Origin of the sequence: Streptomyces sp. col6, from assembly GCF_008042035.1 — a bacterium.
Lineage (GTDB): Bacteria > Actinomycetota > Actinomycetes > Streptomycetales > Streptomycetaceae > Streptomyces.
Map to the genome: position 1 here is coordinate 991,596 of NZ_RDBL01000006.1, position 56,818 is coordinate 1,048,413.

General features: G+C 71.4%; 50 protein-coding genes, 1 pseudogene and 1 riboswitch (1 of these 52 running past the window's edge). Of the genes and pseudogenes, 30 read left to right on the top strand and 21 right to left on the bottom strand.

Features of this window, described 5'->3' with window-relative positions; all coding sequences use genetic code 11:
• Positions 1-58 precede the first annotated feature (58 nt).
• The 5 genes from EAO73_RS08620 to EAO73_RS08640 all read left to right on the top strand — a co-directional run bounded on the left by EAO73_RS08620 (position 59) and on the right by EAO73_RS08640 (position 5,491).
• Positions 59-1,489 (top strand): HD-GYP domain-containing protein, encoded by a 1,431-nt coding sequence (locus EAO73_RS08620; RefSeq protein ID WP_147970806.1) that lies wholly within the window; start codon positions 59-61, stop codon positions 1,487-1,489.
• The gene (locus EAO73_RS08625) at positions 1,486-2,769 is read left to right on the top strand and encodes an HD-GYP domain-containing protein (protein ID WP_147970807.1); all 1,284 of its coding nucleotides are present in this window, start codon (positions 1,486-1,488) and stop codon (positions 2,767-2,769) included. Before EAO73_RS08620 ends, EAO73_RS08625 begins: the two co-directional genes overlap by 4 nt.
• Before the next feature lie 91 nt (positions 2,770-2,860).
• Positions 2,861-3,853 (top strand): tetratricopeptide repeat protein, encoded by a 993-nt coding sequence (locus EAO73_RS08630; RefSeq protein WP_147970808.1) that lies wholly within the window; start codon positions 2,861-2,863, stop codon positions 3,851-3,853.
• Positions 3,854-3,958: 105 nt separating this feature from the next.
• Positions 3,959-4,597 (top strand): peptide deformylase, encoded by a 639-nt coding sequence (gene def, locus EAO73_RS08635; protein ID WP_147970809.1) that lies wholly within the window; start codon positions 3,959-3,961, stop codon positions 4,595-4,597.
• Positions 4,598-4,759: 162 nt separating this feature from the next.
• Positions 4,760-5,491: a D-Ala-D-Ala carboxypeptidase family metallohydrolase gene (locus tag EAO73_RS08640; RefSeq protein WP_191133972.1), complete on the top strand. Its 732-nt coding sequence runs from the start codon at positions 4,760-4,762 to the stop codon at positions 5,489-5,491.
• Between the two features lie 65 nt (positions 5,492-5,556).
• Here the strand turns inward: EAO73_RS08640 and EAO73_RS08645 are convergent, their stop codons facing one another.
• Positions 5,557-7,455 carry a family 20 glycosylhydrolase gene (locus EAO73_RS08645; RefSeq protein WP_224756247.1) on the bottom strand — a complete coding sequence of 633 codons (1,899 nt, stop codon included), beginning with the start codon at positions 7,453-7,455 and terminating at the stop codon, positions 5,557-5,559.
• A 95-nt stretch (positions 7,456-7,550) separates the two neighbouring features.
• Positions 7,551-8,525: a GlxA family transcriptional regulator gene (locus tag EAO73_RS08650; RefSeq protein WP_147970810.1), complete on the bottom strand. Its 975-nt coding sequence runs from the start codon at positions 8,523-8,525 to the stop codon at positions 7,551-7,553.
• Between the two features lie 81 nt (positions 8,526-8,606).
• Here EAO73_RS08650 and EAO73_RS08655 point away from each other — a divergent pair, with 81 nt between their 5' ends.
• Positions 8,607-8,819: a hypothetical protein gene (locus tag EAO73_RS08655; protein WP_147970811.1), complete on the top strand. Its 213-nt coding sequence runs from the start codon at positions 8,607-8,609 to the stop codon at positions 8,817-8,819.
• On the opposite strand, the gene EAO73_RS08660 is transcribed toward EAO73_RS08655, so the two are convergent.
• The 5 genes from EAO73_RS08660 to EAO73_RS08680 all read right to left on the bottom strand — a co-directional run bounded on the left by EAO73_RS08660 (position 8,816) and on the right by EAO73_RS08680 (position 15,483).
• Positions 8,816-9,883 (bottom strand): ribonucleotide-diphosphate reductase subunit beta, encoded by a 1,068-nt coding sequence (locus EAO73_RS08660; RefSeq protein ID WP_018521028.1) that lies wholly within the window; start codon positions 9,881-9,883, stop codon positions 8,816-8,818. The two genes, EAO73_RS08655 and EAO73_RS08660, sit on opposite strands and share 4 nt — an antisense overlap.
• Complete coding sequence (locus EAO73_RS08665) at positions 9,883-12,273, bottom strand: ribonucleoside-diphosphate reductase subunit alpha (protein WP_147970812.1); 2,391 nt, start codon at positions 12,271-12,273, stop codon at positions 9,883-9,885. The genes EAO73_RS08660 and EAO73_RS08665 overlap by 1 nt, the downstream gene beginning before the upstream one ends.
• A 139-nt stretch (positions 12,274-12,412) precedes the next feature.
• Positions 12,413-12,551: riboswitch (cobalamin riboswitch) on the bottom strand.
• A 52-nt stretch (positions 12,552-12,603) separates the two neighbouring features.
• The gene (gene mctP, locus EAO73_RS08670) at positions 12,604-14,220 is read right to left on the bottom strand and encodes a monocarboxylate uptake permease MctP (protein WP_147970813.1); all 1,617 of its coding nucleotides are present in this window, start codon (positions 14,218-14,220) and stop codon (positions 12,604-12,606) included.
• A complete protein-coding gene (locus EAO73_RS08675) occupies positions 14,217-14,471 on the bottom strand; it encodes a DUF3311 domain-containing protein (RefSeq protein WP_147970814.1) in 255 nt (84 codons plus the stop codon). The genes mctP and EAO73_RS08675 overlap by 4 nt, the downstream gene beginning before the upstream one ends.
• Before the next feature lie 241 nt (positions 14,472-14,712).
• The gene (locus tag EAO73_RS08680) at positions 14,713-15,483 is read right to left on the bottom strand and encodes a GntR family transcriptional regulator (protein ID WP_018105573.1); all 771 of its coding nucleotides are present in this window, start codon (positions 15,481-15,483) and stop codon (positions 14,713-14,715) included.
• 281 nt (positions 15,484-15,764) lie between these two features.
• Between EAO73_RS08680 and EAO73_RS08685 the strand changes: the two genes are divergently transcribed.
• From EAO73_RS08685 to EAO73_RS08700, 4 genes are all read left to right on the top strand, one after another.
• Positions 15,765-17,063, top strand: a complete 1,299-nt coding sequence (locus EAO73_RS08685; protein ID WP_147970815.1) for a sugar ABC transporter substrate-binding protein — start codon at positions 15,765-15,767, stop codon at positions 17,061-17,063.
• Positions 17,064-17,177: 114 nt separating this feature from the next.
• Positions 17,178-18,188, top strand: coding sequence for a carbohydrate ABC transporter permease (locus tag EAO73_RS08690; RefSeq protein WP_147970816.1), 1,011 nt, complete (start codon positions 17,178-17,180; stop codon positions 18,186-18,188).
• A complete protein-coding gene (locus tag EAO73_RS08695) occupies positions 18,185-19,048 on the top strand; it encodes a carbohydrate ABC transporter permease (RefSeq protein WP_018521034.1) in 864 nt (287 codons plus the stop codon). Before EAO73_RS08690 ends, EAO73_RS08695 begins: the two co-directional genes overlap by 4 nt.
• 9 nt (positions 19,049-19,057) lie before the next feature.
• Complete coding sequence (locus EAO73_RS08700; protein WP_147970817.1) at positions 19,058-20,596, top strand: glycoside hydrolase family 3 protein; 1,539 nt, start codon at positions 19,058-19,060, stop codon at positions 20,594-20,596.
• Between the two features lie 74 nt (positions 20,597-20,670).
• On the opposite strand, the gene nagB is transcribed toward EAO73_RS08700, so the two are convergent.
• Entirely contained in the window at positions 20,671-21,456 is a 786-nt protein-coding gene (gene nagB, locus EAO73_RS08705; protein ID WP_147970818.1) for a glucosamine-6-phosphate deaminase, read from the bottom strand.
• Positions 21,457-21,662: 206 nt separating this feature from the next.
• On the opposite strand from nagB, the gene EAO73_RS08710 reads away from it, so the two are divergent.
• Both EAO73_RS08710 and EAO73_RS08715 read left to right on the top strand, forming a co-directional pair.
• Complete coding sequence (locus tag EAO73_RS08710) at positions 21,663-22,736, top strand: SIS domain-containing protein (protein ID WP_147970819.1); 1,074 nt, start codon at positions 21,663-21,665, stop codon at positions 22,734-22,736.
• A 358-nt stretch (positions 22,737-23,094) separates the two neighbouring features.
• Positions 23,095-24,561 carry a sensor histidine kinase gene (locus tag EAO73_RS08715; RefSeq protein ID WP_093706357.1) on the top strand — a complete coding sequence of 489 codons (1,467 nt, stop codon included), beginning with the start codon at positions 23,095-23,097 and terminating at the stop codon, positions 24,559-24,561.
• Positions 24,562-24,722: 161 nt separating this feature from the next.
• Here EAO73_RS08715 and EAO73_RS08720 read toward each other — a convergent pair whose 3' ends face one another.
• A complete protein-coding gene (locus tag EAO73_RS08720; RefSeq protein WP_003953983.1) occupies positions 24,723-24,980 on the bottom strand; it encodes a WhiB family transcriptional regulator in 258 nt (85 codons plus the stop codon).
• A gap of 319 nt (positions 24,981-25,299) precedes the next feature.
• Positions 25,300-26,268 carry a diacylglycerol/lipid kinase family protein gene (locus EAO73_RS08725; RefSeq protein WP_147970820.1) on the bottom strand — a complete coding sequence of 323 codons (969 nt, stop codon included), beginning with the start codon at positions 26,266-26,268 and terminating at the stop codon, positions 25,300-25,302.
• Positions 26,269-26,480: 212 nt separating this feature from the next.
• Between EAO73_RS08725 and EAO73_RS08730 the strand changes: the two genes are divergently transcribed.
• Positions 26,481-26,873, top strand: a complete 393-nt coding sequence (locus EAO73_RS08730; RefSeq protein ID WP_147971468.1) for a hypothetical protein — start codon at positions 26,481-26,483, stop codon at positions 26,871-26,873.
• Positions 26,874-26,937: 64 nt separating this feature from the next.
• Here EAO73_RS08730 and EAO73_RS08735 read toward each other — a convergent pair whose 3' ends face one another.
• The 3 genes from EAO73_RS08735 to EAO73_RS08745 form a co-directional block, all read right to left on the bottom strand.
• Positions 26,938-27,918, bottom strand: coding sequence for an RNA polymerase sigma factor SigF (locus EAO73_RS08735; protein ID WP_412074569.1), 981 nt, complete (start codon positions 27,916-27,918; stop codon positions 26,938-26,940).
• Positions 27,915-28,328 carry an anti-sigma regulatory factor gene (locus tag EAO73_RS08740; protein WP_018105584.1) on the bottom strand — a complete coding sequence of 138 codons (414 nt, stop codon included), beginning with the start codon at positions 28,326-28,328 and terminating at the stop codon, positions 27,915-27,917. Before EAO73_RS08740 ends, EAO73_RS08735 begins: the two co-directional genes overlap by 4 nt.
• A gap of 231 nt (positions 28,329-28,559) precedes the next feature.
• Positions 28,560-28,820 (bottom strand): UBP-type zinc finger domain-containing protein, encoded by a 261-nt coding sequence (locus EAO73_RS08745; RefSeq protein ID WP_147970821.1) that lies wholly within the window; start codon positions 28,818-28,820, stop codon positions 28,560-28,562.
• 35 nt (positions 28,821-28,855) lie between these two features.
• On the opposite strand from EAO73_RS08745, the gene EAO73_RS08750 reads away from it, so the two are divergent.
• Complete coding sequence (locus EAO73_RS08750) at positions 28,856-30,454, top strand: Na+/H+ antiporter (RefSeq protein ID WP_147970822.1); 1,599 nt, start codon at positions 28,856-28,858, stop codon at positions 30,452-30,454.
• On the opposite strand, the gene EAO73_RS08755 is transcribed toward EAO73_RS08750, so the two are convergent.
• The 4 genes from EAO73_RS08755 to EAO73_RS08770 form a co-directional block, all read right to left on the bottom strand.
• A complete protein-coding gene (locus EAO73_RS08755) occupies positions 30,451-31,362 on the bottom strand; it encodes a 1-aminocyclopropane-1-carboxylate deaminase/D-cysteine desulfhydrase (RefSeq protein WP_147970823.1) in 912 nt (303 codons plus the stop codon). The genes EAO73_RS08750 and EAO73_RS08755 overlap by 4 nt on opposite strands.
• Positions 31,363-31,396: 34 nt before the next feature.
• The gene (locus tag EAO73_RS08760) at positions 31,397-31,990 is read right to left on the bottom strand and encodes an N-acetylmuramoyl-L-alanine amidase (protein WP_147970824.1); all 594 of its coding nucleotides are present in this window, start codon (positions 31,988-31,990) and stop codon (positions 31,397-31,399) included.
• Positions 31,991-32,123: 133 nt separating this feature from the next.
• Positions 32,124-33,317 (bottom strand): globin domain-containing protein, encoded by a 1,194-nt coding sequence (locus tag EAO73_RS08765; protein WP_147970825.1) that lies wholly within the window; start codon positions 33,315-33,317, stop codon positions 32,124-32,126.
• An 89-nt stretch (positions 33,318-33,406) separates the two neighbouring features.
• Positions 33,407-33,856: an RrF2 family transcriptional regulator gene (locus tag EAO73_RS08770; RefSeq protein WP_147970826.1), complete on the bottom strand. Its 450-nt coding sequence runs from the start codon at positions 33,854-33,856 to the stop codon at positions 33,407-33,409.
• A gap of 180 nt (positions 33,857-34,036) precedes the next feature.
• On the opposite strand from EAO73_RS08770, the gene EAO73_RS08775 reads away from it, so the two are divergent.
• From EAO73_RS08775 to EAO73_RS08795, 5 genes are all read left to right on the top strand, one after another.
• Positions 34,037-35,443, top strand: coding sequence for a family 2B encapsulin nanocompartment shell protein (locus EAO73_RS08775; protein ID WP_147970827.1), 1,407 nt, complete (start codon positions 34,037-34,039; stop codon positions 35,441-35,443).
• A 140-nt stretch (positions 35,444-35,583) separates the two neighbouring features.
• The gene (locus EAO73_RS08780; protein WP_147970828.1) at positions 35,584-36,627 is read left to right on the top strand and encodes a family 2 encapsulin nanocompartment cargo protein polyprenyl transferase; all 1,044 of its coding nucleotides are present in this window, start codon (positions 35,584-35,586) and stop codon (positions 36,625-36,627) included.
• 95 nt (positions 36,628-36,722) lie between these two features.
• Positions 36,723-37,403 carry a DUF6304 family protein gene (locus EAO73_RS08785; protein ID WP_147970829.1) on the top strand — a complete coding sequence of 227 codons (681 nt, stop codon included), beginning with the start codon at positions 36,723-36,725 and terminating at the stop codon, positions 37,401-37,403.
• A gap of 136 nt (positions 37,404-37,539) precedes the next feature.
• Positions 37,540-38,523 carry a DUF1648 domain-containing protein gene (locus EAO73_RS08790; protein ID WP_147970830.1) on the top strand — a complete coding sequence of 328 codons (984 nt, stop codon included), beginning with the start codon at positions 37,540-37,542 and terminating at the stop codon, positions 38,521-38,523.
• Positions 38,524-38,525: 2 nt separating this feature from the next.
• Positions 38,526-38,885, top strand: a complete 360-nt coding sequence (locus EAO73_RS08795; RefSeq protein WP_147970831.1) for a GntR family transcriptional regulator — start codon at positions 38,526-38,528, stop codon at positions 38,883-38,885.
• 77 nt (positions 38,886-38,962) lie between these two features.
• Here EAO73_RS08795 and snpA read toward each other — a convergent pair whose 3' ends face one another.
• The gene (gene snpA, locus EAO73_RS08800) at positions 38,963-39,601 is read right to left on the bottom strand and encodes a snapalysin (protein WP_147971470.1); all 639 of its coding nucleotides are present in this window, start codon (positions 39,599-39,601) and stop codon (positions 38,963-38,965) included.
• Positions 39,602-39,879: 278 nt separating this feature from the next.
• On the opposite strand from snpA, the gene EAO73_RS08805 reads away from it, so the two are divergent.
• From EAO73_RS08805 to EAO73_RS08825, 5 genes and pseudogenes are all read left to right on the top strand, one after another.
• Positions 39,880-40,929, top strand: coding sequence for a LysR family transcriptional regulator (locus EAO73_RS08805; RefSeq protein WP_224756213.1), 1,050 nt, complete (start codon positions 39,880-39,882; stop codon positions 40,927-40,929).
• A gap of 8 nt (positions 40,930-40,937) precedes the next feature.
• Positions 40,938-41,939, top strand: coding sequence for an NAD-dependent epimerase/dehydratase family protein (locus EAO73_RS08810; RefSeq protein ID WP_147971472.1), 1,002 nt, complete (start codon positions 40,938-40,940; stop codon positions 41,937-41,939).
• A gap of 91 nt (positions 41,940-42,030) precedes the next feature.
• Positions 42,031-42,387, top strand: a complete 357-nt coding sequence (locus EAO73_RS08815) for a DUF952 domain-containing protein (RefSeq protein ID WP_147970832.1) — start codon at positions 42,031-42,033, stop codon at positions 42,385-42,387.
• Positions 42,384-43,359 (top strand): annotated as a pseudogene (locus EAO73_RS08820) (NmrA family NAD(P)-binding protein). Before EAO73_RS08815 ends, EAO73_RS08820 begins: the two are co-directional and overlap by 4 nt.
• A gap of 5 nt (positions 43,360-43,364) precedes the next feature.
• Positions 43,365-43,988, top strand: coding sequence for a nucleotidyltransferase domain-containing protein (locus EAO73_RS08825; protein WP_147970833.1), 624 nt, complete (start codon positions 43,365-43,367; stop codon positions 43,986-43,988).
• Positions 43,989-44,020: 32 nt separating this feature from the next.
• On the opposite strand, the gene EAO73_RS08830 is transcribed toward EAO73_RS08825, so the two are convergent.
• Entirely contained in the window at positions 44,021-44,632 is a 612-nt protein-coding gene (locus EAO73_RS08830; RefSeq protein WP_147970834.1) for a TetR/AcrR family transcriptional regulator, read from the bottom strand.
• A 100-nt stretch (positions 44,633-44,732) separates the two neighbouring features.
• Between EAO73_RS08830 and EAO73_RS08835 the strand changes: the two genes are divergently transcribed.
• Positions 44,733-46,184, top strand: coding sequence for an MFS transporter (locus tag EAO73_RS08835; RefSeq protein ID WP_147970835.1), 1,452 nt, complete (start codon positions 44,733-44,735; stop codon positions 46,182-46,184).
• Positions 46,185-46,216: 32 nt separating this feature from the next.
• Here EAO73_RS08835 and EAO73_RS08840 read toward each other — a convergent pair whose 3' ends face one another.
• Entirely contained in the window at positions 46,217-47,227 is a 1,011-nt protein-coding gene (locus EAO73_RS08840) for a helix-turn-helix transcriptional regulator (protein ID WP_147970836.1), read from the bottom strand.
• Between the two features lie 145 nt (positions 47,228-47,372).
• Between EAO73_RS08840 and EAO73_RS08845 the strand changes: the two genes are divergently transcribed.
• Complete coding sequence (locus tag EAO73_RS08845) at positions 47,373-50,240, top strand: M4 family metallopeptidase (protein ID WP_147970837.1); 2,868 nt, start codon at positions 47,373-47,375, stop codon at positions 50,238-50,240.
• A gap of 134 nt (positions 50,241-50,374) precedes the next feature.
• On the top strand, positions 50,375-51,067 hold the full coding sequence (locus EAO73_RS08850) for a hypothetical protein (RefSeq protein WP_147970838.1): 693 nt from the start codon (positions 50,375-50,377) through the stop codon (positions 51,065-51,067).
• Positions 51,068-51,113: 46 nt separating this feature from the next.
• Here the strand turns inward: EAO73_RS08850 and EAO73_RS08855 are convergent, their stop codons facing one another.
• Positions 51,114-53,543, bottom strand: a complete 2,430-nt coding sequence (locus EAO73_RS08855; protein WP_147970839.1) for a glycoside hydrolase family 32 protein — start codon at positions 53,541-53,543, stop codon at positions 51,114-51,116.
• Positions 53,544-54,014: 471 nt separating this feature from the next.
• On the opposite strand from EAO73_RS08855, the gene EAO73_RS08860 reads away from it, so the two are divergent.
• The 3 genes in view from EAO73_RS08860 to EAO73_RS08870 are tightly spaced (at most 40 nt apart) and all read left to right on the top strand, a layout consistent with a single transcriptional unit that may run on beyond the window.
• A complete protein-coding gene (locus tag EAO73_RS08860) occupies positions 54,015-55,007 on the top strand; it encodes a sugar ABC transporter substrate-binding protein (RefSeq protein WP_147971473.1) in 993 nt (330 codons plus the stop codon).
• 40 nt (positions 55,008-55,047) lie between these two features.
• A complete protein-coding gene (locus tag EAO73_RS08865; RefSeq protein WP_147970840.1) occupies positions 55,048-56,049 on the top strand; it encodes an ABC transporter permease in 1,002 nt (333 codons plus the stop codon).
• A protein-coding gene (locus EAO73_RS08870) for an ATP-binding cassette domain-containing protein (protein WP_147970841.1) crosses the window boundary here: on the top strand, positions 56,046-56,818 show its 5' portion. It continues 79 nt past the right edge of the window; the window shows 773 of its 852 coding nt (coding positions 1-773); the start codon lies at positions 56,046-56,048; its stop codon lies beyond the right edge, outside the window. Before EAO73_RS08865 ends, EAO73_RS08870 begins: the two co-directional genes overlap by 4 nt.

Here is a 56,818-nt window from a genome sequence, read left to right on the forward strand (position 1 = left end):
GGGACGCCCCGCTCGTTAGCGTGGCCCCTTCACGAGCGGAGCTGGGGGGCGAGCCAGGGTGAGAGCCATACGCGGGGCGGCGCGGGCCCACATCGGCGCCGTCGCCCTCGGCGCGGCCCTGTGCGCCCGGCCCGCCCTCGGCCCCGGAGCGGACACCCCGTGGACCACCCTGGGACTGCTCACGGCGCTCTACCTCGCCTGTGAACTCCCCGGCCGCCGGGCGCCCTTCGGCGGCTCCGTGCCGGTGGGCGCCGGATCGTTCTTCCCGCTGCTGCTCGCCGCCGCCTTCCTGCTCCCGCCCCCGGCGGCGGCGCTCGTCGCGGTCCCCGGTTCCCTGGTGGGCCGGGTGGACAAGCCGCCGGCCGCCGCCCGCCGGACCTGGCGCGCCGCGGAGCTGGCCGTCACCGTCTGGGCGGCGTCCTCGGTCCACGCGCTCCTCGGCGGGCCCGCCGCGCTCGGCGGCCCCGCCCCCGGCAGCCCGCCCGACCTGCCGTACGCGCTGCTGCCCGTCTGCGCGGCGGCCCTCGCCTTCAGCGCGGTGCTCGCCGCCCTCGACGGTTCGATCCTGCTCGTCGCTGAGCACCTGCCCGCCCGCCGCGCCTGGCGCGGGCTGCTCCCGCGCTCCCTGGGCCCCCACCTCGTGCACGGCCTCGCCGGGCTGATGATGGCCGTCCTGTGGAACAGCTCGTACGGGCCGCCCGCCGCGCTCGTCGTGCTGCTGCCCATGTACATCTCGGGCTGGGTCTTCGCCCAGTACCACCGCGAGCACGCCGCGCACCGGGCCACCATCAGGGCCCTCGTCCAGGCCGTCGACATCAAGGACACCTACACCCGGGGCCACAGCGAACGGGTCGGCCGCGCCTCCGTCCTCATCGCCCAGGAGCTGGGCATGGACCGCGAGCGCGTCGAGGTGCTCCGGTTCGCCGGCATCCTGCACGACGTCGGCAAGCTCGGCGTCCCCACCCGCGTCCTGCGCAAGGACGGCCCGCTCACCCCCGAGGAGCGACGGGTGATCGAACTGCACCCGGAGTACGGGCACGAGATCGTCCGGGGCATCGGCTTCCTCGGCGAGGCCCGCGCCGCGATCCTCCACCACCACGAACGCCTCGACGGCAGCGGATACCCCTACGGGCTCTCCGGCCGGGGCATCCCCGAGTGCGCCCGCGTCGTCGCCGTCGCCGACGCCTTCGACGCCATGACCTCGACCCGCTCCTACCGCCGGGGGCGGCCCGTCCCGGTCGCCGTGGAGGAGCTGAAACGCTGCGCGGGAACGCAGTTCGACCCCCAGATGGTGCGGGCGCTCGCGCGGGGCCTGGAGCGGTACGGCTGGTCCGGGGCGGTGACCGCGGACGACGCACGGCTGCCGCCGCCGCGGGAGGAGGGCGGCGATCGGGGGGCCCAGGCCGGCGCGGTCCCGGCGCCCCTGAGCCCTGAGACACCCCTGAGCCCCCGGGCACCCGACGGCACCGACGGGCAGGGGCCGCGGTGACCCCTCGGCGGGCGCGGCCGGGGCCCGTGACCCTGGGGGCGCGCGCCGCCGCCCTGCTGCTCGCCGTCGCCGGGCTCGGGTACACCCTCTGGCGCGGCGTCCACGACCCGGGGCACGCCCTCGCCTTCGGCGCGCTCATCACCATCGGCGAGCTGGCCCGCTGGGGCGCCCTGCCGGGGGAGCGGGAACCCGCGCCGCTCGGGGCCGCCGGGGCCCTCGCGTACGCCCTGCTCGGGCGCAGCGGCGGGGAGCCCACCAGCCACGGGGTGCTCCAGGTGGTCGCCGTGCTGGCCGCCGCCCAGCTCGTCGCCTCGGTGCCGCAGCTGGCGCGGGGCGACGGACCGGACGCCGACCAGGTGGCCCGGCGGCTGCTCACCGTGACCTTCGTGGCGGTCTGCTTCCAGCCGCTGTACAACGCCGGACGCTGCGAGCGATGGTTCGGCGACGGTCCGTACTACGCGGCCTTCCTGCTCCTGCTGCTCGGGCTCGCCGCCCTGTGCGACGCCGTCCTCGCGGCCCTCCTGCTGCGCGCCCGCACCCTGCCGCGCGGCTCGCGCGCCGCCCCCGCGCCGTACGGGCCGCTCCTGCGCGACGAGCTGCGGGCCCTGACCGGTATCGGCTCGGCCGTCTGCGCGACCGGCGCGGTCATGGCGCTCGGGGTGGCCGCCGCCGGGCTGTGGGCGCTGCCCGTGCTCTGCGTACCGCTGCTGCTCACCCAGCTCTCGTTCCGCCGCTTCGCCGCTGTGCGCACCACGTACCGGCAGACCATCGCCTCGCTGGCCCGTTCCACCGAGATCGCCGGCTACACCCCGCACGGCCACGCCCGCCGGGTGGCCGAGCTGTGCACGGCCGTCGGGCGCGAGATGGGGCTGACCGGTCCCGAGCTGTCCGTCCTGGAGTACGCGGCGCTGATGCACGACATCGGACAGCTCTCGCTGGTCGATCCGGTGCCGGACGGGGCGACGGCCCTGCTGCCGGCCCCCGAGCAGCGGCGGATCGCGCTGCTCGGCGGTGCGGTGGTCCGGCAGACCGGGGTGGACGCGAAGGTCGCCGTCGTGGTGGAACGGCAGGCCGACCCCTATCGCGAGCAGCCGCTGTCCGCCAGGATCGTCCGGGCGGTGAACGCATACGACGACCTGTGCGGGGAAAGTCTCTCCGGGCCGTTGGGTGCGCTGGAACAGCTCAGGCTCGGAACCGGGCACGACTACCAGCCGCAGGTCGTGGAATCGCTGGCCCGGGTTCTGGCCCGGGGCGGTCTGAGCCCCGTCCCCCTTGGGTAACCGATGGGTAATGAGCGGGCCTCCGGCCCGGCATGGTTGGATGCGAAGAGAGCGGTAGAACGAGGGTGTCCAGTCGGGACAGGCGGGAATCGTGAGGATCTTCGGGAAGGTACGGCATCGGCCGTCCGCCTCTTGGCGGCAGGCCACGGACCGCGCGTTCACGCTGATCGGCGACGGCCGGTACGAGGACGCGGGCGCACTGCTGACACGTGCGGCGGACCTGGAGCCCTGGCTCTCCGAGTCGTGGTTCAACCTGGCGCTGCTGCACAAGTTCCGGCACGACTGGGAGCAGGCGAGGGCCGCCGGGCTGCGCGCCGTCGCCCTCCTCGACAAGGAGTCCGGAGCGCCGGACTGGTGGAACGTGGGCATCGCCGCGACCGCCCTCCAGGACTGGCCGCTCGCGCGCCGGGCCTGGCAGGCCTACGGGCTCAAGGTCCCCGGCGGCGGCCAGCAGACCCCGGCCGCGGGCAACGAGCCGGTCGGCATGGAGCTGGGCAGCGCGGCGGTACGGCTGTCGCCCGAGGGCGAGGCCGAGGTGGTCTGGGGCCGCCGGCTGGACCCGGCCCGGATAGAGGTGCTGTCGATCCCGCTGCCGTCCTCGGGACGGCGCTGGGGCGAGGTCGTGCTGCACGACGGGGTGCCGAACGGCGAGCGGATCACCGCGGCGGGCCCGTCCTACCCGGTGTTCGACGAGATCGAGCTGTGGGCCCCGTCGCCCGTGCCGACCTGGGTGGTGCTGCTCGAAGCGGCGACCGAGGCGGACCGGGACGCGCTGGAGCAACTGGCCTCCGACGCGGGCTTCGCCGCCGAGGACTGGTCCTCGTCGGTGCGGCTGCTGTGCCGTTCCTGTTCGGAGAGCCGGATGGAGAGCGACGAGGGCGACGGCGAGCACCTGGACCCGCACGACCACAGCGAACCGGGTCACCCGGGCCCGCTGGGGCACCGCACGGCCGGTGAGCTGTGGGTGCCGGAGCGCGAGTGCGGCCTGGCGGCGCCGGCGGGCCTGGTGCGCGGGCTGCTGGACGGCTGGGTGGCGGACAGCCCGGACAGCCGCGAGTGGCGGGATCTGGAAGAAGTCTGCTGACCGGTGCCCACAGGGCCTGTCCGGCGGATCATGGCGGGGTCCACGACGCCTGGCACTAGTCTGTGTACGCACCGATTCGGGTTTTGAGGAAGGCGTACGGCGGACATGGCGCAGCAGGAGACGGACGAGCAGGTCAGCGTCGACGAGGAGGGCTTCCTCATCGACACCGAGGACTGTGAGGCGCGCGAGACGGCCCACCGCGAGCGCGGCACCTCCCGCCCGATCACGGTCGTCGGCAACCCGGTCCTGCACAAGGAGTGCAAGGACGTCACCGCGTTCGACGACGAGCTGGCCGCGCTGATCGACGACATGTTCGCGAGCCAGCGGACGGCCGAGGGCGTGGGCCTGGCCGCCAACCAGATCGGCGTGGACCTCAAGGTCTTCGTCTACGACTGCCCGGACGACGACGGTGTCCGGCACGTGGGCGCGATCTGCAACCCGGTCCTGGAGGAGCTGCCGCCCGAGGCGCGAGTCCTGGACGACTCCAACGAGGGCTGCCTCTCCGTCCCGACGGCGTACGCCTCGCTGGCCCGCCCGGACTACGCCGTGGTGCGCGGCCAGGACGCCGAGGGCAACCCCGTACGGGTGCGCGGCACCGGCTACTTCGCGCGCTGCCTCCAGCACGAGACGGACCACCTGTACGGCTACCTGTACATCGACCGGCTCTCCAAGCGCGACCGCAAGGACGCGCTGCGGCAGATGGCGGAGAACACCCCGCGCTACGAGGTCGTCCCGAACGACTGACCCGGCGCACGCGCGGTCGTGCGGGCCCGTCCCGGTACGCCGGGCCGGGCCCGCACGTGTTTTCCGGAAAGTCAACTTCCATTTCTACACGCGTAGTTGACGCGCACCTTGCTTGTCCGACAGGCTCGTGCACCACCACTTCCACAGCGGCAGGGAGCCCCCGTGATCAGACGTTCCGCACGACTCCTGCTCGGCCTTGTCATGACCATGGCTTTCGCCTTGGGCGGGGCCGTGGTCACCGCCGGCACCGCACAGGCCGACGGCTGCTACACCTGGACCCGCACGCTGAGTCCGGGCGCCACCGGCAACGACGTGACCCAGCTCCAGATCCGGGTCGCCGGATATCCCGGGTACAACTCCGTCCTGGCCATCGACGGCTCGTACGGGCCCGCCACCACCGCCGCCGTCAAGCGCTTCCAGGCCGCCTACGGGCTGGCCGCCGACGGCATCGCGGGCCCCGCCACCCAGGCCAAGATCTACGCCCTCCAGGACAACGACTGCACCCCGGCGCACTTCACGTACGCCGAGCTGAACCGCTGCAACAGCACCTGGTCCGGCGGCGCGGTCTCGGCGGCCACGGCCAAGGCCAACGCGCTGAGCACCATGTGGAAGCTGGAGGCCCTGCGCCACGCGCTCGGTGACCGGCCCATCACCATCAACAGCGGTTTCCGCTCGACGTCCTGCAACAGTGCCGTCGGCGGCGCGTCCAACAGCCGCCATCTGTACGGCGACGCGGCCGACCTCGGCGGGATCGCCTTCTGCACCCTCGCCAAGGAGGCCCGCAACCACGGGTTCAACGGGATCCTCGGCCCGGGGTACCCGGACCACAACGACCACGTCCACGTGAACCAGGGCCCGAGCCACTTCTGGTCGGCGCCCAACTGCGGTATCTGACGCACGAGTTGGGGCCCGCCGGTCGCCCGGCGGGCCCCACCTGTGTGCCTACGACGCGGCTGTGCCTACGACGCGGCCCGCAGCGGCGTCCCGCCCGTCGTCTGCACCGCGGCGCCGTCCGACGACCGCTCGGTCAGGCGCAGTTGCGAGATCGCGTTGCGCAGGACGAGCGTCCCGTGGCCGGCGTCCAGCTGCCAGCGCTGGGTGCGTGAGCCCGCCGCACAGGTGCCGAGCGACAGTTCGGCGCCCACCTCCAGCGGGGCACCCAGGTACTTCTTCCCGCGCACCGCGTCCAGGCAGAGCCCGTCCGCCGAGCGGACCGTGTAGTAGCCGTCGGCGGTCGCGGTGAGCGTCCAGGCCGCCTTCGAGCCCCGTACCAGGGCGACCCCGGCGTCCGCCGCGGGCGCCAGCGCCTTCGCGCCGGACGTCAGCCGGTAGGTGCCGTCGGCCAGTTGGGCGCGGTCGGTGTTCTCCCAGCCGGGGGCGTGCCCGATGCGCCGGGCCAGGGCCTCGAAACCGGCGTACGTCGGGCTGGGCTTCGGGCCGCCCCAGGTGGCCTGGGCGAGGAAGCGGAGCGGCATGAACGTCTTCGCCTCGACCTCGTTCTCGGTCTCCGCCGCCGCGCTGTCCGGCCACAGGCTGATCTTCGCGCCGGTCAGGTTCGCCGCCGTGGCGGGCAGCGTCTGGCCCTCGAAGCGCAGGGGCGTCCAGTCGCTCTCGTACAGCTCCTGCGTCTTGGTGGTGTAGCCGCCGCGCACCAGGTAAAGCGCGTAGGCGGAGTTCATCACCGGGCGGCCCTCGGCGAGCAGGGCGGACGGCTGCTGGATGGCGCCGCCGCCGAGCCAGTGCTCGACGGTGATGTCACGGTCCAGAGGGACGAGCGCGTTGCGGCCCATCAGCCCGTCGTTCCAGATCCGCAGCGAACGGCCCTGGGCCTTCACATGGGCGTTGACCCGGTTGATGAAGTCCACGAACAGGTCGTCGGGGGTGGCCGAGGCGCCGAACTTCGCGGTCGCCGCCGCCTGGAGCTGCGGATAGTCCGGGTAGGAGGAGCCGATCATGTACTCGTCGGCGCCCATGTGCCAGGTGCGGGTGTCCCACACCTTCAGGGCCTCGTCGACCATGGACGTGTAGTACGTCAGCGCCTCGGGCCGGGAGATGTCCAGCCGCGGCGGGGAGGCGACGCCGTCCTTGTCCTTCAGCTGGAGCTCGGGGTGGTTCTCCAGATAGGTGTCCATATGGCCGGGGGAGTTGATCTCCGGCACCAGGTCGATGTGGTACTTCTTCGCCATCGCGACGAGCGAGCGGATCTGCGGCTTGGTGTAGTACCCCCAGAACGCCGACTCCGGGTCGGTGTCGCTCCTGACCTTCGCCTCGATCCAGAGCTGGTTGAGCTTCTGGGACGCCATGTCCTTCATCAGCCGCTCGAACCACGGCAGCGAGACGTTGATGTAGCAGGCGCAGACCCCGACCCCGCGCTCCCGGTACGCGGGCACGTCGGTCGCCGAGCCGCGCGCCGCCCGCCCGTCGTCGTTGAGCAGCTGCAGCACCGTGCGCGAACCGTAGAACACGCCCGCCGAGGTGGCCGCCGTGACCGTGACCCGGTCACCGACCTCCAGTCGGTAGCCCTCCGCCCCCAGTGAGTCCTTCAGCGAGGCGTCCTGGCGCAGCACGATGTCACCGGCGCGGGCCCGGCCCCGGGAAACCTGCGCCCCGCCCTCCAGCTCTCCGGCGAACCGGGCCGCGTCGTCCGCCGTCCGCCGCTCGCGCACGCCGTCCAGCACGATCCGGGCCCGGTCGGTGAGCACGAACTCCCCGCTGCCCGGCTGCCACTGGCGCAGCGCGGGCAGCACCTCCGGTGGCCCGGCCGGGGCCTCCTCGGCCGCGGCGGTCTGCCAGGGCAGCAGGGTGGCGGCGAGCGCGGCCACCACGGCCCCGATGGTCCTTCGTCTTGCCTTCCGCATGTCCATGGCATCGACCCTGACGCGCGCGCGAGGGCCCGGTCCATGGACAGGTCGTGCGATCGGTTGGACGAATGATCGGAGGGGAGCGGGCGGCCTCAGGCCGCCTCGGTCACGGCGGACGGCCCCCGGAAGGTGCGACGGTACGCCTGCGGCGTGGTGTCCAGCGAGCGGACGAACTGATGGCGAAGCGCGGCGGCGTTCCCGAAGCCGGTCCGGTCGGCGATGGTGTCGATGGTTTCGTCGGATGTCTCCAGCAGGTGCTGGGCCAGCAGGACGCGCTGGCGCAGCAGCCAGCGGTACGGCGTGGTGCCGGTCTCCTGCTGGAAGCGGCGGGCGAAGGTGCGCGGCGACATGTGCGCCTGGGCGGCGAGCTGTTCGACGGTCATCTCGCGGTCGAGGTGGCGCTCCATCCAGGCCAGCGTGTCCCCGACCGTGTCGCAGCGGGTGCGCGGCAGCGGGCGCTCGATGTACTGCGCCTGCCCGCCGTCCCGGTGCGGCGGCACCACCATGCGGCGGGCGATGGTGTTGGCGGCGGCCGGCCCGTACGCCTGGCGGACCAGGTGCAGGCAGGCGTCGATCCCCGCGGCCGTCCCCGCCGACGTGATGATCGGACCCTCGTCCACGTACAGCACATCCGGCTCCACCACGGCCTTCGGGAAGCGGCGGGCCAGTTCGGCGGCATGGCGCCAGTGCGTGGTGCAGCGCCGGCCGTCCAGCAGACCGGCCGCGCCCAGCACGTACGCCCCGGAGCAGACGCTCAGCACGCGCGCGCCGCGGTCCACGGCCCGGCGCAGCGCGTCGAGGACCTCCTCGGGATACTCCCGGTCCATGAAGTGGCTGCCGGCCGGTACGGCGATGAGGTCGGCCTCCTCCAGCCGGTCGAGGCCGTACGGGGTGCTGATGGTGAACCCGGCGTGGGTCCGCAGCTCGGGGCCCTCGGCGGAGACCACGGCGAAGTCGTGCACGGGCAGGCCCTCGTCGCTCCGGTCGAGGCCGAACACCTCGCAGAGCACGCCGAGTTCGAAGGGGTGGACCTCATCGAGGAGCAGAGCGGCGACATTGTTCAGCATGGACCCAGTGTGGCAGTAATTCGATGCTGTGTGACAGTCCTGCCACTGCCGCGGTTCCTCCGGAACGAGGACAGTAGAGGCATGAACACATTCCAGAACTTCCTCGGCATTTCCGTTCTTTTCGCCCTCGTCCTGCTGCCGGCCCTGGTCGGCATCGCCCGAGAGCGCCGCATCGACCGCGAGCTGCGCGAAGCGGAACAGGACCGCAGTACCCGCCCACCGCAAACGGCGGACGCCGCACGGCCGGTGGGGGCCGCACGGCGTCCGTACGTCAGGAGCTGGGCGAGGATCTAGAAGTCGTCGTCGAAGCCGACCGTGCCCTCGACGGCCACCTGGTAGGCGGACGGGCGCCGCTCGAAGAAGTTCGTCAGCTCCTGGACACCCTGGAGCTCCATGAACGAGAACGGGTTCTGCGATCCGTACACCGCGGGGAAGCCCAGCCGGGTGAGCCGCTGGTCGGCGACGCACTCCAGGTACTCGCGCATCGACTCGGTGTTCATGCCGGGCAGCCCGTCGCCGCACAGGTCGCGGCCGAACTGCAGCTCCGCCTCGACGGCCTCCTTCAGCATGTCGGTGACCTGCTGCTGGAGGGCGTCGTCGAACAGCTCCGGCTCCTCCTTGCGGACGGTGTCCACGACCTCGAAGGCGAAGTTCATGTGCATGGTCTCGTCGCGGAAGACCCAGTTGGTTCCCGTGGCGAGGCCGTGCAGCAGACCGCGCGAGCGGAACCAGTACACGTACGCGAAGGCGCCGTAGAAGAACAGCCCCTCGATGCACGCCGCGAAGCAGATCAGGTTGAGCAGGAAGCGGCGCCGGTCGGCCTTCGACTCCAGCCGGTCGATCTTCTCCACCGAGTCCATCCAGCGGAAGCAGAACTGCGCCTTCTCGCGGATCGAGGGGATGTTCTCCACCGCCGCGAACGCCGCCGCGCGGTCGTCCGGGTCGGGCAGGTAGGTGTCGAGCAGCGTCAGATAGAACTGGACGTGCACGGCCTCCTCGAACAGCTGCCGCGACAGATACAGCCGCGCCTCGGGGGAGTTGATGTGCTTGTACAGCGTCAGCACCAGGTTGTTGGCGACGATCGAGTCACCGGTCGCGAAGAACGCCACCAGGCGGCCGATCAGGTGCTGCTCGGCGGGCGTCATCTTGGCGAGGTCCGCCACGTCGGAGTGGAGGTCGACCTCCTCCACGTGCCAGGTGTTCTTGATCGCGTCCCGGTAGCGCTCGTAGAAGTCCGGGTAGCGCATGGGACGCAGGGTCAGTTCGAAGCCCGGGTCGAGCAGGTTCTTTGAAGCGGGGGTGTCGGTGCGGAGCGCCGTCGTTGAGGGGCGGTGGTCGGGCGACGGGTGGGCGGTCATTACTGGCAGGCCTCGCAGGACTCGGGGTTTTCCAGGGAGCAGGCGATGGCGTCCGCGTCGGGTGCCTGCTGTACGGGGATGGGGGCGGTGGCCGACGCCTGGCCGGACGCGGCACGGGCGATGCGGGTCGCCGGGCGGGAGCGCAGGTAGTACGTCGTCTTCAGCCCCTGCTTCCAGGCGTACGCGTACATCGAGGAGAGCTTCCCGATCGTCGGCGTCTCCAGGAACAGGTTCAGCGACTGGCTCTGGTCGAGGAACGGCGTACGGGCCGCCGCCATGTCGATCAGGCCGCGCTGCGGGATCTCCCACGCGGTGCGGTACAGCGCCCGCACGTCCGCCGGGATCCAGGCGAAGCCCTGCACGGAGCCGTTCGACTCGCGCAGCGCCTCACGCGTCCGCGCGTCCCACACGCCCAGCCGCTTCAGCTCGTCCACCAGGTAGCCGTTGACCTGGAGGAACTCACCGCTCAGCGTCTCGCGCTTGAAGAGGTTGGAGACCTGGGGCTCGATGCACTCGTAGACTCCCGCGATCGAGGCGATCGTCGCGGTCGGGGCGATGGCCAGGAGCAGCGAGTTGCGCATCCCGGTCTTCGCGATCCGGGCGCGCAGCGCGTCCCAGCGCTCCGGCCAGTTCACCTCGGTGTCGTAGTGGTCGGGGTGCAGCACCCCGCGCGCGGCACGGGTCTCCGACCATGCGGGCAGCGGGCCCGAGCGCTCGGCGAGGTCGCAGGAGGCCTCGTAGGCGGCGAGCATGATGCGCTCGGCGATCTTCGTGGAGAGCGCGCGGGCCTCGGGGGAGTCGAAGGGCAGCCGCAGCTGGAAGAAGACGTCCTGGAGGCCCATGGCGCCCAGGCCCACCGGCCGCCAGCGGGCGTTGGACCGGCCGGCCTGCTCGGTCGGGTAGAAGTTGATGTCGACGACCCGGTCGAGGAAGGTCACCGCGGTGCGGACGGTGGCGTCCAGGCGCTCCCAGTCGATCGAGCCGCCGTCGACGAACGCGCCGAGGTTGACCGAGCCGAGGTTGCAGACCGCCGTCTCGCCGTCGTCGGTGACCTCCAGGATCTCGGTGCACAGGTTCGAGGAGTGCACGACCCTGCCCGGCTCGGCGGTCTGGTTCGCGGTCCGGTTGGAGGCGTCCTTGAACGTCATCCAGCCCTGGCCGGTCTGGGCGAGGGTGCGCATCATCCGGCCGTACAGCTCGCGGGCCGGCATGGTCTTGCGCGCCAGGCCCTTCGCCTCGGCCGCCCGGTACGCGGCGTCGAACTCGTCGCCCCACAGGTCCACGAGCTCGGGCACGTCCGCCGGGGAGAACAGCGACCAGCTGCCGTCCGCGTCGACCCGGCGCATGAACTCGTCCGGGATCCAGTGCGCCAGGTTGAGGTTGTGCGTGCGCCGCTGGTCCTCGCCCGTGTTGTCGCGGAGCTCCAGGAACTCCTCGATGTCCGCGTGCCAGGTCTCCAGGTAGACGGCGGCGGCGCCCTTGCGCCGGCCGCCCTGGTTCACGGCGGCGACGGAGGCGTCCAGCGTCTTCAGGAACGGCACGATGCCGTTGGAGTGCCCGTTGGTGCCGCGGATCAGTGAACCCCGGGCGCGGATACGGGAGTACGAGAGGCCGATGCCGCCCGCGTGCTTCGACAGCCGCGCCACCTGGTGGTAGCGGTCGTAGATCGAGTCCAGCTCGTCCAGCGGCGAGTCCAGCAGATAGCAGGAGGACATCTGCGGGTGGCGGGTGCCGGAGTTGAAGAGCGTCGGCGAGGAGGGCAGGTAGTCCAGCCGACTCATCAGCCCGTACAGCGCGGCGACCTCGTCGAGCGCGCGCTCGGACTCGTCCTCGGCGAGCCCGGCGGCGACCCGGAGCATGAAGTGCTGGGGCGTCTCGATGACCTGGCGGGTGAGCGGGTGGCGCAGCAGGTAGCGGCTGTGCAGGGTGCGCAGGCCGAAGTAGCCGAAGCGGTCGTCGGCGCCGTCCGCGAGGGACCGTTCCACCAGCGCGTCCAGGGCGGCCGCGTGCAGCGTCACGAACGCGGCGGTGCGGTCCGCGATCAGGCCCTCGCGGTGGCCCACGGCGACGGACGCGGAGAACGAGGTGGCACCCTGGCCGGCGGCCTCGTCCGCGATGGTCCGGGTCAGCAGACGGGCGGCGAGCCGGGAGTAGGCGGGGTCCTCGGAGATGAGGCCGGCGGCGGCCTCGGTGGCCAGCGAGCGCAGTTCCGCCTCGTCCGACCGGGCGTTGCGGCCGCGCAGGGCGGCGGCGGCGACGCGCCCCGGGTCGGTGTCGGGCAGGTCGGCGGTGAGGTCGGTCAGGGTCCGCAGCAGTGCGGTGCCCGGTCCGTCGCTCGCGGTCCCCGTTGATTCGGCCGCTGAAACCGGATCGGCTGGCGCGATGGTCACGTGGTGCTCTCCCTCGCTCGGCTCTGGGCCGGCGGGGAGCGGGGGCAGCCGGGCAGGAGCGGGCCCGGACAGGGCGGCACTCCGTGCGGCGTCCACCGGCCCATCCACGAGGCCCGGACGTCTGGGCATCCGGTTCGGTCGAGCCGGATGCGCTGTCGGCAGGTCCTCGGACTCCACGGGTGCGCAGAAGCACACCGAATACACCGTTGCGGGACAGTTCCGGATTCGCACCGGATTCCCCTGCGGCGACAGCGAGCACGAGCATACATGTGGGGGCCGCCGGATGCGGCGGCCCCCACATGTTGTGTCGCGTGGCGTAAAGGTGTGCGGTCAGTGACCGCCCGGCGCCCCCGCCGTGGCGGGCGGCAGCTTCTCCTGGACGCCCGGGTCGCCCGCGTCCGCGGTGTAGTCGCCCGGGGAGGTCTCGTCGACCCCTGCGGGCGCCTTCACGGCGTTGAGGACGAAGGTGAGGACCACGGTGACCACGACGTTCAGCACGAACGCGGTGAGGCCGATGTAGCCGATCTCACCGAGGCCCGGGATCTCCTTGGAGGACCCGCCGAAGTGCTTCTGCGTCGGGCTCGCGACCCCGTACGCGGCGGCCGTTCCGTAGATCATGCCGACCGCCCAGCCGGCGAGCAGCGCCCAGCGGTGGAACCAGCGGGTGAACAGGCCGCCGACCAGGGCCGGCATGGTCTGGAGGATCCAGATCCCGCCGAGCAGCTGGAAGTTGATCGCGACCGTCTTGTCCATGGTGAGGACGAAGGCGAGCGCGCCGACCTTGACCAGCAGCGAGACCAGCTTGGAGACCTTGGTCTCCTGGGCGGGGGTCGCGTCCGGCTTCAGGAAGTCCTTGTAGATGTTGCGCGTGAACAGGTTCGCCGCGGCGATGGACATGATCGCGGCCGGCACCAGCGCGCCGATGCCGATGGCGGCGAACGCCACCCCCGCGAACCAGTCGGGGAACATGTTCTCGAACAGCTGCGGGATGGCGAGCTGGCCATTGTCCACCTTGACCCCGGCGGCGATCGCCATGAAGCCGAGCAGCGCGAGCAGGCCCAGCATCAGCGAGTACAGCGGCAGGATGGTGGTGTTGCGGCGGATCACGTCACGGCTGCGGCTGGAGAGCGTCGCCGTGATGGAGTGCGGGTACATGAACAGCGCCAGCGCGGACCCGAGCGCCAGGGTCGCGTACCCCCACTGGCCGGCCGCGGCGGGTGCGAGGCCGCCCGCGCCCGCCTTGGTGAACTTGTCCTGGGCGGAGGCGAAGATGTCGTCGAAGCCGCCGAGCTTGATCGGGATGTAGATGATCGCCACGGCGATGACCAGGTAGATCAGCCCGTCCTTGACGAACGCGATCAGCGCCGGCGCCCGCAGGCCCGAGGAGTACGTGTACGCGGCGAGCACCGCGAACGCGATGAGCAGCGGCAGGTCCTTGACGAACCAGTTGGTGTTCTCACCGCCGCCGACGCCCATCACGTCCAGCACCGCCTGGATGCCGACGAGCTGCAGCGCGATGTACGGCATCGTGGCGAGGATGCCCGTGACGGCGACCGCCAGCGAGAGCCCCTTCGAGCCGAAGCGCCCGCGGACGAAGTCCGAGGTGGTGACGTAGCCGTGCTTGTGCGAGACCGACCACAGGCGCGGCAGGAAGGTGAAGATCAGCGGGTACACCAGGATGGTGTAGGGCACCGCGAAGAAGCCGGCCGCGCCCGCCGCGTAGATCGCCGCGGGGACGGCGACGAAGGTGTACGCGGTGTAGAGGTCGCCGCCGAGCAGGAACCAGGTGACCCAGGTGCCGAACGAGCGCCCGCCCAGGCCCCATTCGTCGAGGCTGGCCTCGTTCTCGGCCTTGCGCCAGCGGGCGGCCAGGAAGCCCATGACCGTGACGGCCAGGAAGAAGAAGATGAAGACGCCGAGCGCGACGCCGTTCACGCCGTCGTTCATGCCGACGCACCCCCCTTGCGGGCGCGCTGGTCACGCTGCCACAGCTTGTACGCGACCATCGTGAGCGCGGTGGAGATCAGCACCCAGAGCATCTGGTACCAGTAGAAGAACGGGATACCGATGAAGGTCGGGTCGATCTTCGCGTACGAACTCACCCAGAGCATCGCCACGAACGGCGCGATGAGACACAGGGCGATGACCACCCGCACCGGTGTGACGGTGGGTGGTTTTCCTTCTGGTTCTTCCGCCATGGCGGCGACTCCGTCCCCTCGCTGATCACCTGTAATGCGCAGGAAATCTAGGCGAGTCATCCGGCCACCGTCACCCCCTGTCCGCATTGCGGTCCGGCAACGGTCGTCAGCGACCGGCCGGATGGCCGGAATGACGGCAAACGTCCGAGGCTTGGTCCAGGCCAATCCGGGTTCCGGGGACGCCGAATGGCCCCCGGGGGCGGGTCCGGGGGCCATTCGGGGAGCACATGCGTGCGGTGGGTCAGTCCAGCGGACGCTTCAGGCGGGCCACGAACTTGTAGCGGTCGCCGCGGTAGACCGAGCGCACCCACTCGACCGGCTCGCCCTGTTCGTCCAGGGAGTGCCGGGAGAGCATCAGCATCGGCAGGCCCACGTCCGTGCCGAGCAGCCCGGCCTCGCGCGGGGTGGCGAGCGAGGTCTCGATGGTCTCCTCGGCCTCGGCCAGCCGGACGTCGTACACCTCGGACAGCGCGGTGTAGAGCGAGGTGTACTTGACCAGCGAACGGCGCAGCGCCGGGAAGCGCTTGGCCGAGAGGTGCGTGGTCTCGATGGCCATCGGCTCCCCGCTCGCCAGGCGCAGGCGCTCGATGCGCAGGACGCGTCCGCCGGCGCTGATGTCGAGCAGTCCGGCGAGGGTGTCGTCGGCGGTGACGTAGCCGATGTCCAGGAGCTGCGAGGTCGGTTCGAGCCCCTGGGCCCTCATGTCCTCGGTGTACGAGGTGAGTTGCAGGGCCTGCGAGACCTTCGGCTTGGCGACGAAGGTGCCCTTGCCCTGGATGCGCTCCAGCCGGCCCTCGACGACCAGCTCCTGGAGCGCCTGGCGCACGGTGGTGCGCGAGGTGTCGAACTCGGCGGCCAGGGTCCGTTCCGGGGGCACGGGGGTGCCCGGCGGCATGGTGTCCGTCATGTCGAGGAGATGTCGCTTCAGCCGGTAGTACTTCGGTACGCGCGCGGTGCGCGTCCCGGCGCCCGCCCCCGTCTCGTTCTCCGAACTGCCCCCGTCGGCACCCATGGCCCGCCTTCCCGACTGCTGCGTTGCTGCCGTCACCGGCTCCTCCGTCTGTCGCGGCTCACATGGTGGCACGGTCCGGTCACGGCTCGTCGCCCTCCCTCAGGTGTCGGTCCTATAACGGACGCGAGTGCACTTCTTATACACCCTTGACACCCCTAAAGGTCTAGGCCAAGCTCCGGGTACTGGTCTAAACCATTAAAGACCAGGTCCCAGCCCCAGAGGTACTCGTCGACGTTCTCGCGCGGTGGGGAGGGGGTTGCAGCATCCCTGAGGAGGGTGGCGTGAAGCGCAAGCTCATCGCGGCGATCGGCGTCGCGGGCATGTTGGTTTCCATCGCGGCGTGTGGTTCGGACGACAAGACGTCCTCGAAGGACCCGAAGGACCGCAAGGAAGACCTGACTGTCTGGCTCATGGGCGAGGCCCAGTCGACCTGGCCCGAACTGGTGAAGGACGTCAACGCCCAGTTCAAGAAGAAGTACCCGAACGTCAACGTCAAGATCCAGTACCAGGGCTGGGCGGACAAGGTCAAGAAGCTCGACACCTCCCTCGGTGGCGACAAGTTCCCGGACGTTGTCGAACTCGGCAACACCGAGACCATGCAGTACATCCTCAACGGCGCGCTCGGCGAGATCGACACCTCGAAGTACGAGAACTCGGACACCTGGATCAAGGGTCTGAAGGACACCTGCTCCTACGAGGGCAAGATCTACTGCGTTCCTTACTACGCCTCCGCCCGCCTCGCGGTCTACAACAAGGACATGCTGAAGGCCGGTACCGGCAGCGACGTCCTCCCGCAGAACGAGGACGATTTCCTCAAGGCCATGGACAAGGTCCAGGCCGAGCTCGCGAAGAAGGACAAGCGCGCCTCGTCCCTGTACTACCCGGGCCGTTACTGGTACGCCGCCATGTCCTACGTCGCGGCCGAGGGCGGCCAGATCGCCAAGTACGACGAGGGCTCGAAGGAGTGGAAGGCCAGCCTCTCCACCCCCGAGGCGCAGAAGGGCATCCAGCACTTCATCGACCTGGTCAAGAAGTACAACAAGGCCGACCAGACGAAGGACGAGCAGGACCACGCCAACGTCATGGCCAACGAGAAGGCCGCGGTCATCTACGGCCAGGCCTGGGAGGCCGGCAGCGTCACCACCGGTGACAACGGCAACCCGAAGCTCGACGGCAAGATCGCCACGGCCGGTATGCCTGGCCCGAACGGCAAGGCGCTCCCGTCCTTCATCGGCGGCTCCGACCTCGCCACCATCTCCAAGTCCAAGGTCCAGGACCTCGGCGAGGAGTGGATCTCCCTCTTCACCAACGCGAAGTCCATGGACGTCCTCGCGTCGAAGAACATCCTCCCGAACAACGAGAAGCAGCTTGAGCCGCTGAAGGCCAAGCCCGAGACGGCCGCCATCGCCAACGCGGTGCCGGACGCCTGGTTCACGCCGATCGCTCCGGGCTGGGCCTCCATCGAGAAGGAGGAGATTCTGGAGAACATGCTCCTGAAGATCCTCAAGGGCACGTCCGTCGCCGACGCCACCAAGAAGGCCGACAGCGAGATCGACGCACTGATCAACAAGAAGGCCTGAGCCTTCTGATCGCCAGGCGGGGGCCCGGCACTGCGCCGGGCCCTCGCCTCCTTTCGCTCAAGAACGCCGTGTTATCCGGGGGCTGCCTCGGACCCGCGATGGAAGGTCAGCCACGTGACTGCCGCCGATACCAAGGCCGCCGGGCCACCGGTCCCCGTACCACGTGATCCCCAGGCGGACGGGAGCCCGCTGTCCGGTGAGGTCAACGGCCCCCTGAAGCAGAAGAGGAAGCGGAAGAAGGGCGAGCTGCTGCCCTACTTCCTGATCCTCCCGGCGATCGTGGCGATCGCCGCCGTCTACCTCTATCCGCTCGCCAAGACCGTCATCATGTCCTTCCAGGACATGGGCCGGCGCGAGCTGTGGACCGGCGACCCCGCACCCTGGGTCGGCTTCGACCAGTTCACCAACATCCTCGGTGACTCCGAGTTCTGGTGGGTGACCTTCCGCACCGTCGTCTTCATGGCCGTCTGCGTGACGCTGACCATGGGCATCGGCCTGCTGATCTCCCTGCTGATGCGCCGGCTGTCCACCTGGGTGCGGCTCATCCTGACCTTCTGCCTGATCGCCGCCTGGTCGATGCCGCTGATGGTCGCCGCCTCCATCTTCCGGTTCATGGCCGACTCCGACTACGGCCTCATCAACACCCTCATCGCGAAGGTCGTGGGCGACGACTGGCTCGGCCACAACTGGTACCTCGACCCGGTCCAGGGCTTCGCGATCATCACGCTGCTGGTCGTCTGGGGCGCCATCCCCTTCGTCGTCGTCACGCTGTACGCCGCCCTCACCCAGGTCCCCCAGGAACTGGAGGAGGCCGCCTCGCTCGACGGCGCCACCAGCTTCGGCATCTTCCGCTACGTGACCTGGCCGGTCATCAAGCCGGTCTTCAGCATGGTCTCCACGCTGTCGGTGATCTGGGACTTCAACGTCTTCGGCCAGATCTGGCTGCTGCGCGGCAGCAAGCCCGAGCCCGAGTACGAGACCCTCGGCCTCTACTCCTACTCGAAGGCCTTCGAGTCCACCTCCTTCAGCCAGGGCACCGCGATCGCCCTGATCACGGTGATCCTGCTGTCCGCGGTGGCCGTGTACTACCTGCGCCAGCTCATGAAGACGGGAGAGGTCGAATGAGCACCACGACCGACACACCACAGGTCCTGCGCCCGGACCGCAAGAAGACCCGCGTCGGCCTGAACATCCTCGGCCTCGGCATCGCGCTGGTCATGGTCTTCCCGGTCTACTGGCTGGTCGTCAGCGCCCTGCGGCCCAGCCGCGAGATCCGCTCGTACGACCAGACCCTGTGGCCCTCCTCGATCACCTTCGACAACTTCGTCAAGGCGGTCGACCAGCCGAACTTCGGCACCGCGGTCCAGTCCAGCCTGATCGTCTCGATCACCGCCGTCGTCGGCGGCATGATCATCGCCACCCTGGCGGCCCTGGCCATCGGCCGGTTCCGCTTCTTCGGCCGCAAGGCCCTGGTCCTGATCATGATCCTGGTCCAGATGCTGCCGCCCACGGCGATGCTCATCCCGATCTACGCCCAGCTCAACGCGATGGGCGGCATCGACGAGTACTGGAGCCTCATCGTCGTCTACCTGGTCTCCACGCTGCCGTTCGCGACGATCATGATCCGCGGCTTCGTGGTGAACATCCCGGTGGAGCTGGAGGAGTCCGCCATGGTGGACGGCTGCACCCGCTTCGGCGCCTTCCGCCGCGTGATCCTCCCGCTGCTCGCGCCCGGCCTCGCCGCCGCGTCGATCTTCGCCCTGGTGAACGCGTGGAACGAATACCTCTTCGCCTACATCCTGATCAACGACAACTCCAAGTACACGCTCAACGTGTGGCTGATGACGTTCACCAGTGAGCGCGGCACGGACTACGGTGCCCTGATGGCGGCGTCGACCATGATCGCCCTTCCGGTCGTCATCTTCTTCATGTTCGTGCAGAAGAAGATGGCCGCGGGCCTCACCTCCGGCGCCGTGAAGGGATAACGCCGCCCCATGACCACCCTCACATCCACCACGGACACCGTCACCCGCGACGCCCTCGCCGTCCTGCAGCCCGGCTTCACCGGCACCACGGCGCCCGAGTGGCTGCTGCGCCGGGTCGGCGAAGGACTGTCCTCCGTCGGCCTGTTCGGCCGCAACATCGAGACGCCCGAACAGCTCGCCGCGCTCACCGCCCAGCTCAGGGCCGAGCGGGACGACGTGCTCGTCGCCATCGACGAGGAGGGCGGCGACGTCACCCGCCTGGAGGTCCGCCACGGCTCCTCCTTCCCCGGCAACCTGGCGCTCGGCGCGGTCGACGACACCGTGCTGACCCGGGCCGTCGCCCACGAGCTGGGCCGCCGGCTCGCCGAGTGCGGGGTCAACCTCAACTGGGCCCCGTCCGCGGACGTCAACTCCAACCCGGGCAACCCCGTCATCGGCGTCCGCTCCTTCGGCGCCGACCCGCACCTGGTCGCCCGGCACACCGCCGCGTACGTCGAGGGCCTCCAGGCCGCCGGCGTCGCCGCCTGCACCAAGCACTTCCCGGGGCACGGCGACACCGCGGTCGACTCGCACCACGCGCTGCCGCGCATCGACGTCGACCTGGAGACCCTGCACGCCCGGGAGCTCGTGCCGTTCCGGGCCGCCATCGCGGCCGGTTCCAAGTCGGTCATGAGCGCGCACATCCTGCTGCCCGCGCTCGACCCGCACCGCCCCGCGACCCTCAGCCCGCAGATCCTGACGGGTCTGCTGCGCCAGGAACTGGGGTACGAGGGCCTCATCGTGACCGACGCCGTGGAGATGCAGGCCATCGCCTCGACGTACGGGATCGAACGCGGCTCCGTTCTCGCCGTCGCGGCCGGTGCCGACGCGCTCTGCGTCGGCGGCGGGCTCGACGACGACAGCACCGTGCTGCGGCTGCGCGACGCGCTCGTCGCGGCGGTGCGCTCCGGCGAACTCTCCGAGGAGCGGCTCGCCGATGCCGCTGCCCGGGTCCGTGCCCTCGCGTCCTGGACGCGGGAGGCCAGGGGGGCCGTACGGGAGCCGGGCGCGGCAGTGCAGGAGGGGACCGCGCCCGGCACCGCACGGAGCACGGGCATCGTCTCGGACATCGGCCTGGTCGCCGCCCGCCGCGCGGTGAAGGTGACCGGCACGGCCGAACCGCTCACCGGTCCGGCGTACGTGGCCGCCTTCACCCCGGTCGCGAACATCGCGGTCGGTGACGAGACCCCGTGGGGCCTCGCGGCCGAGCTGACCCGGCTGGTGCCGGGGACGGGGACCGACACGTACGACGGCGACTCCGAGGCACCGGCCGAGGCCGCGCTGCGGGCCGCGGGGGAGCGGCGCATCGTCGCCGTGGTCCGCGACGCGCACCGGCACGCGTGGATGAGCGAGGCCCTGGACGCGCTGCTGGCGGCGCGCCCGGACACGATCGTGGTCGAGATGGGCGTCCCCCAGGCCGAGCCCCGGGGAGCCCTGCACATCGCCACGCACGGCGCCGCGCGCGTCTGCGGCCGGGCGGCGGCGGAGATCATCGCGGCCTCCGCGTAACCCGCACACGCGAGAGGGCCGGGACACCGCCACGGTGTCCCGGCCCTCTCGCGTACAGCGGGAGACGCGAGGAACTACAGCCCCTGCCAGGCCGGCTTCGCCGCGTACGTCGCGCGGAAGTAGTCCGCCAGCTTCAGCTTCGACGCCGCGGCCTCGTCGACGACCACCGTCGCGTGCGGGTGCAACTGCAGCGCCGAGGCGGGGACGATCGAGGCGACCGGGCCCTCCACCGTCGCCGCCACCGCGTCCGCCTTGCCCTCGCCCGTCGCGAGCAGGACCGGGTGGCGGGCCTCCAGGATCGTGCCGATGCCCTGGGTGATGACGTGGTGCGGCACCTGGTCGATGTCGTTGTCGAAGAAGCGCGCGTTGTCGACCCGGGTCTGCTCGGTGAGCGTCTTGATCCGGGTGCGGGAGGCGAGCGAGGAGCACGGCTCGTTGAAGCCGATGTGCCCGTCGGTGCCGATGCCGAGCAGCTGGAGGTCCACCCCGCCGGCTACGGCGAGCGCCTTGTCGTACGCCTCGCAGGCCGCCTGGACGTCCTCGGCGGAGCCGTCGGGGCCCATGAACGCGGCCTCGGAGAGACCGAGCGGTTCGACGACCTCGCGCAGCACCACGGAGCGGTAGGACTCCGGGTGGCCCGCCGGCAGCCCCACGTACTCGTCGAGCTGGCAGACGCGGGCGCGCGAGGCGTCCACGGCACCGGAGCGGACCAGGTCCGCGAGGGCCTGGTAGATGGGCAGCGGGGTCGAGCCGGTGGCAACGCCGAGCAGGGCGTCGGGCTTGCGGCTCAGCAGGGCGCCGATGGCCCCCGCGATCAGTTCGCCGCCTGCCTTGGCGTCCGGGACGATGACAACTTCCACGCGGGGCCTGCCGATCCGATCGAAGAGTGGGTATGTGGTATAGACCAATCAAAGACCTAATCTAGCAGACTCGGCCCGCCCCGACACGGCCCGTACCGGCACACGGACACCCGCCCGCCGTCCCACCGGCCGCCGCCCGCTGGCGGCCCCCCTGCGCCCCGTGTTCGACTTGACCGACGCATCGCGACACCCGGGAGGCACCCGACATGTCCGCCACGTACCCGGCCGCCGGCGGCGGCGAGTGGCCCGGCCGCATCATGTCCGGCGAGATGGCCGAGCAGCCCGCGATGCTCCGCCGCATCCTGGAGCGCGGCGCGCCCGCCATCCGCGAGACCGCGGGCCGGATCGCGGCCAGGAACCCGCGCTTCGTCCTGCTCACGGCGCGCGGCACGTCCGACAACGCCGCGCTCTACGCCAAGTACCTGCTGGAGATCACGATGGGGCTGCCCTGCGGGCTGGCCTCGATGTCCACCACCACCGCGTACGGCGCGAAGCCGGACCTCCGCGACGTCCTGGTCGTCACCGTCAGCCAGTCCGGCGGCTCGCCCGACCTGGTGGCGTCGACCAGGGCCGCCCGGGAGGCCGGCGCGGTGACGCTGGCCGTGACCAACAACCCGGACTCGCCGCTCGCGGCCGTCTCCGAGTACCACATCGACATCCTGGCGGGCCCCGAGAAGGCGCTCCCGGCCACGAAGACGTACACCGCGTCGCTGCTCTCGCTCTACCTGTTCGTCGAGGGGCTGCGCGGCGGCGACGGGGCGGCGGCCGGTGTGCTGCCGGACCTGGCCGAGGAGGTGCTGGCCCGCAAGGACGAGGTGAAGGCCCTGGCCTCGCGCTACCGGTTCGCCGAACGCATGGTCATCACCTCACGGGGTTACGGCTACCCCACCGCCAAGGAGGCGGCCCTCAAGCTCATGGAGACCAGCTACATCCCGGCCCTCTCCTACTCCGGCGCCGACCTGCTGCACGGCCCGCTCGCCATGGTCGACAACATCTCGCCGGTGATCGCCGTGGTGCCCGACGGCCGGGGCGGAGAGGCCCTTCAGCCCGTTCTGGACCGGCTGCGCGGCCGGGGCGCCGACCTCTTCGTCGTCGGGCCCCAGGCACAGGTGGCGGCGGCCTCCGCGGGGTTCGTGCTGCCGACGGCCGGGGTCCGGGAGGAGGTCCAGCCGGTGCTGGAGATCCTGCCGCTCCAGCTGCTGGCCTACGAGGTGACGATCGCCCGGGGCCAGGACCCGGACGCGCCGCGCGCGCTCGCGAAGGTCACCGAGACCCGCTGAGGCGGGGAAGGCTCCGGAAAAACCCGCGGGCCGCGGCGCCGGGCCGGGACCCTCAGCCCGACCAGCACCGCAGCCCGGAGTAGGGCCGCCCTCGCGGGCGGCCGGCTCGGCCGGCGGTGTGCGGTGCCCCCGGCCGGGGAGAGGCACCTGCGCAGTCAGGGCAGAGAGCGCGGGTACCTCGTCCGCCCTCCTGTGCGGGGAGAGCGGAGGCTCCTACATCAAGCATTGTGGACTAGACCATTAGTCCCTGTCCATCCATGGGGCGCGCCAATGTCGGCCCTTCTTCACTGCACGTACGGGCAGCGCTTCCGGTTCGGACCGGCACGCATCCACAGGTACGCTCGCACACGTGCCCTCCATGAACGACCTCGTACGCCAGCACACCGCTCTGAGCGACACCGACCTCGAGTGGCTCCACCTGCTGGTCTCGGAGTGGCAGTTGCTCTCCGACCTCTCCTTCGCCGACCTCGTACTGTGGGTCCCCACCCGCGACGGCACCCGCTATGTCTCCGTCGCCCAGATGCGGCCCAACACCGGCCCCACCTCGTACCAGGACGACATGGTCGGCCATCTGGTGCCGCGCGGCCGGCGCCCGCTGCTGGACGCCGCCCTGGACGAGGGCCGGATCGTGCGCGAGGGCGACCCGGAGTGGCGCGAGGAGGTCCCCGTACGGGTCGAGTCGATCCCCGTGCGAAGGGAGGGCCGGGTGCTCGGCGTCATCGCGCGCAACACCAACCTCCTCACCGTCCGCACCCCGTCCCGGCTGGAGCTGACCTACCTCCAGTCCGCATCCGACCTGGCCCAGATGATCGCCGCCGGGTCCTTCCCCTTCCCGGGCCAGCAGGTCGACATGGACGCGTCCCCGCGCGTCGGCGACGGCTTGGTCCGGCTCGACGCCGACGGCGTCGTCCAGTACGCCAGCCCCAACGGCCTCTCCGCCTACCACCGGCTCGGCCTGGCCTCGGACCTCGTCGGCCAGCACCTCGGCCAGATCACCGCCGAACTCGCCCCGTCCCGGGGCCCGGTGGACGAGGCCCTGGTCAAACTGGCCAGCGGCTACGCGCCCCGTGAGTTCGAGGTCGAGTGTGCGGGCGGGGTGATCCAGCTGCGCGCGATCCCGCTCAAGCCCAAGGGCGTCCGCATCGGCTCCCTGGTCCTCCTGCGCGACGTGACCGAACTGCGCCGCCGCGAGCGTGAGTTGATCACCAAGGACGCCACCATCCGGGAGATCCACCACCGGGTGAAGAACAACCTCCAGACGGTCGCCGCCCTGTTGCGGCTCCAGGCCCGCCGGATGGACTCCCCGCAGGGCCGCGAGGCGCTCAACGAGGCGGTACGGCGCGTCGGTTCGATCGCCATCGTGCATGAGACGCTGTCCCAGAACCTGGACGAGCGGGTGGAGTTCGACGACATCGCGGACCGCGTGATCGCCATGGTCGCCGAGATCTCGCCGGGCAAGGTCACCTGCCGCCGCACGGGACGTTTCGGCGTGCTCGACGCCGAGGTGGCCACCCCGCTCTCGATGGTCCTCACCGAGGTCCTGCAGAACGCCCTGGAACACGCGTTCTCCGTGGCCGAGTCGGGCACGGTCGAGGTCTCCGCCGTCCGGGGCGGCTCGCCCGCCGAGGGGCGGCTGCTCATCACGGTCCAGGACGACGGCTGCGGTCTGCCGGAGGGCTTCGACCCGCAGAAGGCCGGCAATCTGGGCCTCCAGATCGTCCGCACCCTGGTGGAGGGAGAGCTGGGCGGCACGTTCGGCATGGTGCCGGCACCCGAGCGCGGCACACAGGTCGTCCTCGACATCCCGGTCCGCAACGAGAAGTAGCGGGGCCCGTACACAGCAGAGAGCCCGGACCGTGGGTGAACGGTCCGGGCTCTCTGGTCAAGCATGCGCTTCGGGGGTACTGCGCGCTGCGACTCGGGGGGCGGGGTGATGCGTACGCTCTGTACGCGCCGCCTGGCTGAGGTTCGTAGCGGTGGCGTCGGTCAGGCGCTGGCGTTGCGCGCCCGGTTGCGAGCGGCGCGGCGCTTCATTGCGCGGCGCTCGTCCTCGCTGAGGCCACCCCAGACGCCGGAGTCCTGGCCGGACTCGAGCGCCCACTGCAGGCACTGCTCCATGACGGGGCAGCGGCGGCAGACGGCCTTGGCTTCCTCGATCTGCAGCAGCGCAGGACCGGTGTTGCCGATGGGGAAGAACAGCTCCGGGTCTTCCTCACGACAAACGGCGTTGTGACGCCAGTCCATGGCTGCTACCTCTCCTTGGTATTACGTACTGTGGCTTGTGAATGTGAACGCTTTCACGAATCCCCCCGCAGGTGTCGGGCCGACTCCCAGATGAACTGGTTGTGGTCCTGTGAAGTGAGGAGGGGTTCTGGCTCTCAGTGGAGGCCGTTGTTGCGGGCCGTCCCGATCGCCATGTAGAGATTCGCAAACCTCGGCGGCGGATACAACCCCTTCTGGAAAGTTTTTTTTGATTCCTCGGTGTCGGCTAGGTCACAGCCGTACTTCTAGAGGGTGGAGGCCAGTCCAAACGTTCGAGTTAAAGGACTTTGGTCCCTTCCACTCACACAATCACACGCAGTGCACGGCGTACGCCTGTGAACGTCACACTCGTACGCACCCCGAGGTGGTCACCGTCCATCTGGAAGGGCAGCGGGACCTTTGAATGCAAGGTGAAGTCCGTGAGGTCGTGCCGTGAAACCGCGTGCTTGCCCCGTGGACCCTTCTCCGGACTCGACGTGAGCAGCTGGGTGGCATACCGCCCGACCGCCGCCGTGGAGAGTTTCCGCAGGCCCAGCACGTCGAGGGCGGTGTCGAAGGAGGCCTTGGGGGCCGCGTACACCGGCCGGTTCCCCAGGTATGTCCAGGGGGAGGTGTTGCAGATTATGGAGAGCGCGAGGTCGGTGACCGGCTCCTCGCCCGGCACGTCGAGCGTTATCACACCCTGCCTCCGGTGCGGCTCGTCCAGGAACTGCCGGAGCACCTGGCGCACGTACAGGGCATGGGTCGAACGTTTGCCTCGCTCCCGCTGCTGTTCGACCCGGCCGACCACGCCCGCGTCGAATCCGAGGCCGGCGCAGAAGGTGAACCAGCGCTCCGGGACCGCCTCGTCCTCCGTGCCCGGCGTCCCGGCCGCGAGGCCCAGGCCCACCGTGCGCTCGGTCCGGTTCGCCAGCGCGTCCAGGATGGCGCCGGTCGCCTCCACCGCGTCGTTGGGCAGACCCAGGGCGCGCGCGAAGACGTTGGTGGAACCGCCGGGCACCACGGCCAGCTTCGGCAGGCTGTCCAGATCCGGGCCCCGGTGCAGCAGGCCGTTGACGACCTCGTTGACCGTGCCGTCGCCGCCCAGCGCCACCACGAGATCGATGTCGTCGCTGTCGGCGGCCCGCCGCGCCAGGTCGCGGGCGTGCCCGCGGTACTCCGTGGTGACGGCCTCCAGCTTCATCTCGCTGGCCAGCGCGTGGATGAGCACGTCACGGGTCCGCGCACTGGTGGTGGTGGCGGCTGGATTGACCACAAGAAGTGCGCGCATGACTGCCAGCCTACCTACCGCGGGGTAAAGGGCTGAAGTCCTGCCCGCCGCCCCTCACGCTCGGTGACGGCCCGCGAGCGGGGCGGCGGTGCGGTGACCCCGGCTTTCCCTTCCCGGGGCCGGGATGCCAACCTGCTGGGGTGAGTACTCAGCAGAACGCGCCCTCGCCGGCCCCCTCGGCCGAGCCGGCGAAGCCCGCCAGGATCACGCTGGTGGCCGGGCTGAACGCCCTCGAAGGCGTCACCCTCGTCGTCGGCGGGATCGCCATGCTGGTGATGGGGCTGCTGGGCCGCCCCGACAGCCCCGAGCAGGCCGAGATGGGGGGTCTGACGGTGATCGCGCTCGGCCTGATCCCGCTCTTCGCCGCGCGCGGGCTGCTGCGCCGCCGCAGCTGGAGCCGGGGACCGGCGCTCATCACGCAGATCATCGCGCTGCCGGTGGCGTGGACGCTGCTGCGCTCCCACGGCTTCCTGATCCCGGCCGGGATCGTGCTCGCCGCGGTGGCGCTGACCGCGCTCTACCAGCTGGTCAGGCCCGCCACCATCGAGGCCCTCGGTATCCGCAGGCCGGGCGCGGCGGCGGACGCGGACACCACCGACGGCTGACTCCCGCCGACGCACGAAGAGGCCGCCGGGGACATCCCCGGCGGCCTCTCGCGTACCGCCGTGCCTACTCCTCGACGAGCAGCCGCTCGCGCAGCTGCGCCAGCGTGCGGGCCAGCAGCCGCGAGACGTGCATCTGCGAGATGCCGACCTCCTGCGCGATCTGCGACTGGGTCATGTTCCCGAAGAACCGGAGCAGCAGGATCCGCTTCTCTCGTGGCGGCAGGTCCTCCAGGAGCGGCTTCAGCGACTCCCGGTACTCGACGCCCTCCAGCGCCTCGTCCTCGGAGCCCAGCGTGTCCGCCACGGCCGGCGACTCGTCGTCCGTGTCCGGCACGTCCAGCGAGAGCGTGCTGTACGCGTTGGCCGACTCCAGGCCCTCCAGGACCTCCTCCTCGGAGATCCCCAGCCGCTCCGCCAGCTCGTGCACCGTGGGCGACCGGCCGTGCAGCTGGGAGAGCTCCGCCGTCGCCGAGGTCAGCGAGAGCCGCAGCTCCTGGAGGCGGCGCGGCACCCGTACCGCCCAGCCCTTGTCGCGGAAGTGCCGCTTGATCTCCCCGACGACCGTGGGCGTCGCGTAGGTCGAGAACTCGACGCCCCGCTCCGGGTCGAACCGGTCGACGGACTTGATCAGCCCGATCGTGGCGACCTGGGTCAGGTCGTCCAGCGGCTCCCCGCGGTTGCGGAAGCGGCGCGCCAGGTGCTCCACCAGGGGCAGATGCATCCGCACCAGCCGGTTGCGCAGCTCCGCCCGCTCCGGCGAACCGTCGGGGAGCTTGCCCAGCTCGATGAACAACGCCCGCGCCCCGCTGCGGTCGTTTGGATCGTGGTGCCCGTGCTCGCTCATTTGGCCTGCCCGCTCCGCCTGCGACTGCTCCACCGCGACCGTAATGCCGGCGGGCCCGTCCACCCCGTCCACCGCACGGGGCAGGTCGGCCCCGTCCACCGGATGAGGCAGGGCCTGCTGTTCCGGGATGCCTGCCGCACGCACCACCCCTGGTCGGATCGTCTCGTCCCGCACAGGACCGTCCCCGTTCCCGTTGCTCACGCCGGCCCGGGTCCCGCGCCGCGCTGTTTGTACAGGCTGATGCTGACCGTACGGTCGTCGGCGACCGAGGAGTCGACCTTCCCGGCCAGTGCGGAGAGCACCGTCCAGGCGAAGGTGTCGCGCTCCGGGGCGCGGCCGTCCGTGGTCGGGGCCGCGACCGTCACCTCGAGTGAATCGTCGATGAGACGGAACACGCAGCTGAGGACAGAGCCGGGCACGGCCTGCTGGAGCAGGATCGCGCAGGCCTCGTCGACCGCGATGCGAAGATCCTCGATCTCGTCGAGAGTGAAGTCCAAGCGTGCTGCGAGACCGGCCGTGGCCGTGCGCAGCACCGACAGGTAGGCACCCGCAGCGGGCAGCCGGACCTCTACGAAGTCCTGATTCCCGGGCTCGCCTGCGATCTGGGACACCCTCACCTCCAAGGTGGCACAAACTCATTCGAGGTTCCGGGAAGAACGCCCGGAGCCATGCGGTACGTCTTCGGTTCTCGGTCCGGCGACGCTATCGCGATCCATGATGCCGTGTCGCCGGAACCCCTTCCCGTGGCTGTCACTCATGGTAGGCCCATGCGTACACACAGTGGCTAGGGGTCTGCGTTGCTCAATTGCGAACAACAGGCGCCGGTTTGACGTACCCGTGCGTCAGACGATCGAACCGTCGACAAAGCACCAACGCCAGTTCTCGCCCGGTTCGAAGCTCCGCATCACCGGGTGGCCGGTCTGCTCGAAGTGCCCCGTCGCGTGCCGTCCGGGCGACGAATCGCAGCAGCCGACGTGTCCGCAGCTCAGGCACAGCCGCAGCTGCACGGGGTGGGTGCCGGCCGCCAGACACTCGGGGCAGGTCTCACCGAGGGGCGCGGGCTCGGGGCGCGGCAGGTCCGGTACATGCGGGCACACACTCATGATGGCCAGGTTACGACGGATGCGAGGATCATGAGATGGACGCATTGCCCCTGGTGGCGCTGGTCGCGGGCAGCGCCGCGACGGCGGGACTCGCCCGCCGCACGCCGGTTCCCGCCCCTCTTCTGCTGGTCGCCGCCGGGCTGATCGCCTCGTACGTGCCGGGCGTGCCGACGTACACCCTGGACGCGCACATCGTGCTCCCGCTGCTGCTGCCGCCCCTGCTCTACACGGCCGCCGTGGACAGCTCCTACCTCGATCTGCGGGCCAACCTGCGGCCCGTGGCGCTGCTGTCGGTCGGGTACGTGCTGTTCGCGACGGTCGCGGTGGGCTGGCTGGCGTATCTGCTGGTGCCCGATCTGCCGCTGACCGCCGCGCTGGTGCTCGGGGCCGTGATCGCCCCGCCGGACGCCGTCACCGCCGCGGCCATCGCCCGCCGGGTGGGGCTGCCCGCGCGCGTCACAACGATCCTGCAGGGCGAGTCCCTGGTGAACGACGCCACCGCGATCACCGCCTACAAGGTGGCGCTCGCCGCCGCCGTGGGCGAGGGCATCAGCTGGGGCGCGGGAGCGGGGGAGTTCCTGCTGGCCTCGGTCGGCGGTGTCGGGGTCGGTCTGCTGCTCATGGTCCCGCTGCACTGGCTGCGCACGCACCTGAAGGAGCCGCTGCTCCAGAACACCCTGTCGCTCCTGATCCCGTTCGTGGCGTACGCGGCGGCCGAGCGCGTGCACGCCTCCGGGGTGCTCGCCGTGGTCGTCGTCGCGCTCTACCTGGGCCACCGCTCCTGGCAGGTCGACTTCGCCACCCGGCTCCAGGAGGCCGCCGTCTGGAAGATGGTCGCCTTCGTCCTGGAGTCCGCCGTGTTCGCCCTGATCGGCCTCCAGCTGCCGTTCGTGCTCAAGGGGCTCGGCACGTACTCCGTGACGGAGGCCCTCGGGTACGCGGTGCTGGTCTTCCTGGCCGTGGTCGTGGTGCGCTTCGTCTGGGTCTACCCGGCCACCTACCTGCCCCGGTGGCTGTCGCGGCGCATCAGGGAACGGGAACCCGGCACGGACTGGACCTCGCCGCTGATCGTGGGCTGGGCCGGGATGCGCGGGGTCGTCTCGCTCGCCATCGCCTTCTCCGTCCCGCTCGTCACGGCCGACGGCACGGCCTTCCCGGCCCGCAACCTGGTGCTCTTCCTGACGTTCACCACCGTCATCGGCACCCTGGTCGTCCAGGGGCTCACCCTGCCGGTCCTGGTGCGGGTGCTGAAGCTGCCGGGCCGGGACCGCCAGGCCGAGACCCTTGCCGAGGCGCAGGCCCAGAACGAGGCGTCCACGGCCGCCGAGGCCCGCCTGGACGACCTGCTCACCGATGAGCGCAACAGGCTGCCCGAACCGCTGGCCGACCGGCTGCGCACCGTGCTGGAACGCCGCCGCAACGCCGTGTGGGAACGGCTCGGCGCGGCCAACCCCATCACCGGCGAGTCGGCGGACGACACCTACCGGCGGCTGGCCGGCGACATGATCGAGACCGAGCGCGAGGTCTTCGTACGGCTGCGGGACGCGCGCCGGATCGACGACGAGATGATGCGGACCCTGCTGCGCCGCCTGGACCTGGAGGAGGCGGCGGCCTACCGGGAGGAGCCGTCCTAGACGCCGGCGTCCGGCTCGTCGGGGCGACCGGTGATCACGGCCGCGACCGTGGACCCGGGAGGGAAGGCGCCCTCCTCGGCCAGCGCGGTGAGCGCGTGCAGCATTTTGGCCACATACAGTCGCTCCACGGGCAGTCCGTGGCGGTCCTCGAAATCCCTTGCGAACGCGTGCAGGGCGGGTGTCGTACGGGCGTAGCCGCCGAAGTGGAACCGCTCGTCCAGCCACCAGTCGCCGGCCGGGCCGCCGAACGCCTCCCGCTGGAGCTCCCGCACCGCGTCGCCCAGGAAGCCGCCGCGCAGGACCGGGATGCCGAGGGCGCGCTGCCCGGGTGCGAGTCCGGCGGCGAGCCCGGCCAGGGTCCCGCCGGTGCCGCAGGCCACCGCCGCCACGTCGGCCACACCCCGCAGTTCGTGTCCGAGCGCGGCGCAGCCCCGGGCCGCGAGGGCGTTGCTGCCGCCCTCCGGGACGACCACGCAGTCCCCGTACGGCTCCAGCAGCCCGGCCAGGACCGCCGGGTCGGTCTTGGCGCGGTACGTCGCGCGGTCCACGAAGTGCAGCCGCATCCCGTCGGCCGCGCACCGGGCGAGCGAGGGGTTGAGGGGCCGGTGGGCCAGCTCGTCGCCGCGTACGACGCCGATGGTGCGGAATCCGAGGAGCCGTCCCGCGGCGGCGGTGGCGCGCAGATGGTTGGAGTACGCGCCGCCGAAGGTCAGCACGGGGCGCCCGGCGGCGGCCGCCAGATTGGGCGCGAGTTTGCGCCATTTGTTGCCCGGCAGGTCCGGGTGGATCAGGTCGTCGCGCTTGAGCAGCAGCGTCACACCGTGCCGGGCGAAGCGCTCGTCATCGGCCTGCCGCACGGGCGACGGGAGCAGCGGGCGCAGCCGGGCTGCGGGGGGCGGGGCGGACATGCCCCCCATTGTGGTGGCGGGCGCCGCCCGGGGCTCATTTGAGGCGGTCGTGGATGCGGTCGCGCATGTCGTTCATCGAGAAGCCCTTCGGGTCCACCTTGCCGGGCTGCCACTCACGGTGCCCGATGACCGAACGGGCGGTCCAGCCGTGGTGCCGGCAGATGGCCGCCGAGACCTTCTCGATGGCTTCGAGCTGGGCGTCGGGCCAGGGATCCTCGCCGTCGCCGAGGTTCTCGCACTCGAAGCCGTAGAAATGCCGGTTGCCGTCGGTGTTGGCCTCGTTGTCGTGCGGCAGACGCTTCTTCTCCGCGACGACGGCGCGCAGGACGTCGTCGTCGCCCATGCCCGCGTGGTTGGTCCTGCCGTAGCCGACCAGGTGGACCCGGCCGTCCTTGGCGATGACGCCGTGGCACAGCGGTCCCGGCAGGTCGGGGTGGCCGTCGCGGCACATCTTCACGGTGGCGTCGGTCCCCTTGGTGACGGAGTGGTGGATCATCACCCCGTTGACCGGGCCCCAGGGGCCCTTGTGGTTCCGGTTGCGGCTGCGCCAGTCGCCGACCTCGACGACGGTGAGCCCTTCCTTCTTGAGGGCGGCGAGGAACGCGCTCGCGGACATGGGTGAGGACATGGCCGGCTCCTTTTGTGCGGGTTAGAGCGGTTCTACCCGGCCGGAAGGGCCCCGGACCGGTCGCGGGGCGACCGCGGGGCCCTGTTCGGATGCTGTGCGAGCCGATTCGGTCAACTCGCGGCGCACGTCCGGGTCAGGAGGCGAGCCACAGGTCCGGGCCGAACACCTCGTAGTGGATGTCGGAGGCCGGGACACCCTTGGCGAGGAGCTGGGTGCGGACCGACCGCATGAAGGGCAGCGGGCCGCAGAGGTAGGCGTGGGTGCCCGAGGGGATGACGAGACCGCTCAGGTCGACGAGCCCGGTGCGGTCGGCGGGGTGGCCGTCCGCCGGGTTCTCGTACCAGAAGTGGGCCACCGCGTCGGCGAGCTTGGCGGTGAGCGCCGTGTGGTCGGCGCGCAGCGCGTGGTCGGCGGGGGAGCGGTCGCCGTGCACGACGGTGACCGGGGCGCGGTGCCCCGCCTCGGCGAGGTACTCCAGCATCGACAGGACCGGGGTGCAGCCGATGCCCGCGGAGGCGAGGAGCAGCGGGGCGTCCTCGGACTTCAGCACGAGGTCGCCGTACGGGGCGGAGACCCGGAGCCGGTCACCGGAGCGGACGTGGGCGTGCAGGTGGCGGGAGACCTCGCCGTCGGGGGCGTCGCCGCCGTGCACCCGCTTGACCGTGATCGAGCGGAGCGCCGAGCCGGGGGCGCAGGTCAGGCTGTACTGGCGTATCTGACGGGCGCCGTCCGGGAGTTCGACCTGCACGGAGACGTACTGGCCGGGCCGGAAGGCGGGGGCCGGCGAGCCGTCGGCGGGGCGGATGCGGAACCGGGCGACGTCGTCGGTCTCCTCGGTGCGCGAGACCACCTCCCACTCGCGCCAGACGTCACCGGCGACGACGCCCTGCTCCGCGTACAGCCGCTCCTCGATGGCGATCAGGGCATTGGCCATCAGCCAGTAGACCTCGTCCCAGGCGGCGGCGACCTCGGGGGTCACCGCGTCGCCCAGGACCTCGGCGATCGCGGCGAACAGGTGGGTGTGGACGACCTCGTACTGGGCCGGGGCGACACCGAGCGAGGCGTGCTTGTGCGCGATCCGGCTCAGCATCACGTCCGGGCGGGTGCCGGGCTGCTCGACCAGTTGGGTCGCGAACGCGGCGATGGAGCCGGCGAGCGCCCGGCGCTGGGTGCCGGAGGCCTGGTTGCCGCGGTTGAACAGGTCGCGCAGCAGCTCCGGGTGGGCGTCGAACAGCTTGCGGTAGAAGAGATCGGCGATGTCCCCGATGGCCGCGCCGACGGCGGGGAGGGTGGCGCGGACGGTGGCGGTCGACGACTCGGAGAGCATCGGTGACTCCTCGGATTTTGAATTGGCATCTGAGATGCGTATTTAAGGGCAGTGTAGGAACCGGCCCGGCGGCCCGGTGCGGCGGGGGGTCAGTCCAAGGGCGGAGGGCCGCTGCTGAGGCCGATCAGCAGGGGGCCGGTGGGTGTGGCGGTGAGCTCCGCGACGGTCAGCGGGTCCAGCGAGGCGTAGAACGCCTCCTGGGCCTCGCGCAGCGCCCCGCGCAGCCGGCAGGCCGCCCGCAGCGGGCAGGGGGTGGAGCCCTCGCAGTCGACGACGTCCCCGGGCTCCTCCAGCTCACGGACGAGCCCGCCGACCGAGGCGGTGCGCCCGGCCTCGGTGAGGGTGAGCCCGCCGCCGCGGCCCCGTCGTGCCTCGACCAACCCGAGGTGCTGGAGGCGGGCCACGACCTTGGCGGCGTGCGAGTACGGCACCCGCATGACCGCCGCCACCTCGCGGGTGGTCGGCGGGTCCTCGTGCTTCACGACGGCGAGGCGCATCAGGACGCGCAGTGCCACGTCGGTGAATCGGGTGAGCCGCATGACGGCCAGGCTAGGTTAATTGGCATTCCGGATACAAATTAAAGCCCGGCCGGGCCATCGCGCAGCGTTGTGCCCCGCCCAAAGACCGATTAGTCACACTCTTTTGTGTAATGGCGTGCCCCGTCCTCGTGCTGGAAGTGTTCTTCCCGCAGGTCAGCCGAGAAATCGAGAGGACGACAGATGTCCGTTGGTGAAGAGGTTCAGAACGCGCAGGTGCCGCCGCAGCAGAGTCTCGGCACGGCGGCCGCGCGGAACCTCGCGACGACCACCAAGTCCGCTCCGCAGATGCAGGAGATCACCTCGCGGTGGCTCCTGAAGATGCTGCCGTGGGTCCAGGTGCAGGGCGGTACGTACCGGGTGAACCGCCGGCTGAGCTACTCGGTCGGGGACGGCCGGGTGACGTTCGTGCAGACCGGGGACCGGGTCGCCGTCATTCCCGCCGAGCTGGGCGAGCTGCCGGCCCTGAGGGACTTCGGGGACGAGGAGGCGCTCGCCGAGCTGGCCAGAAGGTGTGAACAGCGCGAGATCCCCGCCGGGCAGCTCCTGGCCACGGCGGGCGAGGCGGCGGACCGGGTCTACCTGCTGGCGCACGGCAAGGTCGAGAAGGTCGGCACCGGCCCCTACGGGGACGAGACGGTGCTCGGCGTCCACGCGGACGGGGCCTACTTCGGGGACCACTCCCTCATCGAGGGCGACGCCGTCTGGGAGTACACCGCCCGCGCGGTCACCGCCTGCACGGTCCTGACGCTCCGGCGTGCGGACGTGCTCAACCTCGCCGAGCGGTCCGACCCGCTGCGCGACCATCTCGCCGGGCTGCTGTCCCTCCCGCAGCAGCGCACCAACAAGTACGGCGAGGCGGAGATCGACCTCTCCGCCGGCCATGTCGGCGAAGCCGTCGTCCCGCACACGTACGTGGACTACGACGCCGCGCCCCGCGAGTACGAACTGAGCGTCGCCCAGACCGTCCTGAAGGTCCACAGCCGCGTCGCGGACCTCTACAACCAGCCGATGAACCAGACCGAGCAGCAGTTGCGGCTCACGGTCGAGGCGCTGCGCGAGCGCCAGGAGCACGAGCTCATCAACAACCGCGAGTTCGGCCTGCTCAACAACTGCGACTACGGCCAGCGGCTCCAGCCGCACGACGGGGTGCCCAGCCCCGACGACATGGACGAGCTGCTCTCGCGCCGCCGCGGCTCCAAGCTCTTCCTCGCCCACCCGCGCGCCATCGCCGCCTTCGGCCGCGAGTGCAACAAGCGCGGGCTGGTGCCGGAGAGTGTCGACATCGGCGGCCACCATGTGCCGGCCTGGCGCGGTGTGCCGATCTTCCCCTCCAACAAGATCCCGGTCAGCGACGCCCGCACCACGTCGATCATCTGCATGAGGACCGGCGAGGCCGAGCAGGGCGTCATCGGCCTCCAGCAGACGGGCATCCCCGACGAGATCGAGCCCAGCCTGTCCGTCCGCTTCATGGGCATCGACGAGCAGGCGATCATCTCCTATCTCGTGACGGCCTACTACTCCGCGGCGGTCCTCGTCCCGGACGCCCTCGGTGTCCTGGAGAACGTCGAGGTCAGCCGCTGGCGGTGACCCACCGGGCCCGGACCCCGCGCGGGGTCCGGGCCCCCGGCCGCTTCCGTGCGCGACCCCACAGCAACCACCCACGTCCCCGGCCCCCGGCGCGACAGCGGCCGGGACGGGACGGCAACGACAGGGGTGACCGATTGACCATGACCCGAACAGACGCCGCGACCGAGGGCGACGAGGCCGCGGCCCTGCTGGAGTACACCCGGAGCCTCGTCGACCCGCACCTGCGGGCGGCGGTCGCCTCCCTCCCCGGCTCGATCCGGCGGGTCGCGATGTACCACTTCGGCTGGCAGCACGCCGACGGCAGCCCGGCGGCGGGCGGCGCGGGCAAGGCGATCAGACCCGCGCTCGTCCTGGCGGCCACCCGCGCGCTGGGCGGCGACCCCGAGCAGGCCGTACGGGCGGCCGTCGCCGTGGAACTCGTCCACAACTTCACCCTGCTGCACGACGACGTCATCGACGAGGACCACACCCGCCGCCACCGGCCCACCGCCTGGACGGTGTTCGGGATCCCGGACGCCGTCATCGCCGGCGACGCCATGCTGGCCCTCGCCCAGCGGCTGCTCGCCGAGGACGGCAGGGCGATGTCGCCGCTCGCCTCGGCCCGGCTCTCGACGTGTGTCATCGAGCTGTGCGCGGGCCAGCAGGCGGACTGCGCCTTCGAGGAGCGCGACCCGGACCAGGTCTCGCTCGACGAGTGCCTGACCATGGCGACGGCGAAGACGGGCGCGCTGCTCGGCTGCGCCTGCGCGCTGGGCGCGCTCTACGCGGGCGCCGACGAGCGGTCGGTCGGGGCCATGGACGGCTTCGGCCGGGAGGCGGGGCTCGCCTTCCAGCTGATCGACGACCTGATCGGTATCTGGGGGGACCCGGCCCAGACCGGGAAGCCGGTCGGCGCGGATCTCAGCGCCCACAAGAAGTCGCTGCCCGTGGTGGCCGCGCTCACCGCCGGCGGCCCGGCCGCGGCGGAGCTCGCCGAGCTGTACCGGGGCGCGATGAACACGCGCGCCGAGGTGGTCCGGGCCTCCGAGGCGGTGGACCGGGCCGGCGGCCGGGACTGGGCGCAGAGCTGTGCAGGAGACCGGATGGCGCGTGCCGTGCACCATCTGTCCCGCGCGGTCCCGGACCTTTCGCACGCGGGCGACCTGCTCGCGCTGCTGGAGTTCGTCACGCGCCGCACGCACTGACAAAGCGCCTGGTGGGAGGAGGTGCTGAGGAAGGCATCCGATCAAGTGGAGGGCGGCAGGGGGGATGTCGGAGGCAGGGGCTACAGTCCCTGCTCATGACAGATGAGTCGTGGGCAGGGTGGTACCGGGACCGGCAGGGATCCGACGCCGTCATCCTCACCACCGACGGGCAGCAACTCCGCCTCCGCATACGGGGGGTGGACTTCGAGGGCGGCAGCTTCGACGCCCTGCGCCCGGTGGCGGCCGGGCCGGCGGAGAGCGGGCTGTTCGCGCTGACGGACGGCGTGCTGGGTGACTGCGTCCTGGAGTGGGACCTGCCGTTCCCCGTCATGGCGGACGGCTCGGAGCGGCAGGCGACCCTCAGCTGCCTGCTGTCCCTGCGCAGGCCGGACCCGTACCTCTACCTGGAACTCCGGTTCGGCGGGGCGGCCTTCGGCTCGCAGCGGGCCGAGAGCGACTTCGGGTCCGCGCTGGCCACGATCCAGCGGGAGCTGCCGCCCGGGGTCAGCCTCCGGACCTGCATAGCCTGCGCCTTCTCCGACTACTTCCCGGCCGCCGAACCGGCCCCCGGGCGCGGTCTCTCCGGTGGGCTCGCCTGTTTCCGGGGTGCCAAGGAGGAGTACCGGGGCACGGCCGGGGAGCAGGACGTGCTCGGGCTGTGGGAGCGGCGGACCGGATTCGTCCAGGAGGTCTGGAGCTGCCGGGAGTTCGAGCCCCGCCCGACCGAGGGCGCCGGCACCGGCCACCGGGGAGCCTTCCCGCTCGAAACCGCCTGAGCGGCCGACCGCCTGATCGCCTGACTGCATCACCGCCGCACCGGCCGACCGATCGACCGCTTGAAGCGCGTCCCGCGCGACGCGTCGTTGCCGTCACCTCCATTGTTCTATTAGCATGCAAACAATGGAGGTTTTCATGAACCGGAGATCCGTCGGCCGCGCGGCCCTCGCCGCCCTGCCGTTCCTGCTCGCACTCGCCGTCGACCTGCTGCTCTTCGCCGACCGCCGCGACCGGCTGCCCGATCAGCTGGCCAGCCACTTCGTGGGCAACGGCCGGGTGGACGACTACGCCGGCCGGACCTCGTACCTCGTCGTCACCACGCTCGTGCTGCTCGGTGCCGGCCTCCTGTGGACGGTGATGGCGTGGGCCGGAAAGTTCACCGGCCGGGCGTACCGGATGACGGTCGCCTCCGGGTACGCCGTCGCCGGCTTCCTCGGCTACCTCCTGGCGGTCGTGCTGCTCATCAACGTGGACGCCCCCGAGGACGCGCAGGGCCGGGGCCAGGGCGTCACCTTCCCCATGTGGCACCTCGCCGTGGCCGTCGGTGTGGGCGCCGTCGCGTACGGCATCGGGCACCTGGCGGCCGCGCTGGGCCCCGGCCCCGAACCGGTCGGGGCCGCCGCACCGGGCGGGAACGGCGAGCGCATCGCGCTGGCCGACGGGGAGGTCGCCGGCTGGGCCCGCGGCGCCGGGTCCTGGTGGCTGCCCCTCACCGCGCTCCTGGTCCTCGGCGCCGGCGTCGTCCTGCTGTTCACGGCGACCTGGCCCGCCGCCCTGCCGGCCCTCGTCCTCGGGCTGTTGCTGGCGACCTTCTCCCGTCCGTACGTGACCGTGGACCGGCGCGGGATCACCGTCACCGGGCTGCTGCCCCGGCCGCGCGTCCGGGTGCCGCTGGACCGGATCGAGGCCGCGTCCAGCCGGGAGATCAGCCCGCTCACCGAGTACGGCGGCTGGGGCTACCGCGTCCGCCCCGGACGCACCGGTGTCATCATTCGCTCGGGGGAGGGCATCGTGGCACGCCTGGCGAACGGCCGCGAGTTCGCGGTGACGGTGGACGACTCGGCGACCGCCGCAGCGCTCCTCAACACCCTGATCGACCAGCGCCGAACGGACCACTGACCATGCTCTTCCGGGTCGACCCCACCTCCACCGTGCCGCTCGGCGACCAGATCGCGGCCTGTGTGCGCCGCGCGGTCGCCGACGGCGCGGCGGCCCCCGGCGAACGGCTGCCCGCCGCCCGCGTCCTGGCCGAATCGCTCGGCGTCAACGTGCACACCGTGCTGCGCGGCTACCAGCGGCTGCGCGAGGAGGGCCTGATCGAGCTGCGCCGGGGCCGGGGCGCGGCCGTCGCGGACGGGGCGTCCCCGCACCGCGCCCGCCTGCTGGAACGGATCCGCGAGACCGTCGGCGAGGCGCGGGGGCTGGGCCTGACGAGCGACGAACTCCTGGCCCTGGTACGTACCGAGTACGGCGCCGGCTGACAGGGCGCGCGTCCCCGCACACGGCGACGGGCCGCCTCGTCCTGCGAGGCGGCCCGTCGGTGGAAGCGCGGTACCGGTCAGGAACCGGCGCCGGTCAGTGCGGCCGCGAAGCCGTACTGCCACAGGTAGTTCACCTGGTTGCGCTCACTGGCGTTCGGGTACGGGTTGGTGCAGGACGTGCCGGGGCCACCGCCCGACATCAGTTCGCTGCACGGGCCCGAGTAGTGGTCCGGCAGGCCGAGCACGTGCCCGGTCTCGTGGGCCGTGACGCGGGTCGAGTTGTACTGCCGGTTCTGCGCGTAGTCCAGGAAGACGTAGCCGTTGCCGTGGCCGTCGGTGCTCGCGTACGAGCCACGGGAGTCGTTGCCCTCGTAGTAGGCGAAGTCGGCGTTCGAGCCCTCCTGGAGCCGGACGTTGGAGACCGAGCCGTTCCAGATCGACGCGCTGTTGGCTATCTGGGTGCGGAAGCTCGGCGCGTTGGCTGTGCTGTAGACGATGGTGACGGACTGTGCGCCCGGGTTGGCCGCCCGCTTCTCGGCCACCGACTTCACGACCGCCTGGAAGAACGCCTTGTTGGCGGCGGCGCTCTCGTGCGAAGCGGAACCGGAGGTGTACGCGAGGTGAGGGCTCGGCGCGGAGGCCTGGGGAGCGGCGAACGCGGGGGCGGTGCCCAGCGCGGCGGCGAGCGAGAGGCCGAGTCCGAGCACGGCCGACATCACGGTCCTGGGGTGTCTCATGTGGGGGGTCTCCTACCAGTCACCTGTCAGAGGAACCCGTCCGATGATCGGAATCGAACGGGGGCGGTACGCAGTGAGTGTCGGGGAAGCGGAGCCCGCGCGGATGATGTCAGCCGGTGATAACGCGGCCCTATCACCGGTGTGTGGACATCCCGTGCACACCTGCGGTCCACATGCCCAACGCCCGGTGAATCGCCCGCTTTTGACAGGGTTACGGCCTATGGTGCGGCAGGGCGGGCCGCCCTAACCTCGGCAGCATGGAGCTTGAGGTGAGACACCTCAGGGCGCTGTGCGCCATCGCCGACACGGGCAGCCTGCACCGGGCGGCCCGCACCCTGGGGGTGAGCCAGCCCGCGCTCACCACCCAGCTGCGCCGGATCGAGAACACGCTCGGCGCCGAACTGTTCAGCCGCGAACGCACCGGCTGCCGCCCCACCCTCCTCGGCCGGGCCGTCCTCAGCCGCGCCCGCCCCCTCGTCGACGGCATGAGGGCCCTGGTCAGCGACGCGAAGGCGGAGGCCGACGCCGCCCGCTCCGGAGGGCCGCGGCTGCGCATCGGCTGCACCGCCAGCCGGGTCATCGGCGGCTGGCTGCGCCGGCTGCGGCTGCGGCAGCCCGGGACGGACATCTCGCTCCGGGTGGACGTCTCCGCCCATGCCCTGCTCCGCGCGGTCGACGCGGACCGGCTCGACGTCGCCTTCGTGCACGAGGTGGAGGGCTGCCCGCTCGCCGTTCCGGACGGGCTGGAGCAGCGGGTCCTCGTGGACCGCGAACCGCAGTTCATCTCCATGGCCCGCGACCACCCGGCCGCCGCGCTGCCCGTCGTCGACCTCGCCGACCTGGCCGCCGACCGCTGGATGGTCGACCCGACGGTGGACGGTGAATGGGACGGGCTGCGCCGGGTGTTCAGCGAGGCCGGCGTGGCGCCCCCGGTGCTGCACGGCGACTACCTCACCGCCGCGTCCCTCGTCGTCCTCGGCGAGGCGGTCGCCCCCTGCCAGCCGACCTCGGGCCCGCGCGACGACATGGCCATCCGCCCCCTGCGCGACGACCCGCTCGCCGTCCGGCTGCTCCTGGTCTCCCGGCCCGGCGCGGACATGACCGCGGTCTACGGGGAACTGGAGGCGGCCTACCGGGAGGCGGCCCGGCAGGTTGCCGGATACCACCAGTGGCTGCTGCGCCACCGCAGCCCGCTCGCCGCTCCGGTCACCGGCGCGCCGCCGGAGGAGTTCCCGGTTCCGGCCGATTCAGCCGAGAGCGTGGACCGTTTCCCTTCGCCGCGCCCCAGGGCAGAGTCACTGTCATGAGGCTTCTGATGCTGGGTGGTACGCAGTTCGTCGGCCGGGCCGTCACCGAGGCGGCTCTCGCCCGCGGCTGGGAGGTCACCGTCTTCCACCGGGGCCACCACGCACCCCCGCCCGGCGTGGCCGAGCTGACCGGTGACCGCACCGCCGAAGGCGGCCTGGCCGCGCTCGCCGCCGCCGACGCGCCGGACGCGGACGGCCACACCTGGGACCTTGTCGTCGACACCTGGAGCGGCGCGCCCTCCGTGGTGCGGGACGCGGCCCGGCTGCTGTCCACGAGGGCCGCCCGGTTCACCTACATATCCAGCCGGTCCGTCTACGACTACCCGACCCCGGCGGGCATCGCCGAGGACGCCCCCGTGGTGGAGGGCGCCTCGCCCGATGCCGGTGACGACCAGTCGTACGCGCTGGCCAAGCGCGGCGGTGAACTGGCCGCGCTGGACGCCTTCGGGGACCGCGCCCTGCTGGCCCGCGCCGGTCTGATCCTCGGCCCCTGGGAGAACATCGGCCGGCTGCCCTGGTGGCTGAACCGGATCGCGCGCGGCGGCCCGGTGCTCGCGCCGGGCACCCCGGACGCCGACCTCCAGTACATCGACGTGCGCGACCTCGCCGACTGGGTGCTCCACGCCGCGGAGCGCGGGCTGCACGGCCCGTACAACCTGGTCAGCCGGCCGGGGCACACCACCATGGGCGGACTGCTCGACGCCTGCGTGCGCGCCACGGGCTCGGACGCCGAACTGCGCTGGACGGCGGCGGAGAAGATCCTCGCGGCGGGCGTCGAGCCGTGGACCGACCTGCCGGTGTGGCTGCCGCCGGGGGAGTTGTACGACACCCTGCACCAGGGCGACGTCAGTCTCGCGTACGCGGCGGGGCTGCGCTGCCGGCCGGCCGAGGAGACCGTCGCCGACACCTGGGCCTGGCTGAGTGAGCTGGGCGGCACGGCGCCCCAGCGCCCCGACCGCCCCGTCGTGGGCCTCGACCCGGAGACGGAGGCGAAGCTGCTGGCGGACTGAGGAGCCGGACGCGTCCGCCGGACGCGCCGACGCGGCGAGGCGTTATCCACGGGGTACGGCCCGCAACCCGTCGCGGCGTTAGCCTCGGGCCATGGCCGAACTGCTGCACCTCACCGAAGGCCCGCTCTGGGAGGCGGCCCGCGGGATCGGGACGTACGAGATGTCCACCCGCGGCCGCACCCTGCACGAAGAGGGCTTCATCCACTGCTCGCTGCCCCACCAGCTCCCCGGTGTCGTCGAGATGCTGTACGGCGCCGGCAGCCGGGCCGGAGCCGCCGACCAGGACCTCGTGGTGCTCGTCATCGACACCGGCCGTCTCTCCGCCCCCGTACGGTACGAGGCCGTCGCGCCCGGCGGCGAGGAGTTCCCGCACATCTACGGACCGCTCCCGGTCGACGCGGTCGTCGAGGTGCGCCCCTGGCCGACCGAGGAAGGTGCCCCCGCGTGAGCCCCACCCACGACCCCGCGAACGAGACCGTCACCAGCGGTCCGCCCACCGCCGTCACCGGCGCGAGCGGCGCCCTCGGCGGCCGGGTCGCCGCCCGGCTGGTCCGGGCCGGAGTCCCCGTCCGGCTGCTCGGCCGGGACCCGTCCCGGCCGAGCAGCCGGACGGGGACTCCGGCCCGGACCAGCCGCCTCGCCGTCGCCGTAGGGGGCGGGCGCCGCCCTCGCGCCGCCCGCCCCCTACGGCGACGGCGAGGCCATGCGCCGGGCCCTGGCCGGGGCGCACACCCTGTTCCTGGTCTCGGCGCACGAGAGCCCCGACCGGGTGCGCGAGCACACCACGGCGGTGGACGCGGCGGTCGCGGCCGGCGTCGAACGGATCGTCTACGTCTCGTTCCTGGGCGCTTCCCCCGACGCCACGTTCACCTTCGCCCGCGACCACTGGCACACCGAGGCGCACATCCGGACCGCCGACGTCCGGCACACCTTCCTGCGCGACAGCTGGTATCTCGCCGGGCTCCCGGCCATGACCGGCGCCGACGGTGTGCTGCGCGGACCCGCCGGGGACGGCCGGGTGGCGGCCGTGGCGCACGAGGACATCGCCGACGCCGCGACCGCCGTGCTCCTCGCGGACACCGACGCGACGGGCCCCTCGCACGACGGACGCACCTACGACCTGACCGGTCCGCAGGCGTTCACCCTCGCCGAGGCGGCCGAGGAGCTGAGCCGGGTCACCGGACGGACCGTCACCTATGTGCCGGAGACCCGCGAGGAGGCGTACGCCTCCCGGTCGGGGTACGGGGCCGCGGACTGGGAGGTGGCCGGCTGGGTCACCTCGTACGAGGCCATCGGGGCCGGGGAGATGGCCACCGTCTCGGACGCCGTGCCGACGCTGACCGGCCGCCCGGCCATGGACCTGGCCGGCTACCTGCGCACCCACCCCGACAGCTACCGCCACCTGCTGAAGCAGGACTGACCGCCATGCGTACCGAGACCCCCTGGGGCGTCTGGGACCCGCCGCCGCTCGACGGGGCCGTCCGCCTGCTGGCCCCGCTGCGTGCCCCGTGGTGGATCTCCGGCGGGTACGCGGTCGAGCTGGCGGTGGGCCGCGCCTTCCGGGAGCACGCCGACATCGACGTGCTCCTGCTGCGCCGCGACCAGTCGGAGGCGCAGCGCGTGCTGGCCGGCTGGGAGTGGTGGGCCGCCGATCCGCCGGGGACGCTGCGGCCCTGGCGCCCCGGCGAGATCCTGCCCGCGGGGGTCCACGACATCTGGTGCCGGCCGGGCCCGGACGAGCCGTGGCGCCTGCAGTTCATGCTGGACGACGCGGACGGCGAGGACTGGGTGTTCCGCCGCGACGCCCGGGTCCGGCTCCCGCTGGAGCGGCTGGGCCGGGTGTCCGACGGGGGCATCCCGTACCTGGCCACCGAGGTGCAGCTGCTCTACAAGTCCAAGTCCCGGCGGCCCAAGGACGAGCAGGACTTCGAGGCGGCGCTCCCCGTACTCGACGACCACCAACGCGCCTGGCTGGCCGAGACGATCACGCTGGTCGAGGGCGCGGACCACCCGTGGGCGGCCCGGCTGCGGGCAGCCCTCGCGGACTGAGGACGGCGCCTCCTCGCAGGCGCCCCGCCTCCTCAATTCACGTACGCCCCCGCCTTCGCCGCCAGGACCGCGGCGTCGGCGGCCCGGCCGGCCGCGGCCGCGTCGAGCGGATCGCCGCTGGCGAGCAGGCGGTAGTAGAGCGGCGCCGACACCGCACGGACGACCTCGTGCGCGTCGGTGCCGGCGGGGAGTTCGCCCCGCTCGACGGCCTCGGTGACACAGCCGGCCCACTCCTCGACGCGGATCGCGTAGAAGCGGTGCAGCGCCTGGGCCGTACGCGGATCGCAGGTCGCCGCCGCGATCACGGACCGGAACAGCGCACCCTGCCGGGGATCGGTGAGCGTTTCGAGCACCAGCAGGGCGTTCGCCCTGAGGTCCCCCTCCAGCGAGCCGGTCCGCGCGCGCGGCGACGACTGCTCCGCCATGTCGTCGAGCAGGTCCGCGATCAGGCCGGTGGGGGAGGACCAGCGCCGGTAGACGGTCGTCTTGCCGACCTCCGCACGGCGCGCGACATCGGCGAGGTCGAGGCGGTCGAAGCCGTGCTCGGCCAGCGCGTCCCCCGCCGCGTGCAGGACGGCCTCCCGCACGCGTGCGGTCCGGCCGCCGGGCCGTACGGTGCCGGGTTCCACGCTCTCGGATTCCATAACGGGCCTCCAGTTCCATTAGCGAGCATTCCTCTGCTACGGTCGTCCCATCTTAACGGAACCACGGAACCGTTTAGCTACCGTCCGAGGAGGGACGACCATGTCCGCGCCCAGCAGCACCCCGTCACGCCCCGCACCCACCGCCTCCCTGCCGGCACCGCCCGCCCGCATGACCGGGCGCCAGAAGGTCGTCCTGACCCTGCTCCTCGGCGCCCAGTTCATGATCGCCGTGGACTTCTCGATCCTGAACGTCGCGCTGCCCGTCGTCGGGGAGGGGCTCGGCTTCGCGCTCCAGGACCTCCAGTGGATCGCCACCGCGTTCGCCCTGGCCGCCGCCGGGTTCACGCTGCTGTTCGGCCGCATCGCCGACCTCGTCGGTCGCAAGCGCCTGTTCATCGCCGGCATGGCCGTGCTCGGCCTCTCCTCGGCACTCGGCGGACTGGCCACCTCGCCGGAGGTCCTGCTCACCGCCCGCGTACTCCAGGGCCTGTCCACCGCCGCCGTCACGCCCGCCGGGCTGGCCCTGCTGACCACCGCGTTCAAGGAGGGCCCGCTGCGCGAACGCGCCCTGGGCCTCAACGGCGCCCTGATGTCCGCCGGATTCACCGCCGGCGCGATCCTCGGCGGCCTCCTCACCGATCTGCTCTCCTGGCGCTGGGCCTTCCTCGTCAACGTCCCCGTCGCCGCCCTCGTCGTCGCCCTGGCCCCGGCCGTCATCGCCGACTCCCGCCCCGCCGAGCGCCCCCGCCTCGACCTCCCCGGCGCCGCGGCGGTCACCGGCGGACTCCTGCTCCTGGTCTACGGGCTGACCCAGGCCGGAGCGACCGGCTGGACCACCCCCACCACCCTGGTCGCCCTCCTCGCCGGTGTCGCCCTGCTCATCGCCTTCTGGTTCGTCGAGAAGCGGGCGAGCGCCCCGCTCGTCCCCGTACACATCCTCAAGCGCCGTAGCGTCATCTGGGGCAACACCACCGGGCTCATCGCCTTCGTCACCGAGACCTCCCTGGTCTTCCTGCTGACGCTCTACCTCCAGGAGGTCCTCGGCTACTCACCCCTCTCCACCGGCCTGGCCTTCGGCGTCCTCGGCGTCGGCACCGTGATCGGCGGCACCCTCGGCGGCCGGGCGGTCGGCCGCTACGGCAACCGGAAGACCATCGTCGCCGGGGGAGTCGTCCAGGCGCTGGCCACGCTCTCGCTGGTGGCGCTCGGCACCTCGGGCACCTGGATCTGGCTGCTGCTGGCCGCCACGTTCGTCGGGGGCGTCGGCAACATGCTGATGATCGTCGGCTTCATGGTCACCGCGACCTCCGGCCTCCCCGACGAGGAACAGGGCCTGGCCACCGGCCTCGCCACCATGACCCAGCAGGTCGGCATCACCCTGGGCATCCCGGTCATGAGCGCGATCGCCACCGCCCGGATGACCGCGCTGGGCGACACGGGGCCGGACGGCGTGCTCTCCGGAGTCTCCGTCGCCGTCCTGGCCAACTCGGCCCTGGTCCTGGCCGGAGCGGTGCTCGCGGGTGTGTTCCTGCGGACGCGCCGGGAAGGCTGAGCGGACCGGGCCGACGCTGAGGGTCAATACACCTAGAGCGTCAGCCACCCACGCATCGCCGCCTGTACGCCGGCCTGGAAGCGGGTCTCCGCCTTCAGTTCCCGCATCAGGCGGCTGATGCGTTTGCGGACCGTGTGGACGTGGATCTCCAGGCGCCGGGCTATCGCCTCGTCCTTCAGGCCCGAGGAGAGCATCGTCAGCAACTCCCGGTCCTCGTCCGTGACCTGGCTGTTGGTGACCGAACCGATCGGCACCGCCCGCTCCCAGACGGCCTCGAAGAGCGGGACCAGGGCGTTGCTCAGCAGCGAGTCGCTGACCACCAGGGCCGTGGCGGTGGGGTCGGCGGCATCGGTCGGCGGCAGCAGGGTCATCCGCCGGTCGACGGTGATCAGCTTCGTGGGCAGGTCCACGCCGAGCCGGATCTGCACCCCCTGCGCGGCCAGTTCGTTCAGCCCCCGCGCCCGGCCCTGGAAACTCAGCCCCTCCCGGTCGACGACGGCCCGCACCCGCACCCCGCGCCGGACCGGCTCGGCCATGTTGATCGGCGCGGGCATGCCGTCCGGCTCGCTCGCGGCGTACGGGGGCCGGTCCAGCAGCGCCACCTCCTCGGTCGCCGACACCACCAGCGAGGTGACGCGCTCGGCGATCTCCGCCCGGCCCCGCAGCGTCTCGATGCCGATGGTGCGGGGCGCGGGCGCGCCGGACATGAGCTGCGCCGCGATCCGGTCGACGGACCCGGTCAGCTCCTCCAGCTCCGCCTCACGCCGCAGCAGCTCCGCCCGGTGCAGATGGACCAGGTTGCGCAGCGCGGTCGCCGGGGCGTCGGGGACGGGCAGCCCGGAGCCACGGGCGGGCCGGGTGAAGCCCCGGTCGTCGAGGCGCTCGAAGGCGTTGCGGAGCTGCCGGGGCGAGAGCGCGAGGCGCTGGGCGAGGGCGGTCCGGGTGGTGCCGGAAGGGGTGCTCAACAGCGCCTCGTACACCCGGAGTTCATCCGCCCCGAGTCCGAGGACCTGCCACTGCGCGTCCAGGTCGGCCCATTTCACCAGGCGATCTTCGCCGGTCCGTGTAGGCCACACAAGTGTGTACGTCCAGAAGTCTGCAGGTGGAACGCATTGTTCACACCGCGCTCCGGGTCTTCCATGTCGCCATCCGATAACCGTTCGCTTTTGTGGCAACCGGAGGAAATCCGTGGGGACTTCAGCACGCAGACGAACAGCGGGCGCACCGGGGCGCCGGACCGGCGTCGTCGTCGGCCAGGGCATAGCCGCGCTGCTGGCCACGGCGGGCCTCCTGGTCACCGCCGTACCGGCAGCGCACGCCGGCACCACGCCTGACGCCCCCGCCGCGTCGGGCACCACCCCGGGCAGCGGGACCGACACCCCGTCGCTCGTCACCGGTCTGAACGAGGAGGTCGCCGCCTCCGGCACCGCCGCCGACGCCGCCCGGGGCCACCTCAAGGCCAGGAAGGGCCGCTACCACATCGCGGACACCTCGGCGAAGGACCTGACCTCCGTCGGGACCACCACCGGGAAGGGCGGCAAGGAGACGGTCCGCCTCCAGCAGAAGTACAAGGGCGTCGAGGTGCTCGGCGGCCAGTACGTCGTCCGCATGACGAAGAAGGACGGCAAGCGCGCCGTCACCGGCACCTCCGGCAACTACTTCACCGAGCTGAAGCTCGACACGGTCACCCCGGAGGTGTCCGAGAAGACCGCGATCGAGCGCGCGGTCGGCGCGGTCGCCGCGAAGTACAGCGACGGCCTCCTGCGCGCCCCGGCCAAGGGGCAGAAGACCGCCAAGGCCGACTTCACGGGCACGGCCGGCGACGTCACGATCCTCCCGCAGGGCACCGGCGTGCTGACCCGGCACATCACCGTCACGGGCACCGACCCGGCCGACGGTTCGCCGGTCCAGCAGGAGGTGTACATCGACGGGCACTCGGGCTTCCCCGTCATGCAGTACAGCGGCATCCAGACCTTCGGCGCGACGAACACCGCAACCGGAGCGACGCAGGACGCGGCGACCCCCGTCCCCGACGCGACGCTCCCCGCCGGCGACGAGCTCGTCGTCAAGGGCAGCGGTGTCCGCTACAACGGCCAGAAGGTCGACGTCAACCTGTACCGGGACACCAAGGGTGCCCTGCAGATGATCGACTACGGCCGGCGGGACGCCGACTCCCCGTTCGAGGGCCCCATGATCGCCACATACGACGCGCGCGGCCGCGAGGCTTCCAGCGCCTCCGGCGTCTGGCCCGTCGGCGTCAAGTACTTCCAGCCCGCCACCCCCGAGCTCGGCGAGGAGTACACCGACTCCGGTGCGGTGGACGCCCACTGGGCGGCCGGCAAGGTGTACGACTACTACAAGAACCACTTCGGCCGGAAGAGCCTGGACGGCAAGGACGGCTTCATCTACTCCCTGGTCGGAGTGGTCAGCAACGGCCGGCCGTACAACAACGCCTTCTGGGACGGCCAGAAGATGGTGTACGGCCAGGGCGGCGGCGACTACCGCACCTTCTCCGCCGACACCGACGTCGTCGGCCACGAGATGACGCACGGCGTCGTCCAGCACACCGCGAACCTGGTCTACGCGGGCCAGTCCGGCGCGATGAACGAGGCCCTGGCCGACTACTTCGGCAACGCCATCGACCTGGAGGCCAACGGCCAGTCCATGGACGACCCGGACGCCGGTCTCCTCGGCGAGGACCTGTGCACGACGCTCGGCCCGCGCGAGTGCGCCCTGCGTGACCTGAACGACGGCGCCACCACCTCGAAGAACTTCATCGGCGTCACGTACGGCGGTGACAACGGCGGCGTCCACCTCAACTCCACGATCTTCTCGGGCGCCCTGTGGGACATGCGCCAGGACCTCGGCGCCGAACTCGCCGACCAGATCGTCTACCGCGCGCTCTCCGCGTACATGACCCCCCTGGACGGCTTCACCGAGGGCCGCGCCGCGGTCATCGCCGCCGCGCAGGAACTGGGCGCCACCAAGGCGCAGCTGAAGATCGTGAAGCGGTCCTTCGACGCGCACGGCATCGTTCCCGGCTGGGAGAAGGCCCTCGGCGTCGACACCGACTCGCTCCTTTCCAAGGTCAACATCTACAACACCGGCGTCGGAGCCGGCGGCGGCAAGTACGCCGTCTCACGCTCCAACGAGGACGGCAGCGAGCCGTACTCGGTGTGGCTGGGCAACACCTCCGGCAAGGGGCAGCCGCAGCTGGTCAGCGCCAACAACGGCGACTACAACGTGTACGCCGACACCGACGGCAAAACGGTCGTCTGGGCCGACTACGGCAGTGACGCCGTACGGATCATGGCGCGCCCCGTCAAGGGCGGGCTCACCAAGCAGGTCGACGGCATCGGCAGCAACATCTCCGGCCTCGTGGTGGACGGCGACTGGGTCGCGTACACGGCGACCAACCCGCAGTACGGCGTCACGAACGTCCGCTACGTCAACATGAAGACCGGCGAGCGCGGCCTGGTCGACGGCGGCCTTCCGTACCGCATCTCGGGCCTGCCCTCGATCAGGGACGGCAAGATCGCGTACGTCGCGCTGACCCCCGCCACCAGCGGCAACCCCACGCTCGACGTCCGGGTCTTCGACGGCGCCACCGGCACCACGACGAAGATGCCCGTCTCCGACACGGTCATGGGCATCGGCCAGACCGCCATCACCGACGACGGCGTCTTCTGGATCGAGGACGACGACGCCACCGACACCGGCAAGGCCGCGGTGCGCCGCGCGAACCTCGACGGCTCGGACGCCGTCACCGTCACCCCGGAGGCGGGCGAAGGCTCCCTCCACGCCTACACGCTGACGGCCTCGGACGACGCGGTCACCGTCACGACCGCCCCTCCGGCCACGTGGTGGGCCAACGACACGCTGATGAAGCTGTACCAGATCGCGCCCGACGGCAAGGGCGGCCCGCAGCGCGTGTCCTGCAACCGCGGCGAGCAGGCGTACGGCGCCGCCGACGAGGGCAAGCGCGTCCTGTGGCTCGACGGCACCACCGGCTACACCGACCTGGTCACACGCGAACGCCCGGCGGGCACCTGCTGATCCGACCCGCACCACCGAACCCCACCGCGGCCGGACTCCCCCTCGGGAGCCCGGCCGCGGCGCGTGGCGGACCCCTCGCTGATAGTCTGCGCTCTTCGCCGGTCGCCCCGGCGGAGTCCCCCCGGTAGGACCTCATGTCGTGCTCCGAGCAGCTGATGACCGCTCTCGATGCCCTGGACCGCGCCTTCGCCCCGGAACGCCCCTTCCCCGTCGGGGGATGCACGTTCTGCTACGCCGAGCAGGACCTGGCCGAACTCTCCGGACCCCTGCACCTCATATCCGAGGACCTGATCCCCGCGGTCGCCGCGGAGGGGCCCGACCACTGGGACGACTTCCCCCGGCTCTACCGCCGCCTCGTCCCGCGCATCGTCCGCCCGCTCGTCACCGGCCGGCTCCACACAGACCCGGAGCTCATCGCCTCGCGGCTGGTCCAGGCGGAGTGGACCGCCTGGGACCCGCCCCTGGTCGACGCCCTGCGCGACGTGTGGGTCATCTGGTGGCGGAGCGTGCTGGACACCCACCCCGGCGGTCCCGTGCCCATCAGGGAGACCCTCGGCCTCGTCACCGTGACCACCGGCGGCATGCGCCCCTGGCTGGACATCTGGGCCGCGACCCGTACCCCGGCCGCCGACGCCCAGCTCGCCGATCTCGTCGACGACGTGATGTTCGAGGGCGAGATCACCGATCTGCACCTGGGCTTCTACGACGAGTACCACGCCACGCCCGAGCTGCTGGGCTGGCTCCGCACCGACGTACGCGACCGGGTCGACGACCCGCGCCTGGACGATCCGTACTTCCTGGGGGACCTGTGGGAGGGGCAGGCGTGAGCGGGCTCCCGGCCTGTGCGCCGGGGGCCCGCTCACGGGGGAGCGGTCAGCCGATCCTGAGGTGCTGGGCCACGATGTTCCCGTGGTACGCGTTCACCCCGAACCGGCCGCTGCGGTAGGTGCCGTCGGTGGTGTCGATGACCGGGGTGGCGTCGTCGCCGAGCCACACCCGGATCCGGTCACCCTCGGCCCGCACCTTCACGTGGTACGTACGGCCCTCGGTGACGGGGGTGTCGTGGGTGGCCAGGTCCTTGCCGGGGCGCCACAGTTTCACCTGGCCCGAGGTGTCGAGGGTGGCGGTGTACCCCTCGCCCCTGTCGTTGGCCCGGAAGGTCAGACCGGTCGCGGTGCCGTTGGTGACCGAGAGGTCGCCCTCGTAGGTGAAGTCGTCCCCGGTGCGCTCGCTCAGATAGAAACCGTCACCCGTGGAGCTGCCGTGCAGCCCGTCGGTGGCCGTGGTCCATTTCCCTGCCGTGGGCGCCCACTTGGCCGTCGGGAAGGCGTCGAGGCCGGCGCCGCCGGTGTCGAGGTTCTGGAGCGTCGCGGTGCCGTTGAAGACGTTGGCGCCGTAACGGCCGCCGGCGTACGTGTCGTCGGTCGCGTCGATCACGGGATCGGTGCCGTTGTCCAGGAAGACCCGGATGCGGCTCCCCTCGGTGGTCACCTTGAGATGGTGGGTGCTGCCCGCGGCGATCGGCGTGTTGTACGTGGCGATGTCCCGGCCGGGCCGCCACAGCTTGACCTTGCCCTCCGTGTCGACGTTGACGGTGTAGCCCGCGCCCTTGTCGTCGGCGCGGAAGGTGAGCCCGGCCGCCTGCGCGGTCTCCAGGGACACGTCGCCCTGATACGTGCCGTCGCCGCCCGTACGCGTACTGAGGTAGAAGCCGTTGCCCGAGCCCCGGCCCTGCTTGCCGCCGGACACGTCGGTCCAGCTGCCGCTGACCGCGTTCCACCGGTCGCCGAGATCCGTTTCCAGCGTGGACCGACCCGTGCCCCAGCTGGAGTTGAGCCGGCGGAAGACGGCGCCGTCCAGTTTGGCCGTACCTCCCTGCGCGTACAGCCGGATGTCCTGGCTGCCGGCGGCGGAGTCGAAGTTGACGTTGTCCGAGAGCGAGTACTGACCGCCGTTCGCGAAGACCTCCAGCTGCCCCCGGTCCACGAGCAGGCGCAGGTCCAGCTTGCCGTTCTCCAGTCCGACCGGGTGGCCGTCCAGGGTGCCCGCCGCCTTGTCGTAGACCACCGTGCGGTCGGCGGTGCCGTCACTGCGGACATGCAGCCCGAACGCGATCCGCTGCGCCGTGGACTTGGCCACGTCCACCGTGGCGCTGATCTCGTACGTGTCCGCCTGGATGCCCTTGAACGGGTTGGCGCCGCCCTCCTTGACGCTCTGCTTCTTGATCTCCTTGCGGCCGGAGGCGAGGGAGGACAGCGCGTCCACCGGCGTACGGGTGATGCGCGGGCCCTCCGGCGTGCTGACCAGGCCGAGCTCGGCGGGGAAGGAGGCGTTGCCCGTCCAGGTGCTGCCGACGTTGCCGCCCTGCCAGGCCATCTGGACGATCCGGCCGTCGGGGGCGTTGTTGAACGTCTGCGCGGCGTAGAAGGTGCCGCCCGCGTAGTTGCTGCCGAAGTCCATCAGCTGCGGGTCGGCGTCGTCCGCGTGGAAGCCCGTGCCGTCGAAGTCGCCGACGACGTACTTGCCGGAGGCGGTGGTCAGCACCCACTTCTTGCGGTTGGGGTCGCCGTCGACCGGGATCTGGAACAGGTCGGGGCACTCGAACAGCCACTGCGCCGCATACCTGCTGGAGTGCGTCCAGTCGAGCAGGTTGAGCGAGGTGTAGATCTCGACGCCGTTGCCGTGGTTGCCGCTGTCGTTCTCCGACCACACCACCATGACCCACTGCTTGTGGGCGGCGTCCCAGGTCACCTTGGGGTCCCGGCTCTGGACGGGGATGTCGATCCGCTTGCGGCCCTTGTCGTAGGCCTGGAACGTCCTGCCGTTGTCGTTGCTGTAGTAGACGCTCACGCCGTCGGTGTTGGCGAAGACCACGATGGGGTCGTCGCTGCCCGTCCTCAGCCCCGAGGTGTTGTCCTTGTCGACGACGCCTCCGCCGGAGAACAGCGTGCCGGGGTGCACGTCCGGCTCCAGCGCGATCGGCTTCTGCGTCCAGTGGACCAGGTCCGGGCTGGTGGCATGGCCCCAGTGCATGGTGTCCCAGGCCAGCCCGTGCGGGTTGTGCTGGTAGAAGAAGTGGTACTCGCCGTTGGCGTACACCAGGCCGTTGGGGTCGTTCATCCAGCCCTGCTGGGAGCTGAAGTGGAACTGCCCCCGGTAGGGCTCGGTGTAGGTCGTGGGCTGGTAGGGGAACTCGGGGTAGTTCCACACCTCGCCCGCGGAGGCCGGCGCGGCCGACAGCACGGGGGTGAGGCCGAGCGCCAGGGCGATCACCAACGCCTGGGCTCTGCGACGTACACGCATAACTCTCGCTCCGGTTCTGCCAGGACATGAAGGTCGAGGCGGGCTGTGGCGTGGAGGCCAGCGAATATGTCAACGCTGACACGTGAACTGCGAACGATGATGTGTGGCCGGTATTCGACCGTCAACACGCGGGACACAGGGCGGAATTAATCCGGCGCCCAGTCCGGGGTGGCCGGATGATGCCGGTTGCGCCGATCGGGAGTTTTTCCGTGACGCGCTTGATGGTGTTGGAGCCGATTTGGCCACCGGTGCGACCCGGTGCGAGAGGGGCCTCGCCCGTAGTGCGCAGGTGACGTCCCGGAATTATCAGCGGCTTCGCCATTGACGGCGGGCGTCCAGCCGTCCAACATCCTCCCTACGAGTCGCTGTCAGCGTTGACATTCCTTCCCCCGCTGCGGCCGGCCCGATCGTGGCCCCACCGGCCCGCGCATCCGTCACCCCTGCTCACGAGGAGCCGTCATGCCCCGAAGAATGCTGTCCGCCGCCGCTGTCACCGTCACCGCATGTGCCCTCACGCTGACCGGCTGTGGTTCCGGTTCCGGTTCGTCCGGGAAGGACGGCGGCGAGGTGAAGGTCGGCCTGATCACCAAGACCGACACCAACCCCTTCTTCGTCAAGATGCGCGAGGGCGCCGAGAAGGAGGCCAAGAAGCAGGGCGTGAAGCTCACCACGGCCGCCGGCAAGTACGACGGTGACAACGCCGGACAGGTCACCGCGCTGGAGAACATGATCTCTGCCGGCGTCAAGGGCATCCTGATCACCCCCAACGACTCCAAGGCCATCGTGCCCGCGCTCGCGAAGGCCCGCGCCAAGGGCATCCTGGTCATCGCGCTGGATACCCCGCCCGAGCCGCAGGACGCCGCCGACGCCCTCTTCGCCACCGACAACGTCAAGGCGGGCAAGCTGATCGGCGCCTACGCCAAGGCCGCCATGCAGGGCAAGGACGCCAAGATCGCCACCCTGGACCTCTCGCCCGGCGTATCCGTCGGCGTCCAGCGGCACCAGGGGTTCATGGAGGGCTACGGCATCACCGACAAGGACTCCGCCCTGGTCTGCTCCCAGGACACCGGCGGCGACCGCGCCAAGGGCCAGACCGCGATGGAGAACTGCCTCCAGAAGGCCCCCGGCATCAACCTCGTCTACGCCATCAACGAGCCCGCCGCCCTCGGCGCGTACACCGCCATCAAGGCCAAGGACCGCGAGAAGGACGTCGTGATCGTCACCGTCGACGGCGGCTGCGAGGGCGTCGCCGCCGTCAAGGACGGCAGGATCGCCGCCACCTCGCAGCAGTACCCCCTCAAGATGGCCGCCGACGGTGTCGCCGCGATCGTCGACTACGCCAAGACCGGCAAGAAGGCCAGTGGCTACACGGACACCGGCGTCCAGCTCATCGCGGACAAGGCGCAGTCGGGCGTCGACTCCAAGGACGCCGGCTTCGGTATCGACAACTGCTGGGGCAAGTGACCCCGATGGCCATGACCCCCCAATCCGCCCGGAGAGGCCGATGACCACCTCCACCGCCTCCGCGCTGTACTCCGGCGCCAAGGAACCCACCCCGCTGCGCCGCATCCTGATGGCGCCCGCGGCCGGGCCGTTCGGCGCCCTGATCCTCGCCTCGCTCGTCTTCGCGCTCAGCAGCGACGAGTTCCTGACCGGCGGAAACTTCTCGCTGATCCTGCAACAGGTGATGGTCGTCGGCACCCTGGCGATCGGCCAGACGCTGGTCATCCTCACCGCCGGCATCGACCTGTCGGTGGGCGCCGTGATGGCTTTCGGCGGGATCGTGATGGCGAAGCTCGCCGTCAGCAGCCCGCTGCCCGCGCCGCTCGCGATCCTGGCCGGCGTGCTGGTCTGCGGGGCCTTCGGACTGGCGAACGGCCTGCTCGTACGGCTCGTCCCGCTCCCGCCGTTCATCGTCACGCTCGGCATGCTCAACGTCGCCTTCGCGCTGACACACATCTTCTCCGAGGAGCAGACGGTCACCGATCTGCCCCGCTCGCTCACCGGCCTCGGCGAGACCTTCCCGCTGGGCACCACCGACGTCACCTACGGCTCGCTGCTCACCGTCGTCCTCTTCCTCGCGTTCGCCTACGCGCTGGGCAACACGGCCTGGGGGCAGCACGTGTACGCCCTGGGCAACAGCTCCGAGAGCGCCCGCCTCAACGGCATCCGCGTCTCCCGGCTGACCATCTCCCTCTACACGGTCGCCGGCCTCGTCTACGGCATCGCCGCCCTGCTCCTGGTCTCGCGCACCGGCGTCGGCGACCCACAGGCGGGACAGACCGAGAACCTGGACAGCATCACCGCCGTGGTGCTGGGCGGCACCAGCCTCTTCGGCGGGCGCGGCACGGTCCTCGGCACCTTCGTGGGCGTCCTGATCGTCGGCGTCTTCCGCAACGGACTCCAGCTGCTCGGGGTCTCCTCCGTCTACCAGACCCTGGTCACCGGCGTGCTGGTGATCCTGGCCGTGACGATCGACCAGATCTCCCGGAAGAAGGGCCGATGAACACCCTCGACAAGAGCACCGCCACGGTCACGCCGGTGCTCAGCGCACGCAACCTGGTCAAGCGCTACGGGCATGTCACCGCGATCGACGGCGCCGACTTCGATCTGATGCCCGGTGAGGTCCTGGCGGTCATCGGGGACAACGGCGCCGGCAAGTCCAGCCTGATCAAGGCCCTGACCGGCGCGGTCGTCCCGGACTCCGGGGAGATCCTGCTGAACGGCGAGCCCATCCGGTTCTCCGGCCCCCAGGACGCCCATGAGCACGGCATCGAGACGGTCTACCAGGACCTCGCGGTCGCGCCCTCCATGGACATCGCGTCCAACATGTTCCTGGGCCGCGAGGTCCGCCGTAAGGACCTGCTCGGCCGGGCGCTGCGGATGCTCGACAAGAAGGCGATGCGGGCCCGTGCCGCCGAGCACATGGCGGAGCTGCAGATCGGCCTCGGCTCGCTGACCCAGGCCGTCGAGACACTCTCCGGCGGCCAGCGCCAGGCCGTCGCGGTGGCCCGTGCCGCCGCCTGGGCCAGGAGCGTCGTGGTCATGGACGAACCCACTGCCGCGCTCGGCGTCAAGGAGTCCGCCCAGGTCCTCGACCTCATACGGCGCGTGCGCGACAAGGGCATCCCGGTCATCCTGATCAGCCACAACATGCCGCATGTCTTCGAGATCGCCGACCGCATCCACGTACACCGGCTGGGGAAGCGGGAGGCGGTGATCAAGCCGTCGGACCACTCCATGGCGGAGGTCGTGGCGATCATGACCGGCGCGCT

Coding starts and splice junctions, on each gene's coding strand:
- EAO73_RS08650 (WP_147970810.1), bottom strand. CDS start 8,525: ATGCTGAACAATGTCGCCGCTCTGCTCCTCGATGAGGTCCACCCCTTC.
- EAO73_RS08825 (WP_147970833.1), top strand. CDS start 43,365: ATGCGTACCGAGACCCCCTGGGGCGTCTGGGACCCGCCGCCGCTCGAC.
- EAO73_RS08780 (WP_147970828.1), top strand. CDS start 35,584: ATGACCCGAACAGACGCCGCGACCGAGGGCGACGAGGCCGCGGCCCTG.
- EAO73_RS08655 (WP_147970811.1), top strand. CDS start 8,607: ATGAACACATTCCAGAACTTCCTCGGCATTTCCGTTCTTTTCGCCCTC.
- EAO73_RS08675 (WP_147970814.1), bottom strand. CDS start 14,471: ATGGCGGAAGAACCAGAAGGAAAACCACCCACCGTCACACCGGTGCGG.
- mctP (WP_147970813.1), bottom strand. CDS start 14,220: ATGAACGACGGCGTGAACGGCGTCGCGCTCGGCGTCTTCATCTTCTTC.
- def (WP_147970809.1), top strand. CDS start 3,959: ATGGCGCAGCAGGAGACGGACGAGCAGGTCAGCGTCGACGAGGAGGGC.
- EAO73_RS08775 (WP_147970827.1), top strand. CDS start 34,037: ATGTCCGTTGGTGAAGAGGTTCAGAACGCGCAGGTGCCGCCGCAGCAG.
- EAO73_RS08745 (WP_147970821.1), bottom strand. CDS start 28,820: ATGAGTGTGTGCCCGCATGTACCGGACCTGCCGCGCCCCGAGCCCGCG.
- EAO73_RS08805 (WP_224756213.1), top strand. CDS start 39,880: ATGGAGCTTGAGGTGAGACACCTCAGGGCGCTGTGCGCCATCGCCGAC.
- EAO73_RS08785 (WP_147970829.1), top strand. CDS start 36,723: ATGACAGATGAGTCGTGGGCAGGGTGGTACCGGGACCGGCAGGGATCC.
- EAO73_RS08715 (WP_093706357.1), top strand. CDS start 23,095: ATGAACGACCTCGTACGCCAGCACACCGCTCTGAGCGACACCGACCTC.
- EAO73_RS08755 (WP_147970823.1), bottom strand. CDS start 31,362: ATGTCCGCCCCGCCCCCCGCAGCCCGGCTGCGCCCGCTGCTCCCGTCG.
- EAO73_RS08700 (WP_147970817.1), top strand. CDS start 19,058: ATGACCACCCTCACATCCACCACGGACACCGTCACCCGCGACGCCCTC.
- EAO73_RS08810 (WP_147971472.1), top strand. CDS start 40,938: ATGCTGGGTGGTACGCAGTTCGTCGGCCGGGCCGTCACCGAGGCGGCT.
- EAO73_RS08860 (WP_147971473.1), top strand. CDS start 54,015: ATGCTGTCCGCCGCCGCTGTCACCGTCACCGCATGTGCCCTCACGCTG.
- EAO73_RS08850 (WP_147970838.1), top strand. CDS start 50,375: ATGTCGTGCTCCGAGCAGCTGATGACCGCTCTCGATGCCCTGGACCGC.
- EAO73_RS08760 (WP_147970824.1), bottom strand. CDS start 31,990: ATGTCCTCACCCATGTCCGCGAGCGCGTTCCTCGCCGCCCTCAAGAAG.
- EAO73_RS08660 (WP_018521028.1), bottom strand. CDS start 9,883: ATGACCGCCCACCCGTCGCCCGACCACCGCCCCTCAACGACGGCGCTC.
- EAO73_RS08750 (WP_147970822.1), top strand. CDS start 28,856: ATGGACGCATTGCCCCTGGTGGCGCTGGTCGCGGGCAGCGCCGCGACG.
- EAO73_RS08835 (WP_147970835.1), top strand. CDS start 44,733: ATGTCCGCGCCCAGCAGCACCCCGTCACGCCCCGCACCCACCGCCTCC.
- EAO73_RS08725 (WP_147970820.1), bottom strand. CDS start 26,268: ATGCGCGCACTTCTTGTGGTCAATCCAGCCGCCACCACCACCAGTGCG.
- EAO73_RS08815 (WP_147970832.1), top strand. CDS start 42,031: ATGGCCGAACTGCTGCACCTCACCGAAGGCCCGCTCTGGGAGGCGGCC.
- EAO73_RS08855 (WP_147970839.1), bottom strand. CDS start 53,543: ATGCGTGTACGTCGCAGAGCCCAGGCGTTGGTGATCGCCCTGGCGCTC.
- EAO73_RS08765 (WP_147970825.1), bottom strand. CDS start 33,317: ATGCTCTCCGAGTCGTCGACCGCCACCGTCCGCGCCACCCTCCCCGCC.
- EAO73_RS08645 (WP_224756247.1), bottom strand. CDS start 7,455: ATGCGGAAGGCAAGACGAAGGACCATCGGGGCCGTGGTGGCCGCGCTC.
- EAO73_RS08695 (WP_018521034.1), top strand. CDS start 18,185: ATGAGCACCACGACCGACACACCACAGGTCCTGCGCCCGGACCGCAAG.
- snpA (WP_147971470.1), bottom strand. CDS start 39,601: ATGTCGGCCGTGCTCGGACTCGGCCTCTCGCTCGCCGCCGCGCTGGGC.
- EAO73_RS08865 (WP_147970840.1), top strand. CDS start 55,048: ATGACCACCTCCACCGCCTCCGCGCTGTACTCCGGCGCCAAGGAACCC.
- EAO73_RS08770 (WP_147970826.1), bottom strand. CDS start 33,856: ATGCGGCTCACCCGATTCACCGACGTGGCACTGCGCGTCCTGATGCGC.
- EAO73_RS08710 (WP_147970819.1), top strand. CDS start 21,663: ATGTCCGCCACGTACCCGGCCGCCGGCGGCGGCGAGTGGCCCGGCCGC.
- EAO73_RS08830 (WP_147970834.1), bottom strand. CDS start 44,632: ATGGAATCCGAGAGCGTGGAACCCGGCACCGTACGGCCCGGCGGCCGG.
- EAO73_RS08795 (WP_147970831.1), top strand. CDS start 38,526: ATGCTCTTCCGGGTCGACCCCACCTCCACCGTGCCGCTCGGCGACCAG.
- EAO73_RS08720 (WP_003953983.1), bottom strand. CDS start 24,980: ATGGACTGGCGTCACAACGCCGTTTGTCGTGAGGAAGACCCGGAGCTG.
- EAO73_RS08790 (WP_147970830.1), top strand. CDS start 37,540: ATGAACCGGAGATCCGTCGGCCGCGCGGCCCTCGCCGCCCTGCCGTTC.
- EAO73_RS08680 (WP_018105573.1), bottom strand. CDS start 15,483: ATGGGTGCCGACGGGGGCAGTTCGGAGAACGAGACGGGGGCGGGCGCC.